The sequence below is a fragment of the Saccharopolyspora sp. NPDC003752 genome (assembly GCF_053605825.1).
Window position 1 is genome coordinate 1 of record NZ_JBSGJZ010000061.1, and the last position, 44,252, is coordinate 44,252.

General features: G+C 71.6%; 40 protein-coding genes, 1 rRNA gene and 1 pseudogene. 32 read left to right on the plus strand and 10 right to left on the minus strand.

Annotated elements, in window-relative coordinates; translation table 11 throughout:
• Window positions 1-86: ribosomal RNA gene (gene rrf, locus ACWEV3_RS40575) — 5S ribosomal RNA — on the plus strand; the annotation flags it as partial.
• Window positions 87-287: 201 nt separating this feature from the next.
• Here rrf and ACWEV3_RS40580 read toward each other — a convergent pair.
• Window positions 288-1,778, minus strand: a complete 1,491-nt coding sequence (locus ACWEV3_RS40580) for a hypothetical protein (protein WP_452619002.1) — start codon at window positions 1,776-1,778, stop codon at window positions 288-290.
• 39 nt (window positions 1,779-1,817) lie between these two features.
• Here ACWEV3_RS40580 and ACWEV3_RS40585 point away from each other — a divergent pair, with 39 nt between their 5' ends.
• The 16 genes from ACWEV3_RS40585 (at window position 1,818) to ACWEV3_RS40660 (ending at window position 17,157) form a co-directional block, all read left to right on the plus strand.
• On the plus strand, window positions 1,818-2,555 hold the full coding sequence (locus ACWEV3_RS40585; protein WP_452619003.1) for a hypothetical protein: 738 nt from the start codon (window positions 1,818-1,820) through the stop codon (window positions 2,553-2,555).
• Complete coding sequence (locus ACWEV3_RS40590; RefSeq protein ID WP_452619004.1) at window positions 2,552-3,562, plus strand: HAD-IIA family hydrolase; 1,011 nt, start codon at window positions 2,552-2,554, stop codon at window positions 3,560-3,562. The genes ACWEV3_RS40585 and ACWEV3_RS40590 overlap by 4 nt, the downstream gene beginning before the upstream one ends.
• A gap of 96 nt (window positions 3,563-3,658) precedes the next feature.
• Complete coding sequence (locus ACWEV3_RS40595; RefSeq protein ID WP_452619005.1) at window positions 3,659-3,889, plus strand: hypothetical protein; 231 nt, start codon at window positions 3,659-3,661, stop codon at window positions 3,887-3,889.
• A 5-nt stretch (window positions 3,890-3,894) separates the two neighbouring features.
• Complete coding sequence (locus tag ACWEV3_RS40600) at window positions 3,895-4,734, plus strand: TlyA family RNA methyltransferase (protein WP_452619006.1); 840 nt, start codon at window positions 3,895-3,897, stop codon at window positions 4,732-4,734.
• 207 nt (window positions 4,735-4,941) lie between these two features.
• On the plus strand, window positions 4,942-5,838 hold the full coding sequence (locus ACWEV3_RS40605; RefSeq protein WP_132493376.1) for an NAD kinase: 897 nt from the start codon (window positions 4,942-4,944) through the stop codon (window positions 5,836-5,838).
• Between the two features lie 108 nt (window positions 5,839-5,946).
• Entirely contained in the window at window positions 5,947-7,758 is a 1,812-nt protein-coding gene (recN, locus tag ACWEV3_RS40610; RefSeq protein WP_452619034.1) for a DNA repair protein RecN, read from the plus strand.
• Window positions 7,759-7,825: 67 nt separating this feature from the next.
• On the plus strand, window positions 7,826-9,010 hold the full coding sequence (steA, locus tag ACWEV3_RS40615; protein WP_452619007.1) for a putative cytokinetic ring protein SteA: 1,185 nt from the start codon (window positions 7,826-7,828) through the stop codon (window positions 9,008-9,010).
• Window positions 9,007-9,945 carry a copper transporter gene (locus tag ACWEV3_RS40620; RefSeq protein ID WP_452619008.1) on the plus strand — a complete coding sequence of 313 codons (939 nt, stop codon included), beginning with the start codon at window positions 9,007-9,009 and terminating at the stop codon, window positions 9,943-9,945. The genes steA and ACWEV3_RS40620 overlap by 4 nt, the downstream gene beginning before the upstream one ends.
• 232 nt (window positions 9,946-10,177) lie before the next feature.
• The gene (locus tag ACWEV3_RS40625) at window positions 10,178-11,881 is read left to right on the plus strand and encodes a CTP synthase (protein ID WP_452619009.1); all 1,704 of its coding nucleotides are present in this window, start codon (window positions 10,178-10,180) and stop codon (window positions 11,879-11,881) included.
• Window positions 11,882-11,906: 25 nt separating this feature from the next.
• On the plus strand, window positions 11,907-12,554 hold the full coding sequence (locus ACWEV3_RS40630) for an NUDIX domain-containing protein (RefSeq protein ID WP_452619010.1): 648 nt from the start codon (window positions 11,907-11,909) through the stop codon (window positions 12,552-12,554).
• Window positions 12,518-13,498: a site-specific tyrosine recombinase XerD gene (locus ACWEV3_RS40635; protein ID WP_452619011.1), complete on the plus strand. Its 981-nt coding sequence runs from the start codon at window positions 12,518-12,520 to the stop codon at window positions 13,496-13,498. Before ACWEV3_RS40630 ends, ACWEV3_RS40635 begins: the two co-directional genes overlap by 37 nt.
• Window positions 13,499-13,661: 163 nt before the next feature.
• Window positions 13,662-14,603, plus strand: coding sequence for a ParA family protein (locus ACWEV3_RS40640; protein WP_452619012.1), 942 nt, complete (start codon window positions 13,662-13,664; stop codon window positions 14,601-14,603).
• The gene (locus tag ACWEV3_RS40645; RefSeq protein WP_358581690.1) at window positions 14,600-14,938 is read left to right on the plus strand and encodes a hypothetical protein; all 339 of its coding nucleotides are present in this window, start codon (window positions 14,600-14,602) and stop codon (window positions 14,936-14,938) included. The genes ACWEV3_RS40640 and ACWEV3_RS40645 overlap by 4 nt, the downstream gene beginning before the upstream one ends.
• Entirely contained in the window at window positions 14,935-15,786 is an 852-nt protein-coding gene (locus tag ACWEV3_RS40650) for a segregation and condensation protein A (RefSeq protein ID WP_358581692.1), read from the plus strand. Before ACWEV3_RS40645 ends, ACWEV3_RS40650 begins: the two co-directional genes overlap by 4 nt.
• Complete coding sequence (gene scpB, locus ACWEV3_RS40655) at window positions 15,705-16,403, plus strand: SMC-Scp complex subunit ScpB (protein ID WP_452619035.1); 699 nt, start codon at window positions 15,705-15,707, stop codon at window positions 16,401-16,403. Before ACWEV3_RS40650 ends, scpB begins: the two co-directional genes overlap by 82 nt.
• The gene (locus ACWEV3_RS40660) at window positions 16,393-17,157 is read left to right on the plus strand and encodes a pseudouridine synthase (protein WP_452619013.1); all 765 of its coding nucleotides are present in this window, start codon (window positions 16,393-16,395) and stop codon (window positions 17,155-17,157) included. Before scpB ends, ACWEV3_RS40660 begins: the two co-directional genes overlap by 11 nt.
• 51 nt (window positions 17,158-17,208) lie before the next feature.
• Here the strand turns inward: ACWEV3_RS40660 and ACWEV3_RS40665 are convergent, their stop codons facing one another.
• Together ACWEV3_RS40665 and ACWEV3_RS40670 are read right to left on the minus strand one after the other, a co-directional pair.
• On the minus strand, window positions 17,209-18,384 hold the full coding sequence (locus ACWEV3_RS40665) for a cation:proton antiporter (RefSeq protein WP_452619014.1): 1,176 nt from the start codon (window positions 18,382-18,384) through the stop codon (window positions 17,209-17,211).
• A gap of 120 nt (window positions 18,385-18,504) precedes the next feature.
• Window positions 18,505-18,987: a cation:proton antiporter regulatory subunit gene (locus ACWEV3_RS40670; RefSeq protein ID WP_132493366.1), complete on the minus strand. Its 483-nt coding sequence runs from the start codon at window positions 18,985-18,987 to the stop codon at window positions 18,505-18,507.
• Between the two features lie 146 nt (window positions 18,988-19,133).
• Between ACWEV3_RS40670 and cmk the strand changes: the two genes are divergently transcribed.
• The 6 genes from cmk to ACWEV3_RS40700 all read left to right on the plus strand — a co-directional run bounded on the left by cmk (window position 19,134) and on the right by ACWEV3_RS40700 (window position 24,698).
• Window positions 19,134-19,865, plus strand: a complete 732-nt coding sequence (gene cmk / locus ACWEV3_RS40675; RefSeq protein ID WP_452619015.1) for a (d)CMP kinase — start codon at window positions 19,134-19,136, stop codon at window positions 19,863-19,865.
• Window positions 19,862-20,536, plus strand: coding sequence for a lysophospholipid acyltransferase family protein (locus ACWEV3_RS40680; RefSeq protein WP_452619016.1), 675 nt, complete (start codon window positions 19,862-19,864; stop codon window positions 20,534-20,536). The genes cmk and ACWEV3_RS40680 overlap by 4 nt, the downstream gene beginning before the upstream one ends.
• Complete coding sequence (der, locus tag ACWEV3_RS40685) at window positions 20,533-21,963, plus strand: ribosome biogenesis GTPase Der (RefSeq protein ID WP_452619017.1); 1,431 nt, start codon at window positions 20,533-20,535, stop codon at window positions 21,961-21,963. Before ACWEV3_RS40680 ends, der begins: the two co-directional genes overlap by 4 nt.
• Window positions 21,964-22,052: 89 nt before the next feature.
• On the plus strand, window positions 22,053-22,724 hold the full coding sequence (locus ACWEV3_RS40690) for a response regulator (RefSeq protein WP_452619036.1): 672 nt from the start codon (window positions 22,053-22,055) through the stop codon (window positions 22,722-22,724).
• On the plus strand, window positions 22,721-23,809 hold the full coding sequence (locus tag ACWEV3_RS40695) for a sensor histidine kinase (RefSeq protein ID WP_452619018.1): 1,089 nt from the start codon (window positions 22,721-22,723) through the stop codon (window positions 23,807-23,809). The genes ACWEV3_RS40690 and ACWEV3_RS40695 overlap by 4 nt, the downstream gene beginning before the upstream one ends.
• A gap of 55 nt (window positions 23,810-23,864) precedes the next feature.
• Window positions 23,865-24,698, plus strand: coding sequence for an aldo/keto reductase (locus ACWEV3_RS40700; RefSeq protein WP_452619019.1), 834 nt, complete (start codon window positions 23,865-23,867; stop codon window positions 24,696-24,698).
• On the opposite strand, the gene ACWEV3_RS40705 is transcribed toward ACWEV3_RS40700, so the two are convergent.
• Window positions 24,695-26,758 carry a prolyl oligopeptidase family serine peptidase gene (locus ACWEV3_RS40705; RefSeq protein WP_452619020.1) on the minus strand — a complete coding sequence of 688 codons (2,064 nt, stop codon included), beginning with the start codon at window positions 26,756-26,758 and terminating at the stop codon, window positions 24,695-24,697. The genes ACWEV3_RS40700 and ACWEV3_RS40705 overlap by 4 nt on opposite strands.
• A gap of 199 nt (window positions 26,759-26,957) precedes the next feature.
• Between ACWEV3_RS40705 and ACWEV3_RS40710 the strand changes: the two genes are divergently transcribed.
• From ACWEV3_RS40710 to ACWEV3_RS40720, 3 genes and pseudogenes are all read left to right on the plus strand, one after another.
• Window positions 26,958-27,941 carry a glycosyltransferase family 2 protein gene (locus ACWEV3_RS40710; protein WP_452619021.1) on the plus strand — a complete coding sequence of 328 codons (984 nt, stop codon included), beginning with the start codon at window positions 26,958-26,960 and terminating at the stop codon, window positions 27,939-27,941.
• Window positions 27,941-30,424 carry a GtrA family protein gene (locus tag ACWEV3_RS40715; protein ID WP_452619022.1) on the plus strand — a complete coding sequence of 828 codons (2,484 nt, stop codon included), beginning with the start codon at window positions 27,941-27,943 and terminating at the stop codon, window positions 30,422-30,424. Before ACWEV3_RS40710 ends, ACWEV3_RS40715 begins: the two co-directional genes overlap by 1 nt.
• A pseudogene (locus ACWEV3_RS40720) lies at window positions 30,421-31,080 on the plus strand (PIG-L family deacetylase); the annotation flags it as partial. The gene ACWEV3_RS40715 and the pseudogene ACWEV3_RS40720, both read left to right, overlap by 4 nt.
• 291 nt (window positions 31,081-31,371) lie before the next feature.
• Here the strand turns inward: ACWEV3_RS40720 and ACWEV3_RS40725 are convergent.
• The 3 genes from ACWEV3_RS40725 to ACWEV3_RS40735 all read right to left on the minus strand — a co-directional run bounded on the left by ACWEV3_RS40725 (window position 31,372) and on the right by ACWEV3_RS40735 (window position 34,460).
• Window positions 31,372-32,103, minus strand: coding sequence for a hypothetical protein (locus ACWEV3_RS40725; protein ID WP_452619023.1), 732 nt, complete (start codon window positions 32,101-32,103; stop codon window positions 31,372-31,374).
• Window positions 32,104-32,151: 48 nt separating this feature from the next.
• Window positions 32,152-33,516, minus strand: a complete 1,365-nt coding sequence (locus tag ACWEV3_RS40730) for an MFS transporter (RefSeq protein ID WP_452619024.1) — start codon at window positions 33,514-33,516, stop codon at window positions 32,152-32,154.
• 155 nt (window positions 33,517-33,671) lie between these two features.
• Complete coding sequence (locus tag ACWEV3_RS40735) at window positions 33,672-34,460, minus strand: DeoR/GlpR family DNA-binding transcription regulator (RefSeq protein WP_093277007.1); 789 nt, start codon at window positions 34,458-34,460, stop codon at window positions 33,672-33,674.
• A gap of 132 nt (window positions 34,461-34,592) precedes the next feature.
• Here ACWEV3_RS40735 and ACWEV3_RS40740 point away from each other — a divergent pair, with 132 nt between their 5' ends.
• The 6 genes from ACWEV3_RS40740 to ACWEV3_RS40765 are packed head-to-tail and all read left to right on the plus strand — an operon-like array spanning window position 34,593 to window position 40,794.
• Window positions 34,593-35,291 carry an HAD family hydrolase gene (locus ACWEV3_RS40740; RefSeq protein ID WP_452619025.1) on the plus strand — a complete coding sequence of 233 codons (699 nt, stop codon included), beginning with the start codon at window positions 34,593-34,595 and terminating at the stop codon, window positions 35,289-35,291.
• A 48-nt stretch (window positions 35,292-35,339) separates the two neighbouring features.
• Window positions 35,340-36,398 carry a 2-hydroxyacid dehydrogenase gene (locus ACWEV3_RS40745; RefSeq protein WP_452619026.1) on the plus strand — a complete coding sequence of 353 codons (1,059 nt, stop codon included), beginning with the start codon at window positions 35,340-35,342 and terminating at the stop codon, window positions 36,396-36,398.
• Window positions 36,395-37,858, plus strand: a complete 1,464-nt coding sequence (locus ACWEV3_RS40750) for an FGGY family carbohydrate kinase (protein WP_452619027.1) — start codon at window positions 36,395-36,397, stop codon at window positions 37,856-37,858. The genes ACWEV3_RS40745 and ACWEV3_RS40750 overlap by 4 nt, the downstream gene beginning before the upstream one ends.
• 30 nt (window positions 37,859-37,888) lie before the next feature.
• Window positions 37,889-39,652 (plus strand): dihydroxyacetone kinase family protein, encoded by a 1,764-nt coding sequence (locus ACWEV3_RS40755; RefSeq protein WP_452619028.1) that lies wholly within the window; start codon window positions 37,889-37,891, stop codon window positions 39,650-39,652.
• A complete protein-coding gene (locus ACWEV3_RS40760; protein ID WP_452619029.1) occupies window positions 39,649-40,140 on the plus strand; it encodes a ribose-5-phosphate isomerase in 492 nt (163 codons plus the stop codon). Before ACWEV3_RS40755 ends, ACWEV3_RS40760 begins: the two co-directional genes overlap by 4 nt.
• 12 nt (window positions 40,141-40,152) lie before the next feature.
• Window positions 40,153-40,794 (plus strand): class II aldolase/adducin family protein, encoded by a 642-nt coding sequence (locus tag ACWEV3_RS40765; RefSeq protein ID WP_452619030.1) that lies wholly within the window; start codon window positions 40,153-40,155, stop codon window positions 40,792-40,794.
• Window positions 40,795-40,843: 49 nt separating this feature from the next.
• On the opposite strand, the gene ACWEV3_RS40770 is transcribed toward ACWEV3_RS40765, so the two are convergent.
• The 3 genes from ACWEV3_RS40770 to ACWEV3_RS40780 all read right to left on the minus strand — a co-directional run bounded on the left by ACWEV3_RS40770 (window position 40,844) and on the right by ACWEV3_RS40780 (window position 43,834).
• Window positions 40,844-41,767 carry an RNA polymerase sigma-70 factor gene (locus ACWEV3_RS40770; protein WP_452619031.1) on the minus strand — a complete coding sequence of 308 codons (924 nt, stop codon included), beginning with the start codon at window positions 41,765-41,767 and terminating at the stop codon, window positions 40,844-40,846.
• Window positions 41,768-41,796: 29 nt separating this feature from the next.
• A complete protein-coding gene (locus tag ACWEV3_RS40775; protein WP_452619032.1) occupies window positions 41,797-42,270 on the minus strand; it encodes a carboxymuconolactone decarboxylase family protein in 474 nt (157 codons plus the stop codon).
• A gap of 214 nt (window positions 42,271-42,484) precedes the next feature.
• Window positions 42,485-43,834, minus strand: a complete 1,350-nt coding sequence (locus ACWEV3_RS40780; RefSeq protein WP_452619033.1) for a DUF222 domain-containing protein — start codon at window positions 43,832-43,834, stop codon at window positions 42,485-42,487.
• Window positions 43,835-44,252: the final 418 nt, after the last annotated feature.

Sequence of the window (44,252 nt, forward strand, 5' to 3'; positions counted from 1 at the left end):
GTCCCATTCCGAACCCGGTAGCTAAGCTCCCCAGCGCTGATGGTACTGCACTCGACAGGGTGTGGGAGAGTAAGACACCGCCGACACTTTATGTGAAAGGGGCCGACCGGACCCGTCCTTGGGGACGGATCTCCGGTCGGCCCCTTCTTTTTGTCCGGGAGCCGTTGCTGCGCTGTTCGGGCGCCGCACGGTTCACACGAGTTGCCCCCGCTCACATCAGGGGTGCCACCCGCCGAGACCCGCCATCAGGTGGGACTACCCTGGTGGGAACTTCAGTATTTTCTGCTTCAGGAGGTTCGGTGTCCGGTTCCGACGACAGGAGCGGCGGTCCTCGCCGCGGGGCCGGTGCCGGCCGAGGCGGCCAGGGCGGCCGCGGAAACTTCGATCGGCGCGGTTCCCAGGGCGGTCCCCGCCGGGACCGCGACGGTGGCGGTCCGCGCCGCTTCGGCGACCGCGACAACCGCGGTTACCGCAATGATCGCGACGACCGGAACCGGGACGACCGGGGCGGCCGCGACAACTTCGGCGGTGGCCGCGATCGTGACCGGCCCCGCGGTCAGGGCGGGCGCCCCGGCGGCCACCGCGACGATCGCGGCGGGTTCCGCCGTGACTCCGACAACCGCGACAACCGCTTCCGCCGCGACGACCGTCGCGATGACCGGGGTGGATTCCGGCGCGATGACCGTGGCGAAGACCGGCCGCGCCGCTTCAACGACCAGAACGGCCGAGACCGCGGCTTCGACCGCCGTGATGACCGGCCGCGTCGTGACGACCGCGGTGGTTTCCGTCGTGACGACCGTCGCGATGACCGGGGCGGTTTCCGGCGCGACGATCGCGGCCGTGATGACCGTGGTGGTTTCCGTCGTGACGACCGCGGCGGTTTCCGGCGGGATGACCGCCCTCGCCGCGATGACTTCCGCCGTGATGACCGCGGCCGCGACGACCGGCGGGACTTCCGCCGCGACGACCGTCGTGATGACCGTGGACAGGATGACCGCGGCCGCCGTGACTTCCGGCGCGACGACCGCCCGCGCCGGGACGATTTCCGGCGCGACGATCGCGGCCGTGATGACCGCGGCGGTTTCCGTCGTGACGACCGCCGTGACGACCGGCCGCGTCGTGACGACCGTGGTGGTTTCCGGCGTGACGACCGCCGTGACGATCGCGGCGGTTTCCGGCGGGACGACCGGCCCGGCAAGCCCCGCTTTGACGACCGGCCGCGCCGCGATGACCGCTCGCGCGATGACCGGCCCCGCGATGACCGCCCGCGCCGTGACGATCGCTCGCGTGATGACCGGCCCCGTGACGACCGCCCGCGCCGTGACGATCGCCCGCGTGACGACCGGCCCCGTCGTGACGACCGGGGCGGTTTCCGGCGGGACGACCGTCCTCGCCGGGATGACTTCCGCCGCGACGACCGGCCGCGCCGCGACGACCGTCCGCGCGATGACCGTCCGCGCGATGACCGCGGCGGACGGCCTGACCGGGACCACCGGGGCGGCGACCGCCGGGGCGGACCGCGCGACGGTGGACGTCGGGACCGGGGTGGTTACCGGCACGACTCGCCGCGGGCCGAGTCCCGCGACGAGGCTGCCGTCGAGTCGGCGCCGAGGCCGCAGGAGCCCCAGCTGCCCGAGGGCCTGGCGCCCGGTGATCTTGACGTCGAGATCCGCCGCGAGCTGCTGACGCTGCCCAAGGGCCTGGCGGACAACGTCGCGCTGCACCTGATCGCGGCCGGCCAGCTGATCGACTCGGAGCCGGAGCGCGCCCTGGAGCACGCGCGGTATGCGCGTCAGCGGGCACCGCGCATTCCTTCAGTGCGCGAGGGCAACGGCCTCGCCGCCTACCTGACGGGCGAGTGGAACGAGGCGCTTTCGGAGCTGCGCGCCGCCCGGCGGATGGCCGGCGGTCCCGGGCACCTGGCGATCATGGCCGACTGCGAGCGCGCGATGGGGCGCCCGGAGCGCGCTGTGGAGCTCAGCCGCAGCGAGGAGGCCACCCAGCTCGACCAGGAGGACTCGGTCGAGCTGCGCATCGTCGCCGCGGGTGCGCGCCGGGACCTCGGTGAGATCGAAGCGTCGGTGGTGAGCCTGCAGATCGCGGAGCTGGACCCGAAGCGCCAGGAGCCGTGGAGCGCGCGCCTGTTCTACGCCTACGCCGACAACCTGGCGGCGGCCGGACGGGAGCGGGAAGCCTTCACCTGGTTCGTGCACGCGGCCAACGCCGACGACGAGGAAGAGACCGACGCCCCCGACCGCCTCGAGGAGCTCGCCGAGAAGCTGGGCGGCCCGGATGTGGTCGAGGAGCTCGTCACCGAGGCAGAGGCAGCCGAGATCGGCGACGACGATGACCTCGACGACGACGCTGCCGAGGTCGACGACGACTTCGACGAACTCGACGAGAAGCTCGAAGAAGACGAAGAGGCCGATTCCGAAGCGGCCGTCGAGGACAAGGCCGCCGACGACGAAGCGGCGGATGACAAGACGGCGGGTGACAAGGCGACCGAGCAGGACGCCGATGCCGACAACGCAGGAGGGGGCGCGCGAGCGCAGTGAGCGGCACGCTTCTCGACGGCCATGATGTCGTGCTGTTCGACCTCGACGGCACGGTGTTCCGCGGCGGTGAACTCGTCCCGGGTGCGCTGGAGGCGATCCAGGAAGTGCACCGCCGCGGCGTCCCGGTCCGCTACGTGACCAACAACGCGTCCAAGCCGGACCAGGCCGTGGCCGACCACCTCGTCGGCCTCGGCCTGGACGCGGACCGGACCGAGGTGAGCACCAGCGCCCAGGCCGGTGCCGCGATGCTGGCCGAGAAGCTGCCGCCGGGGTCGAAGGTGCTGGTCGTCGGTTCGCCCGCGCTGGTGTCCGAAGTGGACAAGGCTGGGCTGGTGCCGGTCCGCGAGTTCGCCGACGAGCCGGTCGCGGTCGTGCAGGGGCTGTACACCGAGATCGGGTACCGCGACCTCACCGAGGCGTGCCTGGCGATCCGCGCCGGCGCGCTGTGGGTCTCCTGCAACGGCGACCGCACGCTGCCGACCGAGCGCGGCCTGGCGCCCGGGAACGGTGCGCTCGTCGCGCTCGTGCAGGCGGCCACGGATCAGGAGCCGCTGGTGGCGGGCAAGCCCGAGCGGCCGCTGCTGGACCGCGCCGTCGCTTCCGCCGGGGCCGAGGTGCCGTTGATGGTCGGCGACCGGCTCGACACCGACATCGCGGGCGCGGTCAACGCCGCGATGCCGGTGCTGATGGTGCTGACCGGCGTCAGCACGGCGCGGGACCTGCTGGAAGCCACCGCCGACATGCGGCCCGGCTACGTCGGCGCGGATCTGCGCGCCCTGAACCAGCCGGCCGACGAGGTCGCGATCGGCGCGCAGCCCGGGTGGCAGGTCAGCGTCGGCAGCGACTCGCTGGAATTGGCCGCGCAGGCCGGGGAACAGCCGGGCGATGCGATTTCGGCGCTCCGCGCGCTCTGCGCCGCGTGGTGGGCGGCGTCGTCGGGTCCGGTCGCCGTGCGCGGAGCCGACGAGCGCGCGCAGCATGCGTTGAGGGAACTGGGTTTGGCCTGACCGGCGCATGTCGCGGCGGCGTCGTCGGGGCGTTCCGCTAGCGTGGACGCGTCGCCGCTACAGCCATCGCGGCGTGATCGATGGGAGCAGGAGCGGATGACCTCTCCGTGGCAGCAGCCGCCGAACCCCGCGATGCTGGCGCGCCCGGCCGACGACGGTCAGCCGGCGGTCGACGCCATCGCGGCGGCGGTGGCCCGTCTCGACGAGGTGCGGGAACTGCCGGTCGCCGAGCACGTCGAACGGTTCGAGGCGGTGCACGCCGCGCTCACCGATGCGCTGTCGAAGGCGGACAACCTCCTCTCCGGAACGAGTGCACACAGGAGCTGACGGTAGTGCCACGCAAGGCGCGGTTGGATGCCGAACTGGTTCGTCGCGGGCTTGCCCGGTCCCGTGAACACGCCGCGGAACTGGTCACCGCCGGGCGGGTGAGCGTGCGCGGCATGGTGGCCCACAAGGCCGCGACCGCGGTCGAGATCGATGCCCCGGTGGTGGTCGCCGAGGACGTCGACGACCCGGGCTGGGCGTCACGCGGTGCGTACAAGCTGGTGGGGGCGCTGGAGGCGTTCGAGCCGGCCGGGCTGACCGTCGCGGGCCGCCGCTGCCTGGACGCCGGCGCGTCCACCGGCGGGTTCACCGATGTGCTGCTGCGCCGCGAAGCGCGCGAAGTGGTGGCCGTCGACGTCGGTTACGGGCAGCTGGTCTGGAAGCTGCAGACCGATGAGCGGGTGCGGATCCACGACCGGACGAACGTGCGGTCGCTGACCCCGGAGGACATCGGCGGCCAGGTGGACCTGGTGGTGGCCGACCTGTCGTTCATCTCGCTGAAGCTGGTGCTGCCCGCGCTGGCCGCCTGCGCCACGCCGGAAGCCGATCTGGTGCCGATGATCAAACCGCAGTTCGAGGTGGGCAAGCAACGGCTAGGCTCGGGTGGCGTGGTACGCGATCCCGAGCTGCGGGCGGAAGCGGTCCTCGAGGTCGTGCGGTTCGCCGCCGATCTGGGCCTCGGCCTGCGCGGTGTCGTGGCAAGCCCGTTGCCCGGTCCGTCGGGCAACGTCGAGTACTTCGCCTGGCTGCGGCCCGGCGCGAGCACCGATGCGGATGCGGCGGAGGCGCTCGTGTTGGACGCGGTCCGGCAGGGACCCCAGACTTCAGGCAAGAGCTCGCACCGTTGACTGATTGTTTCTAGAGTGGTTTGCGTGGCGGTGCGGGTGGCGGAACCTCAGGAGCCTTCTCGCTGTGGGATCCCCGACATCATGAATGACCAATTCACCACGTCGGGGCTGTCCTCGCGAGAAGACCCCTGAGAACCCGCGGCGGTGCAAGCTGAGTCCCACACCGCAAGCGGCTCCCGCCGCTTAGAAAAGCTTTAAGGAGTGGAGTTGACCCGAGAGGTGCTGCTGGTGGTGCACACCGGCAGGCAGCACAACATGCGCACCGCGGAGAAGGTCGCCGGTCAGCTCATCGACGCGGGCCTGTGCGTGCGGGTGCTCGCGGAGGAAGCCCCGGAGCTCAGCTCCGACTGCTACCTCCGGGTGGTCGAGCCCGGCCCGGAGGCGGCCGCGGGCACGGAACTCGTCCTGGTGCTGGGCGGTGACGGGACGCTCCTGCGTGCCGCGGAGATCGCGCGGCTGGCCGACGTGCCGGTCTTCGGGGTGAACCTCGGCCGGGTCGGGTTCCTGGCCGGGGCCGATTCCGACGCGCTCGACGAGGCGGTGGCCGCCGTCGTCGAGTCCCGCTACTACGTCGAGGAGCGGATGACCATCGAGGTCACCGCGAAGCTCGACGGCGAGGTCCTGGCCCGCACCTGGGCGCTGAACGAGGCGAGCGTCGAGAAGAGCAGCCGGGAGCGGATCCTGGACCTGGTCGTGGAGGTCGACGGCCACCCGGTGTCGGCGTTCGGCTGCGACGGCGTGCTGTGCTCCACCCCGACCGGTTCCACGGCGTACGCGTTCTCCGCGGGCGGCCCGGTGGTGTGGCCGGAGGTGCAGGCGCTGTTGGTCGTGCCGAGCAACGCGCACGCGCTCTTCGCCCGCCCGCTGGTGGTGTCGCAGAAGTCGTTGGTGGCGCTGGAGATCGACCAGCACGGCCACCACGCGGTGCTGTTCTGCGACGGGCAGCGGCAGTTCGACCTGCCGCCGGGCGCGCGGGTCGAGGTGGTCGCCGGGAGCACGCCGCTGCGCCTTGTGCGGCTGCACGACACGGCCTTCACCGATCGCCTGGTGCGCAAGTTCGAGCTCCCGGTCCAGGGCTGGCGCGGTCCGGCCACCGCCCGCTGATCCGCGGCGGCACCGCCTGCGCAGCGGCGCACAGCCACAGTTTCAATTCATGCGCTGATCACCCCAGCGGGGCACCACTGCTCGGGGGATGCCGATAGGGTGCTTGATGTGTTGGCGGAGATGCGCATCCAGGGACTGGGCGTCATCGACGACGCCACGCTCGCACTGCATGCCGGCCTGACCGTGGTCACCGGTGAGACCGGCGCCGGTAAGACGATGGTGGTCACCGGGCTGCACCTGCTCGGTGGTGGTCGGGCCGATGCCTCGCGGGTCCGGTCCGGTGCGCAGCGTGCCGTCGTGGAGGGCCGGTTCCAGACGACGATCGACTCGCCGGCGGCCAAGGTCGCCGCCGATGCCGGGGCCGAACCCGACGACGACGGCAGCCTGATCGCGGTGCGGACCGTGACGGCCGACGGCCGGTCGCGAGCGCACCTCGGCGGTCGTTCGGTGCCCAACGCCGTGCTTTCCGAGCTGGCGGAGCAGGTGCTGGCCGTGCACGGCCAGAACGACCAGCTGCGGCTGCTGCGGTCCGGCGAGCAGCGCGCGGTGCTGGACCGGTTCGCCGGCGAGCCCGTGCTGCACGTGCTCGCCGACTACCAGCGGGTCCGCGCGGAGTGGGCCGAGGCGGTGCGGGAGCTGACCGAGCGCACCGAACGTTCGCGGGAGCTGGCCAGGGAAGCGGAGCTGCTGCGGCACGGGCTGGCCGAGATCGAGGCCGTCGCGCCGGAATCCGGCGAGGACGTCGCGCTGGTCGACGAGGCGCGGCGGCTCGCGGACGTCGACCAGCTCCGGGAGATCGCGACGGCGGCGCATCTGGCGCTCACCGGCGCGGTCGACGGCGACCCGGATGCGCCGGGCGCGATCGGCCTGGTCGGCGAGGCGCGGCGGCGTCTCGGCGGCGCCGAGGACCCGGCGCTGCGGGAGCTGGAGCCGCGGGTGGCCGAGGCCGTCGCGGTGCTGGCCGACGTGGGCGGCGAGCTCGGCGGCTACCTGGACCGGCTGGACGCCGACCCGGCCCGGCTGGAGCAGGTGCTGGCCCGGCAGGCCGAGCTGAAGCAGCTGATCAAGAAGTACGCCGCGGACGTCGACGGCGTGCTGGCGTGGGCCGACGAAGCGCGCAGCCGGCTGTCCGGGATGGACACCTCCGAGGAGGCGCTGGCGGCGCTGGCCGCGCGGCGCGACGAGCTCGCGGTGGAGCTCGCCGAGCACGCGGTCGCGGTGTCGGAGGCGCGGAAGGAAGCCGCGGTGGGGCTCTCCGCGGCGGTTTCCGAGGAACTCGACGGGCTGGCGATGCCGCAGGCGCGGCTGGAGGTCGTCGTCGAGCCGAAGGAAGCCGATCCCGGCGACCCGAACGCGCTGCCCGTGCAGGGCCGAACCCTGCACGCCGGCCCGGACGGGGTCGACGAGGTCGAGCTGCAGCTGATCGCGCACTCCGGTGCGCCCGCGCTGCCGATCCACAAGGGCGCCTCGGGCGGTGAGCTGTCCCGGGTGATGCTGGCGCTGGAGGTCGTGCTCGCCGACGCGGACACGGTGCCGACGCTGGTCTTCGACGAGGTCGACGCCGGTGTCGGCGGACGGGCCGCGGTGGAGATCGGGCGGCGGCTGGCCCGCCTGGCCCGGACGCACCAGGTCGTGGTCGTCACCCACCTGCCGCAGGTCGCCGCCTACGCCGACCGCCACCTGGTGGTGGACAAGGGAGCCGCGGACGGCGGGCTGACCCGCAGCGACGTGCGGGTCGTCGCCGACGAGCGGCGGGTCGTCGAGCTGGCGCGGATGCTGGCCGGGATGGATTCCACGGAGACCGGCCGCGCCCACGCGGAGGAGCTCCTGGACACCGCGACGGCCTACAAGCTGGCGCAGGCCCGCTTCCGGCGGCGCGGCAAGGCGGCTCCCAAGAAGCGGGAGCGCAGCGGCAGGTAGGCCATTCGGCCCAACGGCATCGGCGTGGCGTACCAACAACAGGTGATCGATTTGTCACCATCGGTGCATGAAACTCAGCGGTCTGCTTGCCCGTCAGCAGGAAAGCCTGCCCGGTGTGGTCGGGATCGCCAGGGTGGAGCGGCGCCCGGGTGATGTGCTGCGCCGGGTCCGGTCCGGCGACATCGCGGTGATCGACCACGCGGACCTGGACCGGCGCACGGCCGAAGCGCTGGTCTCGGTCGGGGTGATCGGGGTGGTCAACGCCGCCCCGTCGATCTCCGGGCGCTACCCGAACCTCGGGCCGGAGGTGCTGCTGTCGGCAGGCATCGCGCTGGTCGACGGGGTCGGCCCCGAGGTCGCGCACGGGATCAAGGACGGCGCGAAGATCCGGCTGCACGAGGGCGGCGTGTTCGTCGGGGAGCGGGAGGTCGGGCGCGGGACATCGCAGGACGCCAACTCCGTCGCCGACCTGCTCATCGAGGCGAAGGCCGGGATGTCGACGCAGCTGGAGGCGTTCTCGGCGAACACCATCGAGTTCCTGCGCAAGGAGCGGACGCTGATCCTCGACGGCATCGGCGTGCCCGAGCTCGGCATCTCGATGGAGGGGCGCCAGGTGCTCGTGGTGGCGCCGGGCTACGGCCACGCCGACGACCTGCAGCGGCTGAAGAAGTACGTCCGCGAGTACCGGCCGGTGCTGATCGGGGTGGAGGGCGGCGCCGAGACGCTGCGCAAGGCCGGGTACAAGCCGGACGTCATCGTCGGCGACCCGGACGCCATCGCCACCGCCACCCTCAAGTGCGGCGCGGAGCTCGTGATCCCGGCGCACCTCGACGGGCACGCGCCCGGCCTGGAGCGCATACAGGACCTCGGGATCGGCGCGGTGACGTTCCCGGCGTCCGGGAACCCGGAGGACCTGGCGCTGCTGCTCGCCGACGCGCACAAGGCGAGCCTGGTGATCACGGTCGGGTTCCACGCGACGCTGGGCGAATTCCTCGACCGCGGGCGTTCCGGCTCGAACCCGTCGACGTTCCTCACCCGGCTCCGGTTGGGCAGCAAGGTCATCGACGGGGCCGCGGTGGCGACGCTGCAGCGCAGCCGGACGCCGGTCGGCGCGATCGTGCTGCTGGTCCTCGCGGTGCTGCTGGTGGCCGCCGTGGCGCTGGTGGTCTCCGGGCTGGGCACCGCGTTCGTGGGGCTGGTCGCCGACACCGCCGAGTCCGTCTTCGCTTATCTCAAGGGGCTTTTCTCGTGATCTCGTTGCGATACCACATCGTGTCGATCGCCGCGGTGTTCCTGGCGCTGGCCGTGGGCGTCCTCGTCGGCTCCACGTCCCTCAGCGGGCGGCTGCTGGCGGGCGTCGGCGCCGAGCAGCGGTCCCTGCAGGCGCAGGTCGACGACCTCAACGCCGAGCGGACGACGCTCAAGGCGCAGGTCGCGGCCGCGGACACGTTCGGCTCCGCGGTCGGGCCGATGGCCGTGCAGGGCCAGCTGGCGCAGCGCAGCGTCGTGCTGATCACCTCCGACGACGTCGACGACCAGCAGCGCGACGCGGTCGGGCAGCTGCTGCGCGCGGCGGGTGCGGACGTCACCGGCGAGGTGCGGCTGGGCGAGTCGTTCGCCGACCCGGGGCGGGCGGACCAGTTGCGGCGCGTGGTCACCGAGCTGCTGCCCGCCGGGGTGCAGCTGCCCACGGCGGCGGACCCCGGCACCATGGCCGGCGGCCTGATCGGGCCGCTTGCGCTGCTGAACCCGCAGAGCGGGCAGCCGCAGACCGGCGACCAGGAGCGGGCGGCGGCGTTCGCGGGCCTGGCCGACGGCGGCTTCGCGACCGCCTCGCCGGGCCTGCGGCCCGCGCAGCTCGCCGTGGTGCTCACCGGCGGCCGGATCGAGAGCGACCGAGCGGGCGACAAGGCCGCGACGCTGGCCCGCTTCGCGGCGCAGCTCGACCGCGCGGGTCAAGGCGCGGTGCTCGCCGGTGGCGCGGGCTCGGCGGACGGCACGGGGCCGGTCGGCGTCGTGCGCGCGGATCCGGCGCTGGCGTCGTCGTTGTCCACGGTGGACAACCTGGACAGCGCCTCGGGGCGGGTGGCGATCGTGCTGGCGTTGCGGGAGCAGGCCGAGCGGCAGGCCGGGCACTACGGCGTCGCGAGCAGCGCGCAGGGTCCGGTGCCGGAGACCCGCGGCTAGTGTTGATGCTCACCGCGGCGGCCCACCGCGGCGGATGCGGGCGGTGACCGGCGGGTAGGCCGCCGGATGGCGGTTGACCTGGCCGGTCGCCCCGACGCCGTGCGGCGGGTCTCGGTGCACGGCCCCGGTGGCCGTGCGTTAGGCTGGAATTCCGTGGGAGCGACGGATCCAGCCGTCCTGCCAGCGCAGAAATCCAGCCAGGCGACGGCTTGACCACGGGGAGCTTTTGTTGGTGCCGCAAGCACGCACGATCAAGCACGTTTTCGTCACGGGGGGCGTGGCCTCCTCGTTGGGTAAGGGGCTCACGGCATCCAGCCTGGGCGAACTGCTGACCTCCCGCGGCCTGCGGGTGACCATGCAGAAGCTCGACCCGTACCTGAACGTCGATCCGGGAACGATGAACCCGTTCCAGCACGGTGAGGTGTTCGTGACCGAGGACGGCGCCGAGACCGACCTCGACATCGGGCACTACGAGCGGTTCCTGGACCGCGACCTGACCCGCAACGCCAACGTGACGACCGGCCAGGTGTACTCGGCGGTCATCGCCAAGGAGCGCCGCGGCGAGTACCTGGGCGACACGGTGCAGGTGATCCCGCACATCACCGACCAGATCAAGGCCCGGATCCGGGCGATGGCCGAGCCGGACGAGGACGGCCGCACGCCGGACGTGGTGATCACCGAGGTCGGCGGCACGGTCGGCGACATCGAGTCGCTGCCGTTCCTGGAGGCCTGCCGGCAGGTCCGGCACGACGTCGGCCGGGACAACTGCTTCTTCCTGCACGTGTCGCTGGTGCCGTTCCTGGCGCCCTCGGGCGAGCTGAAGACCAAGCCGACGCAGCACTCGGTGGCGGCGCTGCGCAACATCGGCATCCAGCCCGACGCGCTGGTGTGCCGGGCGGACCGGGACCTGCCGGAGGACCTCAAGCGCAAGATCGCGCTGATGTGCGACGTGGACTCGGACGGCGTGGTGGCCTGCCCGGACGCGCCGTCGATCTACGACATCCCGCGGGTGCTGCACGGCGAGGGCCTGGACGCCTACCTGGTGCGGCGGCTCGGGCTGCCGTTCCGCGACGTCGACTGGTCGGTGTGGGGCGACCTGCTGGACCGGGTGCACAACCCGTCGGAGCGGGTGCGGATCGCGCTGGTCGGCAAGTACGTCGACCTGCCCGACGCCTACCTGTCGGTCACCGAGGCGCTGCGCGCCGGTGGGTTCGCGCACCGGGCGAAGGTGGAGATCTCCTGGGTCGGCTCGGACACCTGCGAGACCGACGCGGGTGCGGCGCAGGCGCTGTCCGGGATGGACGGCGTGCTGATCCCGGGCGGCTTCGGCGTGCGCGGCATCGAGGGCAAGCTCGGCGCGATCCGCTACGCGCGGACCAACGGCATCCCGCTGCTGGGCCTGTGCCTGGGCCTGCAGTGCATGGTGATCGAGGCGGCGCGTTCGCTGGCCGGTCTGGAGCGGGCCAACTCCACGGAGTTCGAGGAGCCCGCCAAGCACCCGGTCATCAGCACGATGGCCGACCAGCACGACGTGATCTCCGGTGACCGGGACATGGGCGGCACCATGCGGCTCGGTTCGTACCCGGCGAAGCTGCAGGAGGGCTCGATCGTCGCCGAGGCGTACGGCTCCACCGAGGTCGCCGAGCGCCACCGGCACCGCTACGAGGTGAACAACTCCTACCGGGACCGGCTCGGCAAGGCGGGCGTGGTGTTCTCGGGCACCTCCCCGGACGACCGGCTGGTGGAGTTCGTCGAGCTGCCGCGCGAGGTGCACCCCTTCTTCGTGGGCACCCAGGCGCACCCGGAGCTCAAGAGCCGTCCCACCCGCCCGCACCCGCTGTTCGCGGCGTTCGTGAAGGCGGCCCTGGACTACCGCGCCGCGGAGCGGCTGCCCGTGGAGCTGGAGCCCGTCCAGGAGCCGGCGCCCAGTGCGTGATCTTCGTTCGCTCTAAAGTGGCGGCGTGGACACGACGGAGCAAGGTGTCGCGCGCACCGGAGGCGAGCACGAATTCACCACCCTGGCCAGCGAGGACGTGTACGTGGGGAAGATCCTCGCGTTGCGGGCCGACGAGGTCGGGATGCCCGGCGGCGGGCACGCGCGCCGCGAGGTCGTCGAGCACCTCGGGGCGGTCGCGGTGGTGGCGGTGGACGAGCACGACCAGGTCGTGCTGATCCACCAGTACCGGTATCCGCTCGGCCGGCGGCTCTGGGAGCTGCCGGCCGGGCTGCTGGACGTGGCGGGCGAGGAGCCGGTGCGCACGGCGCAGCGGGAGCTCGCCGAGGAGGCGGGGCTCGCGGCGCAGGACTGGTCGGTGCTGGTCGACGTCGCCACCTCGCCGGGCTTCACCGACGAGTGCATCCGGGTGTTCCTGGCCACCGGGCTGTCCGATGTGGATCGTCCGGCGGCGGTCGGGGACGAGGAAGCGGACCTGGTGATCCGGCGCTTCCCGCTGGCCGAGGCGGTGCGGATGGCGCTGGCCGGGGAGATCGTCAACGGTCCCGGCGTGGCCGGGCTGCTCGCCGCCCAGGCGGTCCGCGACGGCCGGGGGCAGCCGCGCCCGGTGGACGCCGAATGGCCGGACCGGCCCCAGCGCTTCGCCGCCCGGTGAGGGGTTTCGCGGAGCTGCCGCCGGACCTGCGCGGGGCGATCACCGGATACCTCGACCACCTCGCCGTCGAGCGCGGCACCGCCCGCAGCACCCTCGACTCCTACGCCAGGGATCTGCGCCGGTACGCCGAATTCCTGGTCGGGGAGGGGATTTCCGGGCTCGCCGAGGTGCGCTCGGAGCACCTGTCCGGATTCCTGGCCGAGCTGCGGGAAGGCACCGAGCAGCGGCCCGCGCTCGCGCCTTCGTCATCGGCGCGGGCCCTGGTCGCCGCCCGCGGGCTGCACCGGTTCGCACATGCCGAAGGGCAGCTGGCGGTCGACGTCGCGCGCGAGGTCGCGCCGCCGAGCCTGCCCAAGCGGCTGCCGAAGGCGCTGCCCATCGACGACGTCGGGAAGCTGCTCGACCACGCCGGCGGCGACGACGCCCGGGGCATGCGGGACCGGGCGCTGCTGGAGCTGCTGTACTCGACGGGGGCGCGGATCTCCGAAGCGGTCGGGCTGGACCTCGACGACATCGACGGCACCAACCGCACGGTCCTGCTGGACGGCAAGGGCGGCCGCCAGCGGCTGGTGCCCATCGGCCGGCCGGCGCTGGCGGCGCTGGACGCGTACCTGGTGCGCGCCCGGCCCGGCCTGGCGGCGCGCGGACGCGGAACCGCCGCGGTGTTCCTCAATTCGCGCGGAACCCGGCTGTCCCGGCAAAGCGCGTGGAACGCGTTGAAGATCGCCGCGCAGCGCGCCGGCATCGGCGGTTCGGTTTCGCCGCACGTGCTGCGGCACTCCTTCGCCACGCACCTCGTCGAGGGCGGCGCCGACGTCCGCGTGGTGCAGGAACTGCTGGGCCACGCCTCGGTCACGACGACGCAGGTCTACACCCTGGTCACGGTCAACACGCTGCGGGAGGTCTACGCGACGGCCCATCCGCGCGCACACGCTTCGGAGTGACTTGGTGACGCTGCGAATGCGGGCCGGCGGTGCAGGGGGTAGACGTTGATCACACGGAGATCACAGGGAACTTCCGATACGTCGGCGAGGCGCGTTGCCGCTGGTAACGAATGCCACTTAGGCTGCGTTTGATCGCCACCGGCACCAAAGGAGTCAGATCGCCATGTCGCTACCGCAGCCCGCCGCCGAAGGGCGGCCCCGGGGCGCGGTCGACCTGAGCATCGCCCCGGAGACGACGGGTCGCGCGGAAGACGTCGGCCTGGCGCCGAATCCGCGCGGTCTCGGTCCGACTGGCCGGCCACGTCGGCACATCCCGGAGCCGCCGCTGCTGGACCGGCACGGTCCGGCGTCGGTGCTCGCGATGTGCAACCAGAAGGGCGGCGTCGGGAAGACCACGTCGACGATCAACCTCGGCGCAGCGCTGGCGGAGTACGGGCGCCGGGTGCTGCTGGTGGATTTCGATCCGCAGGGCGCGCTCTCGGTCGGCCTCGGCGTCCAGCCGCACCAGCTCGACCAGACCATCTACAACGTGATCATGGAGCGCCCGGTCTCCGTCCAGGACGTGGTGCGGCAGACCAGCGTCGATGGCATGGACCTGCTGCCCAGCAACATCGACCTCTCGGCGGCCGAGGTGCAGCTGGTCGCCGAGGTGGGCCGGGAGCAGACCCTGCACCGGGTGCTGCAGCCGGCGCTGGGGGAGTACGACTACGTGCTGGTGGACTGCCAGCCGTCGCTGGGCCTGCTGACGGTGAACGCGTTGGCCGCGGCGGACGGCGTGATAATCCCGTTGGAGTGCGAGTTCTTCAGCCTGCGCGGCGTGGCGCTGCTGATCGACACCATCGAGAAGGTCCGGGAGCGGCTGAACCCGAAGCTGGAGATCAGCGGCATCCTGGCGACCATGTTCGACCCGCGCACGCTGCACTCCCGCGAGGTGATGGCGCGCGTCGTGGAGGCGTTCGGCGACATCGTCTTCGACGCCGTGATCAACCGGACGGTGCGGTTCCCGGAGACCACCGTGGCGGGCGAGCCGATCACCCGCTGGGCGCCCCGCTCGGCCGGTGCGCAGGCGTACCGGGAGCTGGCGCGCGAGGTGATCGCGCGATGACGCGGCGGGTCGCCCTGCCCGGCGCGGCCGAACTCTTCCGTACTACTGTTCCTCGGACGGATCAGGCGGAGCCGCCGGAGCCGGCGCCGGCGCAGCCCGCGGCTGGGCGGTCCGGTACGGGTCGGCGCAAGCACGATTCGAAGATCACCGTGTACGTGTCCGACGAGGAGTTGCTGGGCTTGGAGCAGGCGCGGCTGGCATTGCGGGCCGACCACGGCATCGCCGTGGACCGGGGCCGGGTGGTGCGGGAGGCGGTTGCGGTGGTGCTCGCCGACCTCGACCGCAACGGCGCGGACTCGGTGCTGGTCCGGCGCCTCCAGGAGCCCGGCGAGTGACAGACCCCGCGGTACCGGAGGAGCGGTCCAGCGAGGACTCCGGCGCGAGCGGCCGGTTCACGGTGCGGCTGGAGAACTTCGAAGGCCCCTTCGACCTGCTGCTGCAGCTGATCTCGCAGCACCAGCTGGACGTCACCGAGGTGGCGCTGCACAAGGTCACCGACGAGTTCATCGCCTACACCAAGGCGCTCGGCGAGCAGTGGGACCTGGACGAGACCACCGAATTCCTGGTGATCGCCGCGACCCTGCTGGACCTGAAGGCGGCGCGGCTGCTGCCCTCCGCGGAGGTGGAGGACGAGGCCGACCTGGCGCTGCTGGAGGCCCGCGACCTGCTCTTCGCCCGGCTGCTGCAGTACCGCGCCTACAAGCAGGTCGCCGCGTTGTTCGGCGAGCTGGAGGCCGGGGCGCTGCGGCGCTACCCGCGCTCGGTGTCGGTGGAGGAGCGGTTCGCGAACCTGCTGCCGGAGGTGCAGATCGGGGTCTCGCCGCAGCGGTTCGCCGAGGTCGCGGCCGCGGTGTTCCGGCCGAAGCCGCCGCCGACCGTTTCGCTGGACCACATCCACCAGCACGGCGTTTCGGTGCGCGAGCACGCGGCGCTGCTGAGGGTGCGGCTGGCGGAGAAGGGCAGCGCGACGTTCGGGGAGCTCGTGTCGGACTGCGGGCACACCGTCGAGGTGGTGGCCCGGTTCCTGGCCCTGCTGGAGCTCTACCGGGAGAAGGTCTTGCAGTTCGAGCAGGAGAGCCCGCTGGGCGAGCTGCTCGTGCGCTGGGTGGGCGGCAGCGTGGCGGAGGCGCAGGTCGAAGCCGATGCGCAGCGCGCCAGCCAGGAGGAAGAGGAGTACGGGTGACGGCAGCGAACGACGAGAGCCCCGAGACGCCCGCGGCGGAGGCAGAGGCGGTGGAGACGGCGGGCGTGCCGGACCTGTCCTCCGACATCGCGCTCGATGCCGCGTTGGAGGCGCTGCTGCTCGTGGTGGACGTGCCGGCGGGCGAGGAGCTGCTGGCCGACACGCTGGAGCAGCCGGTGGCCCGGATCCGGGTTGCGCTGCGGCGGCTTTCCGACGGTTACGCCGACGCCGAGCGGGGCATCGACCTGCGGCGCGTCGGGGACGGCTGGCGGTTCTACACGCGGGATGCGTACGCGCCGTACGTGGAGCGGTACCTGCTGGACGGGCAGCGCTCGAAGCTGACGCGTGCCGCGCTGGAGACGCTCGCGGTGATCTCCTACCGGCAGCCCGTGACGCGTTCGCGGGTCGCGGCAGTACGGGGTGTGAACGTCGATGGCGTTATCCGTACCCTGGTAGGGCGCGGCCTTATCGAGGAGGCCGGAACCGACCCGGAGACGGGCGGCATCCTGTACTGCACGACCGAGCTGTTCCTGGAGCGGCTGGGGCTGTCGTCGCTGAAGGATTTGCCACCGCTCGCCCCCTTGTTGCCCGAAGTGGATTCGATTGATGACGTCTGAGCACCGTTCCCCGTCCAGCAAAGCCGATTCCGAAGGCGTGCGGCTGCAGAAAGTGTTGTCCCAGGCCGGGGTGGCGTCGCGGCGCGCGGCCGAGGAGATGATCGTCGAGGGTCGGATCGAGGTCGACGGCGAGCTCGTCACCGAGCTGGGGCGGCGCGTCGATCCGGCGACCGCGGTGATCCACGTGGACGGCAACCGGGTCATGGTCAACGACGACCTGACGCACCTGCTGCTGAACAAGCCGACCGGCATCCTGTGCGCCATGTCGGACGACAAGGGGCGCCCGTGCATCGGTGACTACCTGCGGGAACGTCAGGGCAAGCTGTTCCACGTGGGCCGGCTGGACCAGGACACCGAGGGCCTGCTGCTGATCACCAACGACGGGGAGCTGGCGAACCGGCTGATGCACCCGAAGTACAAGGTGCGCAAGACCTACCTGGCCGAGGTGCTCGGGTCGGTCCCGAAGGACCTGGGGCAGCGGCTGCGCGACGGCGTGGAGCTGGAGGACGGCCCGGTGAAGGTGGACCGGTTCAAGCTGGTCGACACGAACCAGAACCGGTCCCTGGTGGAGGTCGTGCTGCACGAGGGCCGGAACCGGATCGTGCGGCGGCTGCTCAAGCACGTCGGCCTCCCGGTGCAGCGCCTGGTGCGGACGCGGATCGGCGACGTGCGGCTGACCAGCGAGCGCCCGGGCGCGATCCGGCCGCTGAACCGGCAGGAGATCGGCTCGCTGTACCGGGCCGTCGGCCTCTGACCGGAAGGGAGCCTTCGGCCGACCGCTCGGGACCGGCCGAAGGCTCTTCGCTCAGGCCTTCTTGGCCTGGCGGGGGAGGAAGAGCCGGGCCACCGGCTCGACGACCCGGGCCGCCACCGGGCCGAGGATCGCCATCAGCAGCACGTAGGCCGTGGCCAGCGCCGCGAGCTCGCCCGGCACCGCGCCGGAGGCGACCGCCAGGCCGGCGATGACGATGGAGAACTCGCCGCGGGCGACCAGCGCGGCGCCGGCCCGCAGGCGGCCCATCTTGCCCACGCCCTGCATCCGGGCGGCGAACCAGCCGGTGACCACCTTCGTCACCACGGTCGCCACCGCCAGCAGCAGTGCGATCGGCAGCACCGGCGGGATCTGGCTGGGGTCGGTGTTCAGGCCGAACACGACGAAGAACAGCGCGGCGAACAGGTCGCGGAGCGGCTCCAGCATCCGGGTCGCGTTCGCCGCCGTGGACCCGGAGATCGCGATGCCCAGCAGGAACGAGCCGACCGCCGCCGAGACCTGCAGCTCCGAAGCGATGCCCGCGACCAGCAGCGCCGAACCCAGCAGGCGCAGCAGGAAGACCTCCGGATCGGGGCTGTCGATCAGGGCCGAGACGTACTTGCCGAACTTCAGCGCGACGACCAGCACCAGGGTGATCACGACCAGCGAGACCCCGACCGCGGTGAGGCCGCCGAGGAAGCTGACGCCGGCCAGCACGGCGGTCAGGATCGGCAGGTAGACGGCCATCGCCAGGTCTTCGAAGACCAGGATCGACAGGATCACCGGCGTTTCCCGGTTGCCGAGCCGGCCCAGGTCGCCGAGCACCTTCGCGACGATGCCGGAGGAGGAGATGTAGGTGACACCGGCCATGGTGAGCACGCCGAGCGGGCCCCAGCCCAGCAGCAGCGCCACCAGCGCGCCGGGCACCGCGTTCAGCACGATGTCGACGATGCCGGCCAGCCAGGAACGGCGTAAGCCGGTGACGAGTTCACCCGCGGAGTACTCCAGGCCCAGCAGCAACAGCAGCAGCACCACGCCTATCTCGGATGCCAGGTGGGTGAACGGCTCGATGCCGTGCAGCGGGACGAGGCCGCCTGTGCCGAAGGCCAGCCCACCCAGCAGGTAGAGCGGGATCGGTGACACCCCGATTTTCCATGCGAGTCTCCCGAGGATGCCCAGACCGAAGAAAACCGCACCCAGCTCTATTAGGGAGATCGCCGTGTCGTGCACCGTGTTTCCTCTCGCGTGTTCCCTGCGTATGGAGTTGTTAGGAGATCGGCACGCGTGGGACCGCCGTTGGTGACGCGTGTCCCGGTCCGGTGGCCGGGAAAGTGTGCGGAGCGGGCTGGATCAGCCCTTTTCCAGGATTTCGCTGGCTGCGCGCAGCCCCTTCGAGGTGCCCACGACGACCACCAGGTCGCCGGCGGCGAACACGAAGTCCGGTCGCGGCGAGGGATGCACGGTGCCGTCCCGGACGACGGCGACGATCGACACCGAGGTGCGGGTGCGCATCTCGGTGTCGCCGAGGGTCCGGCCGTCGTACGGGGAGCCCTGGGCGACGGACAGCTGCCAGGTGGTGATCCCGGCGACCTCGCTCTGCTGCTCGTTGAGCTGCGCGACCAGCTGCGGGGCGCCCAGCAGGTTGGCCAGCGTGCTGGTCTCGGTGGTGGTCAGCGCGACCGAGGCGGCCACCTTGTCCGGGTCCTCGTGGTCGGAGACGATCAGCTCGAACCGGCCGTCGCGGTAGGTGATCACGCCGATGCGGTGGCCGGAGCGGGTGGTGAAGTCCTGCTGCGTGCCGAGCCCTGGCAAGGGGGTCACTGTTACGTCCACGTCCAAGACTGTATTAGGAGATCTTTCGCATTTGTCCCGCGGTCCGGATGGATCTGGACGCGATTGGGATGCGCGTGGGCGGACCAGGCAGAATGGACGGTTGGTCCGGCCGGTGCCGGGCCGATCGGTTCCGGCTCGGGAAGGACATGCACGTGGCACACGCCAGGCTCCGCGGTGTGGTGGCGCTCGACGGCCCTTCGGGCACCGGCAAGTCGACGGTGTCCCGGAAGTTGGCGTCCGCGTTGGGGGCGACCTACCTCGACACCGGCGCGATGTACCGGGCCGCGACGCTGGCCGTGCTGCGCGCGGAGGTCGAGCCGTCGGATTCTGTCGAGGTGGCGCGGGTGGTGCGGGCCGCGGCGCTGATCGTGGGCACCGACCCGGAGCGGCCGTCGGTGTCCCTGGACGGCGCGGACGTGGGGCAGGAGATCCGCGGCCCGGAGGTGACCGGTGCGGTGTCGGCGGTGTCGGCGGTCGCCGAGGTTCGCGAGCAGCTGGTCGCCCAGCAGCGGCGGCTGATCGGCGAGGCGTTGGAGTCGCCGGGCGGCATGGTCGTGGAGGGCCGGGACATCGGCACCGTGGTGGTGCCGGACGCGGGCCTGAAGGTCTACCTGACGGCTTCCGCGCACGCCCGCGCGCAGCGCCGCACGGCGCAGGACGTGTCCGAGGGGCGCGCCGGCGACCTGGACCGCACGCACGCCGACGTGCAGCGCCGGGACGCGCTGGATTCCGGGCGGAAGGTGGCGCCGCTGCGGAAGGCCGATGACGCGGTGGAGCTGGACACCACGGATCTGGGCGTGGTGGAGGTGCTCGAGCAGCTGCACAAGCACGTGGAGAGCCGCGGCCTGCTGGCCGGGGCGGATCGGACGACGCCATGAGCGACGAGACCCTGCCCGAGGGCGCGACCGGCGGCTTGCACCGGTTCGGCCAGTGGATTTCGCGGCGGATCGTGCGGTTGCCGTACCGGGTGCGGATCCACGGTGCGGAGCGGATTCCGCGCACCGGGCCGGTGGTGCTGGTGGCCAACCACAGTTCGATGGCGGACGGGCCGCTGCTGTTCGGAATGATCCCGCGCAACGCGGTGTTCCTGATCAAGCAGGAGATGTTCCGCGGGCCGCTGGGCTGGTTCCTGCGCCGCATCGGGCAGATCGGGGTGCGCCGCGGCGAACCCGACCGCACGCCGCTGCTGGCGGCGGTGCGGGTGCTGCGGGCCGGCGGGTTGGTCGGGGTGTTCCCGGAGGGCACCCGCGGCGAGGGCGACGTGGCGAACGCGCAGCACGGGGCGGCGTGGTTGGCGCGGGCGTCGGAGGCGCAGGTCCTGCCGGTGGCCTGCCGGGGCACGCGTCGTCCGGAGGGCGCGGGCCGTAGGCTGCTACCCAGGATCGACGTGTTGTTCGGGGAGCCGATCACGCTGCCGGCGGGCAAGGGCCGCACCGGGCTGGTCGTGGCGACCGAGGCGGTGCGCACCGAACTGGTCGAGCTGATCGCCGAGTTGGATCGGCTGGTCGCGGACCAGGACCAAGACTATTCGAGAGGGAAACGAGCGTGACCGACGAGTCGGTGGAAGGCCTGGACGGCACGTGGTCCGACGAGGCCGAGTGGGCTGAGTTCGACGAGGTCGAAGCGCCCGAGGGCGAGGCGCCGCCGAAGCCGCAGCCGGTGCTGGCCGTGGTCGGCCGCCCGAACGTGGGCAAGTCGACGCTGGTGAACCGGCTGCTGGGCCGCCGGGAAGCCGTCGTGCAGGACGTCCCGGGCGTGACCCGGGACCGGGTGGCCTACGACGCGCTGTGGAACGGGCGCCGCTTCACGCTGGTCGACACCGGTGGGTGGGAGCCGGACGCCAAGGGCCTGCAGGCGTCGGTGGCGGCGCAGGCGGAGCTGGCCATGCACACCGCGGACGCGGTGCTGCTGGTGGTGGATGCCCGGGTCGGTGCGACCGAGACGGAAGAGGCCGTGGCGCGGGTGTTGCGCCGGTCCAAGCGGCCGGTGCTGCTTGCCGCGAACAAGGTCGACGACCAGCGCGGCGTCTCCGACGTGCATTCGCTGTGGTCGCTGGGGCTGGGTGAGCCGAGGCCGGTCAGCGCGCTGCACGGGAGCGGTTCCGGTGACCTGCTGGACGCCGTGCTGGACGCGTTCCCGGAGACGCCGCGCGAGATCTTCGGCGCGACGGGCGGGCCGCGGCGGGTCGCGTTGGTCGGCAAGCCGAACGTGGGCAAGTCGAGCCTGCTCAACAAGCTGACCGGGGAAGAGCGGTCGGTGGTGCACGACGTCGCGGGTACCACCGTGGACCCGGTGGACTCGCTGGTGGAGCTCGACGGCGAGGTGTGGCGGTTCGTCGACACCGCGGGGTTGCGCAAGCGCGTGAAGACCGCCAGCGGCACCGAGTACTACGCGTCGCTGCGCACCAAGGCGGCCATCGAGGCGGCCGAGGTGGCGATCATGCTCATCGATGCTTCGGAGCCGTTGAGCGAGCAGGACCTGCGGGTGCTAACCATGGTCGTGGAGGCCGGGCGGGCGCTGGTGATCGCCTACAACAAGTGGGACCTGGTCGACGAGGACCGCCGCCACCAGCTGGAGAAGGAGATCGACCGCGAGCTGGTGCGGGTGCGGTGGGCCGAGCGGGTCAACGTGTCGGCCAAGACCGGCCGGGCGGTGGCGAAGCTGGCGCCGACGCTGCGCACCGCGCTGGAGTCGTGGGACACCCGGATCTCGACCGGCCGGTTGAACGGCTGGCTTTCGGATCTGGTCGCGGCCAACCCGCCGCCGGTGCGCGGCGGCCGGCAGCCCAAGATCCTGTTCGCCACGCAGGCGCAGTCGCGGCCGCCGACGATCGTGCTGTTCACCACCGGGTTCCTGGAGGCCGGGTACCGGCGGTTCCTGGAGCGCAAGTTCCGCGAGACGTTCGGGTTCGTGGGTAGTCCGGTGCGGATCTCGGTGCGGGTGCGGGAGCGCAAGGCCAAGGGTGGTCGCCGCTGATCACCGTGCGCTCGGGTGGCGTGCGCGCTGCGTTCACGCTGTCCCGATAATCTGCTGGCGGCGCTCGGAACAGGGGAGGTGACCGAGTGGTGCGGGCTGAGGACGGCGGGGGGCCGATCCGCGTTGTGCTGGCCGATGACGAGGCCATGCTGCGGCGTGGCCTGCGGGTGTTGTTGGAGGCCGACGGCACGATCCAGGTGGTCGCCGAGGCGGGCAACGGCGATGAGTTGCTGGCGGCGGTGCGCGCGCACCGGGTGGACGTCGCGCTGATCGACGTGCAGATGCCCGGCAAGGACGGGTTGACGGCGTTGCGGACGTTGACGGCGCTGGCGGACCCGCCGGCGGCGGCGGTGTTGACGACGTTCGACCTGGACGACTACGTGGCCGATGCCCTGCGGTTCGGGGCGCGCGGGTTCCTGCTCAAGGACGCCGAGCCGGCGATGCTGGTCCGGGCGGTGCACGACCTGGCGGCGGGCGGGGCGGTGCTGGATCCGCGGATCACGGCGCGGCTGTTGCCGAGGTTCCGCAGCGCGACCGACAACGCGCACGAGATGCAGCTGGTGCGGGGGTTGTCCGGGCGGGAGCGGCAGGTGCTCCAGCTGTTGGCCGATGGCCGGTCGAACGCCGACATCGGGGTTCGGCTCGGGCTGACCGAGGCGACGGTGAAGAGCTACGTGTCGACGGTGTTGAGCAAGCTCGGTGCGCAGAACCGGGTGCAGGCCGCGTTGATCGCGCAGCGCGTGGCGGGCGACTTCCGGTGAGTTCGGGGCGCTGGCCGCGGTTCGGTGCCGAGGCGTTGGCCGTCGGGATTCCGGCGGCTGCGGTGCTGGCCGCGCCGGATCCGTTCGGGTACGCGGTGGTGTCCGGATTGGTGGCCGCCGCGTTGTTGCCGTTGCGGCTGTGGTTGCCGTGGGTCTCGGTGTTGTTGTGCATGCCCGCGTTGGCCGGTGGCCTGGGGTGGCCGGCGACGGTCGTGGCTCTGTACGCGTTGGGGCGTGCTCGGCCGCGGGTGTCGACGCTGGTCGCGGGGGTTCTGCTGGCCACGGTGGTCTCGGTGACCCCGGTTCTGATCACGCAATCGCTCGGGGCGGGTTCGATCGTCCTGACCTTTGCTTTCGTGCTGGCGGCCGCTGGTGCGCCGACCGCGTTGGGGATGTTGGTGTCGCTGCGGCAGCAGCTGGCCGACAGCCTGCGGCGGCTGGAGGAGGCCACCGCGGCGGAGTTGCGGGCGAAGGATGAGACGGCGCGCGCGGAGGAGCGGGCCCGGATCGCGCGGGAGATCCACGACGCGGTCGGGCATCACGTCACCCTGATCGCGGTGGAGTCGGCCGCGTTGGCGGCGACCACCGGTGATCCCGCCGCGCAGGAGACCGCGGGCCGGTTGCGCGGGTTGGCGAAGCAGGCGCTGGACGAGATGCGCGCGACGCTGGGGCTGGGCACGGCGGGGCAGCAGGTCGGGTTGGACAAGATCCCGGACCTGGTGGTGCGGGCGCGCGCCGCCGGTGTGGACGTGGAGCTGTCTTCCCAGCTCAGCGAGCCGCACGGGGTGCCGGCGGCGGTGGAGCGGGCCGCGTACCGGGTGGTTCAGGAGGCGCTGACGAATGCCTCCAAGCACGCGCCGGGCGCCGGGATCAAGGTGAGCCTGTTGTGCCGCGGGGGTTCGTTGCACGTCGCCGTCAGCAACGGTGCTCCTGATCGTGCGCTACCGGCCGTCGAGGCAGGCAGCAGCGGGTCCGGGCTGGCGGGTTTGTCGGAGCGGGTGCAGATGGCGGGTGGGCGGCTGGACGCCGGGCCGTCCGCGGACGGGGGCTTCGAGCTGGTGGCCGTGCTGCCGCAGCAGCGCTGATCCGTATTCTTGGCCGCACGCCCGGCTTTGATCCACCACCTGGAACGGAGTGTGCATGCGAGGCCTACGACTGCCCGGCGGGCAGGAGCTGCCGGTGCTGGGGCAGGGCACCTGGGGCATGGGCGAGCGGCGCGGGCAGCGCGCGGCGGAGGTGGCTGCGCTGCGGCGCGGCCTGGACCTCGGCCTGGGGCTGATCGACACCGCCGAGATGTACGGCAGCGGCGGCGCCGAGGAGGTCGTCGGTGCCGCGATCGCGGGTCGCCGCGACGAGGTTTTCCTGGTCAGCAAGGTGTATCCGCACAACGCGGGGCGTCGCGACGCCGTCGCCGCGTGCGAGCGCAGCCTGCGGCGGCTGGGCGCCGATCACCTGGATCTGTACCTGCTGCACTGGCGCGGCAGCACGCCGTTGGCGGAGACGCTGGACGCGTTCGAGCAGCTGCGTGCCGACGGCAAGGTCCGGCATTTCGGGGTGAGCAATTTCGGTCCCGGGGACATGTCGGAGCTGTTCGAGAGCGAACTCGGCCGGCGGTCCGCCACGAACCAGGTGCTCTACAACCTCACCCGGCGCGGCATCGAGCTCGACCTGCTGCCGTGGTGCCGGGAGCAGGGGTTGCCGGTGATGGCGTACTCGCCGATCGAGCAGGGCCGGCTGCTGGGCGAGCCGGCGTTGCAGCGGGTCGCCGAGCGGCATTCGGTGACTCCGGCGCAGATCGCGATCGCCTGGGTGCTGGCGCAGGACGGCGTGTGCGCGATCCCGAAGGCGGCCACCGTGGCGCACGTGGAGCAGAACCGGGCGGCGCTGGACATCGAGTTGTCGGCGGCCGATCTCGCCGAGCTCGACGCGGGCTTCCCAGCGCCGCCGCATCCGGTTCCGCTGGAAATCCTCTAGCGCGCCAGCGATTCGCGCAGGAAGTCCACCTGGAGCAGCAGCAGGTTCTCGCTGGTGGTCTCCTCGGTGGGCATGTGGCTGACGCCCGCCAGCGGTAGCACGTTGTGCGGGCGGGCCGACGCGGTCAACGCGGCCGAGAGCCGGAGTGCGTGGGCCAGGATGACGTTGTCGTCCACGGTGCCGTGCACGATCAGCATCGGGCGTTCGAGGTTGCCCGCGTCGGCCAGCAGCGAGTTTTCCACGTACGCCTCGGGAACCTCGTTGGGGTCGCCCAGGTAGCGCTCGGTGTAGTGGGTGTCGTACAGCCGCCAGTCGACGACTCCGGCACCCACCACGGCGGCGTGGAAGACGTCCGGGCGGCGCAGCACGGCCAGCGCGGCGAGGTAGCCGCCGAAGGACCAGCCGCGGATGGCGACCCGGTCGAGGTCGAGCTCGGGGTGCTGGGCGGCGGCCGCGTGCAGGGCGTCGACCTGGTCCTGCAGGGTCGGGCCGGCGAGGTCGCCGGCGATCGCGCGGTCCCAGTCGGGGCCGCGGCCTGCCATGCCCCGGCCGTCGGTGACCAGCACCGCGAAGCCCTGGTCGGCGAACCACTGCGAGGTCAGGTAGCCCTGGCGGCGGGAGAGCACGCGCTGCGCGTGCGGGCCGCCGTAGGGGTCGAGCAGCACCGGCAGGGGGCCGTCGGCCGGGTCGTATCCGGTGGGCAGCAGCAGGGCGCTGCACAGCTCGCGGTCGCCGAGCCGGAGGAGCGTGACGTTGAGGTCGAGGGCGGGGTCTTCGGCCAGGTTCTCGATCTCGGCGATCTCCCGCCCGTCGAGGTGCACCCGCACCCGGGTACGCGGTTCGTCCATTGTGGACGTAGTGACGACGAGCACGTCGCCGCAACGAGTTCCGGTGTGGACGCCGGGCTGCTCGGTGATCCGCACGGCGCCGTCGGCGGTGACGCGGTAGAGGTGCACCTGGGTCGGATCCTGCTCCGACGCGGAGATCAGGACGTCGTCAGCGCCGACGTCGAGGATGCCCCGCACCTGCAGGGGCGCGGCGGTCCACGGCTGGTCGCCGACCACCAGCCGGTACGCGCCGGCGCCCGCGCTGATGCGCACCAGCCGGCCGTCCGGGGTCCAGGCGGGCCAGCCGGGCTTGATGTCCACCCAGTGCGGGTCGGTGTCGCGGTGCACCTCGGTGGTGCGCCCGGTGGCCGGGTCGACGGCCAGCACGAGCTGGGTGCGCTGGTCGCGGGTCTGCACCGCGATCAGCGGGGCGCCGTGCCCGGACCAGTGCGCGGTGACGAGGTACGGGAAGGCCTGGCGGTCCCATTCGACGTCCACCCGGTTGCCGTCGAGGTCGAGGACGGCCAGCGACACGTCGGCGTTGGCGGTGCCGGCCGCCGGGTAGCGCATGGCGGTCGGCTCGCTCAGCGGGGCGGACGGGTCGCCGAGGTACAGGTGCTGGACCGGGGATTCGTCGACGCGGGCCGCCAGCAGCCGCGAACCGTCGGGCGACCACCAGTAGCCGCGGTGGCGGTCCATCTCCTCGGCGGCGATGAACTCCGCGGCGCCCCAGGTGATGTCGGCGCCGTCGGGTTCGGCGAGCGCGTGATCAGCGGAACCGTCCACATCGATCACCCGCAGCTGGCCGCCGGAGAGGTAGGCGACCCGGCGCCCGTCGCGGTCGGGCCGGGGATCGGCGACCGGCTGGCGGGCGGGCAGCTCGCGGGCGTCGCCGGTCGCGACGTCGACGACGAACAGCCGGCCGGAGATGGTGAAGGCGGCCAGGTTCCCGTCGCCGTCGGTGGCGTAGCCGGTGATGCCCAGGGCGCGTTCGCGCGCTCGTTCGCGGCGGGCCTGCTCTTCGGGTGAGACCTCGTCGCCGACCCGCAGCGCGGCCGGGTCGGCGAGCATCCGCTCCCGGCCGGTTCGGGTGTCCAGCGCCCAGAGGGCGTTGCTGCGTTCGGTGCCGCCTGCGGATCGCAGGAAGAGCACGGTGGCACCGGCGGTGAAGTTCCGCGGCGCGCCGAGGGTGAAGCCCTGGGTGCGGGCGCTGCGGCGGGGAAACGAGGCCATGCGGCCAGCCTGCCATTTCCGGCGCCTGATTGCGCGATCGGGTGGCCATGTGGCGAAAAGCCGCCCCGGGCGGATTATTCGCCGGTGTGTCGGGAGGGGGTGCGACGCGCACCGGACCCTACGGTCGGCGCCGATTCGTTTGGCCCGCAGCGGCTTCCCGGTTCCTGCGGGAGTCGATCGACCTGGGATGAGACCTGCCATGTACCTCTCGATGGTGGTGCCGTGCTTCAACGAGGAGCACGGCCTGCAACGGTTGCACGACGCGCTGGTCGCGGCGCTGTCCGGGCGCGTCCGGGATTACGAGGTGATCCTGGTCGACGACGGCAGCACCGACCGGACGCTGCGCGAAGCGCGCCGGCTGGCGGCGCTGAACCCGCGCTTCCGCTACGTGTCGCTGAGCCGCAACTTCGGGAAGGAAGCGGCGATGCTGTGCGGCTTGCGGCATGCGCGGGGCGGCCGGGTTGCGCTGCTGGACGCCGATCTGCAGCATCCGCCGCGGCTGCTGCGGCGGATGCTGGCGCTGCTGGACTCCGGCTACGACCAGGTCGTCGCCCGCCGCGGCCGCGACGGTGAGAACCGCGTCCGGTCGGCACTGTCCAAGATGTACTACTGGGCGTGCCGGCGGCTCGTGGACGTGCGATTGCAGGACGGTGTCGGGGATTTCCGGGTGCTGTCGCGGCGGGCCGTGGACGCGGTGCTGTCGCTGCCGGAGTACCACCGGTTCTCCAAGGGGTTGTTCGCCTGGATCGGTTTCGACACGGCGTACGTGTCGTTCCGGAACGTGCCGCGGGGCGGCGGCGGTTCGAGATGGACCTTCGGCGCGCTGGTGAACTACGGCATCGACGGGCTGACCTCGTTCAACAGCAGGCCGCTTCGGCTGTCGATCTACCTGGGCGTGCTGGTGGCGCTGCTGGCCGGCGGCTACGTGCTCTTCGTCGTGGCGAACACCATTGTGGACGGTGTGCACGTGCCCGGTTACGCGACGTTGCTCGCCGGTGTGCTCGGGCTGGGCGGGTTGCAGCTGCTGTTCCTCGGGGTGCTCGGGGAGTACCTGGGCAAGAGCTACTTCGAGGCCAAGCGGCGGCCGCACTACCTCGTCAAGGAGTCGAGCCCGGAGTTCCACCCGCAGGCGCGTGCGCACCGGTTGCGCCCGGCCGCCGATCTGGCGTTGCAGGGGGAGTGATGTGGCGCGAGGCGAGCAGATCGGAGTTCGCGCGGTTCGCGGTCGTCGGTGGCGTGAACACGGCCGTGCACTGCACGGCCTACCTGGCGTTGTTGCTGCTGGTTCCGTACCTGGTGGCGCACCTGGTCGCGACGGCGGTGGCGACGCTGTGCTCGTACCTGCTCAACTGCCGGTTCACCTTCGGGGTGGTGCCGAACCGGCGGAGCCTGCTGCTGTTCCCGCTGTCCAACCTGGTCGTGATCGGGTTGAGCACCGCCGTCGTCGTGGTTTCGGTGGGGGTGTTCGGCGTCGATTCGAGGTTCGCCCCGGTCGCGGCGGGTTTGGTCGTGGTGCCCGTGGCGTTCCTGCTGAGCAGGGCAGCGCTCACCAGCGGACCGCGTCGCCGCGAACGGCGCGTCGACTGGCGGGGCGCGGTCGGTGTCGGGGCGGCCGTCGCGGTGCTGGGCCAGGTCCCGGTGCTGGTGAACCCGTCTTTCTACTTCTGGGACGACAGCGCGGCGCAGTTCCTCCCGATGTGGCACCGGCTGGGCGAGCGGTTGCTGGCCGGGGACTGGCCGCTGGGGCTGGACGTCGACTCGTGGATGGGCGGGAACCTGGCCGCTGAGGCGCTGTTCGGGATCTGGAATCCCGTGCACCTGCTGGATTTCCTGCTGGTGGTGTGGATCGGCGACCTCGCGGTCGGCGCGGCGGTGGTGAAGACGCAGTTCCTCGTCACGCTCGGCGTCGGGACGTTCCTGCTCTGCCGCGGTTACGGGGCGACGCGCGGGATCGCGTCGGTGCTCGCGGTGGCGCTGCCGGTGTCCGGGTTCGTGCTGTACTTCCAGGCCGCGACCTGGGCGGGCGGGCTCATGGGCTTCGCGTGGCTGCCGTGGGCGTGGTGGGCGTTGCGGCGGCGGAGGCCTGCTTTCGGGGCGTGGCTGCTGTGCTACCTGTGCGTGTCCGCCGGTGATCCCTACGGTGTGCTGGCGCTGGGCGTGATCTTCGCCGGGCTGTTGGCCGAAACCGGCCGGGACCGGCCGCGCGTCCGGCGGTTGGTGCTGGTGGGAGTGGCCGTCGCGGCGAGCCTGCCGCTGGTGTTCTTCCCGGTCCTGGCGGCATCGGCGGTGGGGTGGCGGTCCGGGCACGAGCTGTTCAACATCGGCCGGCTGGTGCCGGGCATCGGCGATCTGCTGGCCGCGAGCATGCCCTCGTTCGTGCCGCAGATCCTGTCCTTCGGCACCTTCCGGATGTCGGTGCCCGCCACCTACTTCGCGTGGTTCGCCGTCCCGCTGCTGGCCTGGTTGGACTGGCGGTCCGCCGGAGCGCTGTGGCGCCGCTGCCGGTGCGCGGTGGTGGTGGCGGGCTGCTACTTCCTGCTGTGCTTGGGGCCGTCCAACGTGTGGCTGTTCCGGTGGCCGCTGCGGCACGTTGCGGTGCTGCACCTGGCGTTGGCGGTGCTGCTCGCCGTGGCGCTGTCGCGGGGTTTGCGCACCGACCACTTCAAGGCGCGGCTGGCGTGTTCCGCGGGATCTGTTCTGCTGAGCGGCTATCTCGCGTTCGCGGCGTGGCCCTCGCTGGCGCCGAAGCACCTCGTGTCGCTGGGCGTGATCTTCGTGTTGCTCGCCGTCTTGGTGCACCGCAAGCAGTTGGTCGCCGCGGTGCTGCACCTCGGCACGGTCTGCGCGCTTGCGCTGCAAATGGCCTGGTTCCCGGCGAACCGGGATGTGGCCGTCTACAACTTCCCGCCCTCCGTCGCCGAACTCCGGTCCCGCTACGCGGAATTCCGCGGCGGCACGCTGGTGCAGATCGCCGACCGCGAGCTGATCCCACCCGACGACGTCGCCTCCCGGAGCGCGTGGCGGCACCTGCTGTTCGGCAACATGCACGCCGCCGCCGGGGCCGCGAGCCTGGTGTCCTACACCGGAATCGGCTATGACGCCCTGCATCGCCGCCTCTGCCTGAGCTACTACGGGGCCACCTGCCCGCAGGCCTACGACCGGTTGTGGGACGGGCTGGCCGACCGGCTCAAGGCGACCCGCGTCGTGGTGCAGCGCCGCCTCCGCGAGGTGACCGAAGCGCCGGCGGGCTGGCGGGTCGCCCGGCGGAACAGTGATGTCGTTGTGCTGGAACGGGAATCGGCACTGCCTTGGCCGTACGGGCGGTTGAGCGCCAGCCCCGGTGTGGAGGTCCTCGACGACCTGCAGCACGGGCAGCGCAGCGAGACCGTGCGGTTCGGCCGCACCGGTGACCGGGCGGAGCTGGTCTTCGCGCGCCTGGCCTGGCCCGGCTATCGGGCCACAGTGGACGGACGTCGTGTGCCGGTCGGGGGAACCGAAGCGGGTTTGCTCGTCGTGCACCTGCCGCCCGGTCTGCCCGGCGGCACGCTCGCGCTGTCCTGGAGCCCGCCCGGATTCGTCCTGCACCTCCTGCTGGCGTGCGCGGGAGCGCTGCTCGCGATGGTGCTGACCGTCGTCCCGCTGAGCGCGAGGAGGCAACCGCGATGAGAGGACTTGCCGCCGCGATCGCGGTGCTGCTGATCGCGCTGCTCGTCGATCCCGCTGCTGCCACGCAGGCGCGTTCCCACCTGCAGGTCGTGGCGCATCCCGACGACGACATCCTGTTCATGAACCCGGACCTGGCCATCTCGATCCGCTCCGGCGCGACCGTGACGACGGTGTTCCTGACGGCGGGGGAGAGCGACGTGCGGCCCGCCGCGCGGTATGCCGCGCAGCGGCAGGCCGGGGCGCGGGCGGCGTTCGCGGCGATGGCCGGAGTTCCCGACGCCTGGGACCATGCCGGGCTGGCGCTGCCCGGCGGCCGTCAGGCCGAGGTGCAGACCTTGCGCGATCGGCCTCGGGTGCGGCTGGTGTTCCTGAACCTGCCCGACGACAACGACCCGCACGCCACGGGAGGCAAGCGCGCGCTGACCCGGCTCTGGCACGACCCGACGGCCAGGGTCGAGACGCTGCGACCGGACGGTTCGGTGCTGGCGGGAACCAGCGTCCACGACCGCGCCTCGGTGCTCGATGCGCTGGCCCGGCTCCACCGGCGGTTCGCTCCCGGCATCGTGCGGACCCACGATCCCGAGCCGGACGACCGGTACCAGCCGCAGTGGGGAAGCCACCACGATCACCCGGACCACGTGATGACCGCGCGATTCGCCGAGCTCGCGATGCGATCAGCCGGATCGGCGCACCTGGTCCACTACCGCGACTACAACATCGCGGATGCGCCACCGAACCTGCCTGCGGAGATCGTCGACGACAAGCGCGCGATCTTCGCCCGCTACGCGGAGCACGACGCCGAGGTGAGCATGGCGGAGCCCTATGCGACGTGGCTGCGAAGCATGCGGCACCGCTGGCCGTGGAGCGCGAACTGGGCCACGACCGGCCGGGACGGCGGGCTCTCGTACGCCTACGTACGAGGTGGAATTCTCTTCGAAGGCAACGAATCAGGGGAGTCCGCTGTGGACACTTCGGGGTTCGTGCCGCGCGAGGGGTCGGTGGGCTTCGCGGATCCGGGCGCGCTCGTGATCCAGGACCGCGCCGGCAAGATCCTGCTTCGCAACGGGACGGACCGCTGGCAGGACCTCGGCGACCCGTCGGGCGGGCCGCCGGCGGCCGTCACGACACCGGACGGCAGGACGCTGGTCGCGGTCCGCAACGCGCGCGGCGGCGTGAGCACGCGGTTCGCCGATCAGGCGGCCTGGACGGACCTCGGCGGCGCCGGGGTCGTCGACACCGTTTCGGTGCTGCTGACCGGAACCGGGGAGGTACACGTCTTCGCCACCGCGCGAGCCGGGCTGCTGCACTGGCGGCTCGACGGCTCCGGCGGCCGGCTCGTCGCGCCGCCGGAAGCGCACCGCCCGGCAGGATCCGTTGCCGTCGCGCGCGGCCACCAGTCGTTCGCGGCGTTCCGGGAGGCCGCGACCGGGCGGCTGGTCGTGCTCGGCGAACATGTGGGATGGGCGCCGGTAGCCTCGATCGACGCCGCCGCCACGTCCGATCCCGCGCTTGCCGTGCTGGACGGCGACATCCCGATCGTCGCGGCCCGCGACGCCGAAGGCCGGATCGCGGTGTCCGGCACCACCACGACCGTCCTCCCCGGCCGGATCGCCGGGCCGCTCGCGTTCACCCCGGGCGGTCGCCACCTGGTCGCGCTCGGCGACGACGGCCGAATGCACGTGAGCCCGCGTCCTCGGGACGCGGGCTCACGACGGCGGCGGCGGACCTTACGCGGAGGACCGGGCCGTCGTGACGTGCTGCGCAGCTCGCTGCGCCAGCTTCTGCTCGCCGGGGTCGCAGCCGTCCTTGACCTTCAAGCTCAGGAACGCCACCAGGATGTAGAGCACGCTGAACGCGATGGCCACCCCGCCGCCGCCGACCAGCGGGAACAGGATCGTGACCACGACCGGGCCGACGAACGCCGCGCCACCGGCACCGAAGTTCAGGATCGCCAGGGCCGAACCCTTGTCCTTGGGCGAGACCATCGACGGCATCAGCGCCGACAGCGGGACGAACCCGGCCAGCAGGATGCCGTAGACGACGCCGAAGGTAGCGGTCACCGCGAAGCTCTGGGTGGACACGGCGGTGAAGTACCACAGCGGGGTCGCGATGGCGCAGCCCACGCAGCCGAACCAGGTGATCGTGCGGCGCCAGCCGAAGCGGTCGCCGAACACGCCGAAGAACAGGTTCGCGGCGATGTTCGCGCCGTAGCTGATCGACGCGAGCGTGGCCAGCTGCGGAGCGGTGAGGAAGCCACCGCCCGGCGTGGCCGGGCCGAGCACGAACGGGAACATCGCGAAGAAACCGTACTGCGGCGCGGTGTTCACGATGCGGATCAGGCCACCGGCCAGGGTGCGGCGGTCGCGCCAGAGGATGTCCACGCCCTCGCCCAGCCGCTTGAGGCTGCGCGGGTTGGCGACCGTCTCGTCGGCGATCGGCTTGAGGCCGTGCTCCTCGCGGACCGCGAAGCTACCGATGAGCACACCGATGGTGACCACCACCAGCGACAGCACCAGCGTGCCGTGCTGGCTCAGGCCGAACACGCCGATGGAGACCGCGGCCACCGCCGCGCCCAGGGTCGGCAGACCACCGGTGAAGGCGAACCAGAACCACCCGGCGACCGAACCGCGCATCTTCGTGGGGCTGGCGATCTGCGCCCACACCAGGAACGCGAACGCGAACAGCGGGTAGGCGAAGCCGCGGATGCCGTAGGTGGCGACGATGAGCGTCGGGTTCTGCGAGGGCAGCGCCACGAACAGGAACAGGGCCTCGAACACGACCCACCAGGCGCCACCGAGCCACATGACCCGGCGCGGGCCCCAGATGGAGGAGAGCGTCCCGGAGAACCACGCGGCGATCATGGCCGCGACGCCGTAGAGCGTGACCGTGGCGAACGCCGCGGTAGCGCCGGGCAGTCCGCCGCCCTCGGGTTGCTGCAGGTAGTCCGACAGGAAGGTGGTCTCCACGCCGTCGCCGATCATGAAGATCAGCACGGCGATGAAGCCCCAGAAGAGCTGCCTGGGGATACCGATGCGGTCGAGTCTGCTGGCCGGCCGCAACGACTCGGCATCCGCAGAGGTCTGTTGGGACATCACTGTCTCCAAGGAATCGGAACTTCCCGGTGGTGCGCGGCTAGGACGCGCCCCCGGTCGACGGGTGCTGGCTATCATGCACCTTGTTCAGTTTAACGCGCAAGACGTTAATTCATTTGCAATCTTTGTGAAGATCAACAGCGTCGCTGGCCCGATCACTCCACCGGCGACAGCCGGACGTCGGTCTCCTCGCGCATCTCCTCGACCAGTGCCGCGTCCAGTTCGCCCGCCAGCAGCACGTGGTCGAAGGCGCGCACCGGCGCGAACTGGTGCAGCGCCGAGCGGGCCACCTTGCTGGCGTCCATCATCAGCACCTTGGTCGTCGCACTGGCCAGCATCGCCCGCTTGACCAGCACGATCTCCTGCTCCTGGTGGTAGGTCAGCCGCGCGTTCATCGCCGAGGTGGACAGGAACACGATGTCCACCGAGAAGGTGCTGATCATCTCCTGGCAGGGCAGGCCCAGATAGGAGTCGTGGGTGCGGGAGTACTCGCCGCCCAGGCCGATCAGCCGGATGTCGGGCACGTCGCGCAGCGCCTCCTGGACCTGGCGGTAGTTGCTGACCACGGTCAGCGGGCCGACCTCGGGCAGCAGCCTGGCCAGCGCGAGTGCGGTGGTCGAGTCGTCCAGCATCACCGACATGCCGGGCGTGATGAACTGCAGCGCGTCCTTGGCCAGCGCTTCCTTCTCGACGGTGTGGGTGTGCAGCCGGAAGTCCGAGCTGCTCTCGAACACCGTGGACGGCTGGGCGGAGACGCCGCCGTGGTACTTGCGCAGCAGGCCCCGGGTGACCAGGTCGTCGAGGTCGCGGTGCACCGTCATCAGGCTGACGCCGGTCAGCTCGGACAGTTCCGCGGCGCTGGCGAACCCCTGCCCGACCACGTGGTCGATGATCTTCTGCTGCCGCAGGAGCCGGGCGGACTGCTTCTTCGGTGCGGACGACATGCGGCCATCTTGCCCCGTGGTGCGGAGCACGTGCCGCCGGATGCCACGGACTCACGGAAGTATCACTATGAGGGTGACACTTAACGTCAATCGTGTTAATTTGACCGTGTCAGTGTTTGGCGGGAGGTAAAGATGACCCAGCCCGAAGGGCCGAACGGCACCCACCGCGCGGTCGTGTTCGACATGGACGGCGTCCTGGTCGAGAGCGAGCACCTGTGGGAGCGGATGTGGGCGAAGTTCGCCGCCGCTCGCGGCAAGACCTGGACGGTGGAGCAGACCCGGCAGGTGCAGGGCATGAGCGCCCCCGAGTGGTCGGCGTTCCTGGCCGACTTCAGCGCGGCCCCCGAGTCCGCGGCGGAGACCGAGCGCATCGTCGTCGACGACATGATCGCCGCGCTCGACGGCGGTGAGATCGAGCTGCTGCCCGGCGCCGAGAAGATGGTCACCGAGGTCGCCGCGCGCGCCCCGATCGCGCTCGCCTCGTCCGCGCCGCGCCGGCTCATCGACGCGGTCCTGGACCGCCACGGCCTGATCAAGCACTTCACGGCGACGGTCTCCAGCGCCGAGGTGCCCAAGGGCAAGCCCAGCCCCGACGTGTACCTCTCCGCCGCGGAGAAGCTCGGCCAGGACTCGCGGCACTGCCTGGCGGTCGAGGACTCCAGCAACGGGTTGCGCGCCGCCGCCGCAGCGGGGATGACTGTGGTGGCCATTCCCAACTCCGACTACCCGCCGGCCGAAGACGCCCTGGCCGGCGCCAGCTACGTCGCCACCGACCTGGACGACGTCCGGGCGCGCCTGGTGAGCGGACTGCCCGAACCGGTCGGCAGCTGACGACCGCGGCAGCCGAGCTCACCGAAAGCAAGAGACAAAGGAGTCCTCATGACCAGCGTTCTGGCCGCAGGTGACCACTTCGTCGCTCCCGAGGTGTTCGTCGACGCCCTGCGCAACAGCGCCGGTGCGCACGACCTGCAGTTCAGCACCCTGAAGCTGCCGTGGCCCATCGAGCCGTTCGGCCCGGTCGGCAACGTCCACGAGGCCAGCGGCACCGAGCAGCAGCTGCTCGACGCGCTCGGCGGCGTGGAGATCGTCGCCACCCAGATGGCGCCGTTCACCGCGGACGTGCTGGCCAACAGCCCGCAGCTGAAGTTCGTCGGCGTCTGCCGCGGCGGCCCGGTGAACGTGGACCTGCAGGCCGCCACCGACAACGGCGTGATCGTCAGCTACGCGCCCGGCCGCAACGCCGCCGCGGCCGCCGAGTTCGCGGTCGGCCTGACCCTCGCCGCGCTGCGCCGCATCCCCGGCTCCGACGCCGAGCTCAAGGCGGGCAACTGGCGCGGTGACTACTACGCCTACGAGAACGCCGGCATCGAGCTGGAAGGCTCCACCGTCGGCCTGGTCGGCTACGGCGCGATCGGCAAGATCGTGGCCCGGGTGCTGAAGGCCTTCGGCGCGCACGTGCTGGTGTCCGACCCGTTCGTCAAGGCCGAGGACGCCACCAACGACGGCGTCGAGCTCGTCGAATTGGAGGCGCTGCTGCGGCGCAGCTCCGTGGTCAGCCTGCACGCGCGGCTCACCCCGGAGACCAAGAACCTGCTCAACGCCGACAACCTCAAGCTGCTGCCGGAAGGCGCGGTGCTGATCAACTCCGCGCGCGGCGGGCTGCTCGACTACGAGCCGCTGCCGGAGCTGCTGAAGTCCGGCCGCCTCGGCGCCCTGGCGGTGGACGTCTACGACATCGAACCGCCGCCGCGCGACTGGCCGCTGTTCGACGCGCCGAACGTCATCACCACGCCGCACCTGGCCGGGGCGACCCGCCAGACCGCGCACCGCGCCGCCGAGATCGTCGCCGGCGAGGTCGCCCGCTTCCTGGGCGGGGAGCGGCCGCGCTTCGTCGCCAACCCGGACGTGCTGGCCAAGTTCGAAGGCCTGCGGCCATGATCGTCGGGGTCGACGTCGGCACGTCGGTGACCAAGGCGTCGCTGATCAACCGCGACGGCACGGCGCTGGTCACGCACAGCAAGCGCAGCACGCTGCACCGGCAGTCCGGCGGCCGGGTCGAGCAGGACCTCGAAGAGGTCATCGGCTCGGTCGTCCAGGTGGTGCGCGAGGTCGCCGCCGCGGCCGAGCAGGTCGGCGAGCCGATCGAGGCGCTGGCCATCACCGGCCAGGGCGACGGGCTGTGGCTGCGCGACCACCAGGGGCAGCAGGTCGGCCCGGCCATCTCGTGGCTGGACGCCCGCGCCGCGAACGTGCTGGACCGCTGGGAATCCTCCGGCGTGCAGCGGAAGGTGTACGGGCTGACCGGGTCGGGGATGTTCCCCGGCTCGGCCGGTCCGCTGCTGGCACACCTGGCCGAACACGCCCCGGAGCGGCTGGAGCGCGCCGCGGTCGCCGGCTACTGCGTGGACGCGATCGTGCAGCGCTTCACCGGTGAGATCACCGTGGACGCCTCCGACGCGTCGTTGCCGTTCCTGGACGTGCCGAACCGCAGCTACTCGCAGGAAGCGCTGCAGGCCTGCGGCATCGAGGAGCACCGGCGGCTGCTGGCCGAACCGGCCCCGCCGAACAAGCTGTTCGCGCTGGACGGCAAGAGCGCCAAGGACCTGGGGCTGCCCGCCGGGCTGCCGGTGTCGGCGGGCCCGTTCGACCTGCCCGCCTGCGCGTTCGGCTCCGGCGTCAGCAACGTCGGCGACGGCAGCCTGGTGATCGGCACGACCCTGGGCTGCCAGGTGCTGCGCGACGAAGTCGTCATCGATCCGGAGGGCGAGGTCGCGGGCATGTGGCTGGCGACGCCGCTGCCGGGCCGGTACCTGCGGGTGATGCCCGCGATGGTCGGCACCGCCAATCTGGACTGGGTGCTGAGCATGGTCGGCGCCGGCGTGGACCAGCTGGAAACGTTGCTGGGCAACAGCAAACCCGGCGCCGGTGGCGTGTCGGCGCTGTCGTTCCTGTCCAGCTCGGGCGAACGCGCCCCGTTCGTCGAGCCGTACGCCCGCGGCCAGTTCACCGGGCTGTCGCTGGAAACCACGCAGTCCGACCTGGTGCGCGCGATGTGCGAGGCGGTGGCCTACGCGGCGCGGCACAACCTGGAGACCGCGGGCCTGACCGGCGAGGTCTCGGCGTGCGGTGGCGGCGCGCGATCGGCGGCGTGGAGCCAGATCTTCGCCGACGTGCTGGGCCGGCCGCTGCACGTGCCCTACGAGGAAGGTGTCGGCGCGCGCGGCGCGGCGATGACCGCGTGGGACTCGCTGGGTGAGCCGGTGGACCGGGCCAAGTGGGCCGCGGCGCGGCGCACCGTGGTGCCGCACCCGAACGCCGTGGAGTTCTACGAGCGCGGCTACCGCGAGTACCTGGAATCGATCGACCGCGCCCGCCCGCTGTGGGGCGCAACCTCCTGACCTGCAAGACATGGCGCTGAGGAGCAGCAGATGACGCGCTTGTACGACGATCCCGCGTCGTTCACCGAGGACATGGTGACCGGTTTCGTGGCGGCGCACCCCGATTACGTCCGGCAGGTGCCGGGCGGCGTGGTGCGGGCGAAACGCGCGCGGCAGGGCAAGGTCGCCGTGGTCACCGGCGGGGGCTCCGGGCACTACCCGGCGTTCTGCGGGGTGGTCGGCCCGGGCTTCGCCGACGGCTCGGTCATCGGCAACATCTTCACCTCGCCGTCGGCCGACGACGCCTACTCGGTGGGCCGTGCGGTCGACCGCGGTGCCGGGGTGGTGTTCTCGTTCGGCAACTACGCCGGCGACAACATGAACTTCGGGCTGGCGGTGGAACGCCTGGAACGCGACGGGATCCGCGCGCACAACGTGGTGGTGACCGACGACGTGGCCAGCGCCCCGGCGTCGGAGCAGACCAAGCGCCGCGGCGTGGTCGGCGACTTCGTGGTGTTCAAGGTCGCCTCGGCGGCGGCCGAGGAGGGCTACTCCTTCGACGAGGTGGTGCGGGTCGCCGAGCACGCGAACGCGCGCACCCGCAGCCTCGGCGTGGCCTTCGACGGCTGCACGCTGCCGGGCCAGGACCAGCCGCTGTTCGAGGTGCCCGAGGGCCGGATGGGGCTCGGCCTCGGCATCCACGGCGAGCCCGGCGTTTCCGAGCGCGACCTGCCTTCGGCGTCGGAGCTGGCGAAGATCCTCGTCGACGGCCTGCTCGCGGAGGCCCCGGAGACCGGTGCGGCGAAGCCGCGGGTGACGGCGATCCTCAACGGGCTCGGCGCCACCAAGTACGAGGAACTGTTCGTGGTCTGGGGCACCGTGTCCCGGCTGCTGGCCGAGGCGGGCGTGGAGGTCGTCGCGCCCGAGGTGGGTGAGCTGGTGACCAGCCTGGACATGGCCGGTTGCTCGCTGACCCTGACCTGGCTGGACCCGGAGCTGGAGCGGCTGTGGCAGGCGCCGGCCGACACCCCCGCCTACCGCAAGGGGAATGTCGTCCTCGCCGAAGCGGAAGAGTCTGATGTGGACGAAGAGCTGCCGGCGGCACCGGAGAAGGTGACGGTGGTGGCTCCGCCGGAGGGCCAGGCGACGGCGGCGGTCGTGGGGAAGGCCCTGCACGAGGTGGCGGACCTGCTGCACGACAAGGAAGAAGAGCTCGGCCGCCTCGACGCGATCGCAGGCGACGGCGACCACGGCCGCGGCATGACGCGCGGCAGCGCGGCAGCGGTGGCGGCCGCGGACGAGGCCGTGGCGCAGGGCGTCGGCCCGGCCGCGGTGCTGGTCGCAGCGGGCGACGCGTGGGCGGCGAAGGCCGGCGGCACGTCGGGCGTGCTGTGGGGCGCGGCGCTGCGGTCGTTCGGCGACCTACTGCCGGATCACCGCGCGGCCATGGCCAACGACCTGACCGCGGGTGCCTCTGCGGCTCTCGCGGCGGTGCAGCGCCTGGGCCGGGCGGAGCTCGGCGACAAGACGCTGGTCGACGCGCTGGTGCCGTTCGTGGAGGAGCTGCGCGCTGCCGTCGAGGCGGGTGCGACCGGCACCGAGGCGTGGCAGCAGGCCGCGAAGGCGGCGACGAAGGCCGCCGAGAGCACCGCGGAGCTTCGGCCCCGCACCGGGCGCGCGAGGCCGCTGGCCGAGCGCAGCGTCGGAACCCCGGACCCGGGCGCGACGTCGCTGGCGCTCGCGCTCACCCGGATCGGGACGGTACTAGCCGGCGGTGCTGGGCTCGCCGGGAACGGGAAGGATGGCGAGAAGTGACTGAGCAGGCGCCGCTGCGCATCGTGGTCGGCTCCGACGACGCGGGGCTGCAGTACAAGGAAGCGCTGAAGAAGGACCTGGAGAACGATCCCCGGGTGGCCGGCGTGGTGGACGTGGGCGTCGGCTCGGACGAGCACACCGCGTACCCGCACGTGGCGGTCAACGCGGCCCGGCTGGTCGCCGAGGGCGAAGCGGACCGGGCGCTGCTGGTGTGCGGCACCGGGCTCGGCGTGGCGATCAGCGCGAACAAGGTGCCGGGCATCCGGGCCGTCACCGCGCACGACAGCTACTCGGTGGAGCGGTCGGTGCTCAGCAACAATGCCCAGGTGCTGTGCTTCGGCCAGCGCGTGGTCGGCTTGGAGCTGGCCCGGAAGCTGGCGTCGGAGTGGCTGGAGCACCGGTTCGACGAGTCTTCGCCATCGGCGGAGAAGGTCGCCGCGATCAAGGGCTACGAGTCGGCGCCGGAATCTTCCGGCGCCACCTGCTGAACGAGGGATGAAGTGAGCAGTTCGCGTTTGGCCGAGCAACGGCGCGAGGTCATCGAGATCGCCCGGCGGATGACGTCGGACCGGCTGGTGGTCGGCACGTCCGGGAACGTGTCGGTCCGCAGCGGCGATCTGGTGGCGGTGACACCGTCCGGCGTCGACTACGACAAGCTGGCGGTGGCCGACATCCCGCTGGTGGACCTCACCGGCGAGGTGGTGGAGGGAGACCTCAAGCCGACGTCGGAACTGCCGATGCACCTCGCCGCCTACCAGCGGCACGACGCCGGGGCAGTGGTGCACACGCATTCGCTGAACGCGACGGCGTTGTCGTTGCTGCGCAACGACGTTCCGGCGGTGCACTACCAGCTCGCGGACTTCGGCGGCACCGTGCAGGTGGCGGAGTACGCCACGTTCGGCAGCGACCAGCTGGCCGAGACGATGTCCAAGGCGCTGGAAGGACGCACCGGGTGCATCCTCCGGAACCACGGAACGATCACCATCGGGGCGAGCCTGTCGCAGGCCTACAACAGGGCGCGGCAGCTGGAGTGGCTCTGCGAACTCTGGCTGACCGCGAGCCGAACGGGCGAACCGAGCCTGCTCAGCGACGCGGAACTCGCGCGCTGCGCGGAACTGTTCGCGGGCTACGGCCAGAAGTAGCACGGAGCTCGATGTCGCGGGCCGCGCACCGGCGCGTCCCGCGACATCGTCATTTCCGGCCCCGACGGACCTGCTTCACCTCGCGGTCGACGGCCCAGGCGTCGCCGACCGGCCCGATGTGGCCGAGTTTGTCGGGGTTGATCACGCTGCGGATGGCCTGGATCTGCCCGTCGAGCACATCGAGGACCATGGCGTGCAGGATCTTGCCGTCCCGGTCGCGGAAGATGGCGCCGGGCTGGCCGTTGACCTCGCGCGGCTCGAACATCACGTCGATCTGGATCAGCCAGGGGAAGACGGTGCCCAGCACCCGGGCCACGTTCTCGGCACCGACGACGGCCCGGGCCAGCTGCGGAGCCTTCCCGCCGCCGTCCCCGACCAAATGCACGTCGGCGGCCAGCAGGCTCTGCAGCGAGCCCACATCGCCGTCCTTCAACGCATCGAAGAACCGCGTCGCCAGCTCCTGCCGCTCCTGCCGATCGGCCGCGAACCTCGGCCGCCCGGCCTCCATATGACGTCGCGCCCGCACCAGCAGCTGCCGACAGGCCGACTCCGAGCGCCCCACCGCCGCAGCGATGTCGTCGAACCCGAAGGCGAACACGTCCCGAAGCACGAACACCGCCCGCTCCAGCGGGCTGAGCCGCTCCAACAGCAGCAGCGCCGCCATCGACACCGAGTCGGCCAGCTCCGCCGCCCGGCCCGGATCCTGGTAGGGATCGTTGAGCAACGGCTCGGGAAACCACGGACCGACGTACTCCTCGCGCCGCACCCGCGCGGAACGCAGCACGTCGATCGCGATCCGCGTCACCGTGGCGGACAGGAAGGCCTTGGTCGACGTGGGCAGGGTCGAAGAGCGGTCGAAGCGCAGCCACGTCTCCTGCACCGCGTCCTCGGCCTCACCGACACTGCTCAGGATCCGATAGGCGATCGAGAACAGCAGCGGCCGCAGCTCTTCGAACTCCTCGACCTTGCTCACGCCGACTCTCCTCCCGTTGAAGCTGTAGTTCAGTGGAACTGCCCGGGCACGTAGTCGCCGGCCGGTTGCTGGGTGATGATGTTCAGCCGGTTCACCATGTTCATGAAGGAAACCATGAGCACCAGGGCGGTGAGCTGCTCCTCGTCGTAGTGCTTGGCGGCGCGCGCCCACACGTCGTCGCTGACACCGGTGGCCGCATCCGCGACCCGGGTTCCCTCCTCCGCCAGTTCCAGAGCGGCACGCTCGGCCTCGGTGAAGACCGTGGCCTCCCGCCACGCCACGACCAGGTTCAGCCGCACCGAGGTCTCACCGGCAACGGCGGCATCCTTCGTGTGCATGTCGATGCAGGCGGCGCAGCCGTTGATCTGGCTCACGCGCAGCGCAACCAACTCCTGCGTCGTGGCGGGCAGCGGGCCTTCCTTGAGTGCCTTGCCCGCCGACATGAGGTACTTGCTGGCCTTGGCGGCGATCGGGCTGGCGAGGTAGTTCAGTCGCGCGTCCATGATGTGCTCCTCCGTGGTCGTCAGTGGCTACACCTCCCGAGACGAGGTGACTCGACTCCCTGTGACATCGCAGAATGTGACCTGCGTCTCCTAGCTGCGGGCATGTGTGCTTCCCAGGTCCCGGCCCGTCCGGTCGACACCTGGTTCGGCGTTGGCGCGTGGAGCGGCTGCAGGCCGAACAACTCCGACAAACGGGCAGCTCCACATCCGGGCGTCATAATTCGCCCGCCGGGCCCCGTGGTGCGGGGATGAGGTCCCGGAGGTACTCGCGGTGTTGGGTGGGTAGTGCTGTGCCGCCTGGTCTGGGTGTTCGTCTGGGGTCCATTGTGGGCGGTGGGATGAACTGGGGTCTCCCGTCGTGCATGGTGATGTCCCAGCGTTGGTTGTGGAGTGTGCGGTGGTGGTGTGCGCAGAGCATCACCATGTTGTCCAGATCGGTTGCGCCACCGTCGGCCCAGTGCCGGACGTGGTGCGCTTCCGGTGTCCCCGGCGGCCGGTCACACCCCGGGAAGGCGCACACGCCATCGCGCCGAAGCAACGCGGCTCGAATGTGAGTGGGTGCGGTTCGTTTCGCCCGGCCGACATCCAGCGGCAGACTGTCACCGCCAAGCACCATCGGTAGGATTTCGGCGTCGCACGCGATGCGGCGGGCGTTGTGGGCGGTGATGGCGCGTTCGGTGTTGAGTGTGCCGGGCATGCCGTCCTCGCCGATGACCTCCAAGCCCCGCTTGAGGTCGTCGAAGTCGATGGCGATGGTCATCTGCGGCCGCTGCCCGCCGGTGCGGGGCGTCCCGTCGTGGTCCAGTGCCAGGTCCAGCAATGCGGCGAATCCGTCGGCGTTGCGCTGCCCGGTCGTGCTGGGGTCTTTCTCGCCGTCGATCTCGGGCCGGGGTGCGGCCAGCGGTTGCATGAGCGCAGCGAATTTCGCCCCCGTCTCGCGGTCCAGTTTCGCTTTGATGACGGTCATCCCGTCCCGGGTGGTGCCGTAGTACAACTCCCGTGCTTCGTGCTGGGTTTCCTCGTCGCGGTACGCGCCGTCCTGGTCGAGGAGGTAGCGGATGCGTTCGGCGAGTTTCTCCAGTTCCCTCGGCGACATCGTCCGCGCATACCCGGCAAGCGTTGATTCGACCTCGGCGACCTGGTGGCAGCGGGCGTACTCGGGTAGGCGGCGGATTCCGTTGACGATGACGCGCGCGTGCTCCAGCCCGATCTCACCCTCCGACAAGGCGGCGGCGGTGTCGGGCAGGTCGGGTGGCATGAGCTCGCCGTGGAAGGTTTGCCGGTCTTCGACGTTGCGGGCGACTGTGACGCGGGTTTTCGCGTCACGCGGGTCGATGTTGAGCAGTCCCTGCAACCAGACCTGCAGCGACCGGGCGGTGGTCTCGGTACGAATGCTTCGGTGGTCGGCCTCGGCGATGTATTGCAGTTGCTCCCACATCAGTACCCGCATCTCCTTTTCCAGTTCTTGGATGCGGGTGGCGAGTTCGGTGTCGGTGCAGGACACCGCCGACCACGGACCAGTGAGGTCCCTGGTCGCATCAGGGGTGTTCAGTAGCGGTGTCATGCCACAATTGTCCCGCACTCGAACGCGCGTTCGCACGTTTTTTGTGGTCGCTTGATCAGGTGAAACACCCCGCCACAGGTCGCGAAAACGGTTCCATGTCAAGGGAAACGGTCACGACACGCCGAAGGCGACCCCATCCACCGCCAAGCCCGCGCCGCCATCGGTCATGCGTGCCGCGCCCGGCGACCAGGGCTGGCTTCCCGCGAAGTCGCGCCATCCCAGCAATGGCCGGACCGCTGTAACGGAACCCCCGAAACCAAAACTCCACCGGCCTCAACAAACCCGAAAACGCCCACCCCGCAACGCAAGCCGCGAACGGGCCGGCCCACTCCGGGCCATCCCCGCGATACAAAGCCGCTCTGGGGCTGCGGGTCGGATGTCAAGCCTGAAACCCCGAAGGGGCGGCCGCGAGGCCGGG

Excerpts from the sequence above, each read along its gene's own strand:
- ACWEV3_RS40775 (WP_452619032.1), bottom strand. The coding sequence starts at position 42,270 with ATGGACGCGCGACTGAACTACCTCGCCAGCCCGATCGCCGCCAAGGCC.
- ACWEV3_RS40710 (WP_452619021.1), top strand. The coding sequence starts at position 26,958 with ATGTACCTCTCGATGGTGGTGCCGTGCTTCAACGAGGAGCACGGCCTG.
- ACWEV3_RS40780 (WP_452619033.1), bottom strand. The coding sequence starts at position 43,834 with ATGACACCGCTACTGAACACCCCTGATGCGACCAGGGACCTCACTGGT.
- ACWEV3_RS40750 (WP_452619027.1), top strand. The coding sequence starts at position 36,395 with ATGATCGTCGGGGTCGACGTCGGCACGTCGGTGACCAAGGCGTCGCTG.
- ACWEV3_RS40635 (WP_452619011.1), top strand. The coding sequence starts at position 12,518 with ATGGCCGGACCGGCCCCAGCGCTTCGCCGCCCGGTGAGGGGTTTCGCG.
- ACWEV3_RS40730 (WP_452619024.1), bottom strand. The coding sequence starts at position 33,516 with ATGTCCCAACAGACCTCTGCGGATGCCGAGTCGTTGCGGCCGGCCAGC.
- ACWEV3_RS40595 (WP_452619005.1), top strand. The coding sequence starts at position 3,659 with ATGACCTCTCCGTGGCAGCAGCCGCCGAACCCCGCGATGCTGGCGCGC.
- ACWEV3_RS40705 (WP_452619020.1), bottom strand. The coding sequence starts at position 26,758 with ATGGCCTCGTTTCCCCGCCGCAGCGCCCGCACCCAGGGCTTCACCCTC.
- steA (WP_452619007.1), top strand. The coding sequence starts at position 7,826 with ATGAAACTCAGCGGTCTGCTTGCCCGTCAGCAGGAAAGCCTGCCCGGT.
- ACWEV3_RS40745 (WP_452619026.1), top strand. The coding sequence starts at position 35,340 with ATGACCAGCGTTCTGGCCGCAGGTGACCACTTCGTCGCTCCCGAGGTG.
- ACWEV3_RS40715 (WP_452619022.1), top strand. The coding sequence starts at position 27,941 with ATGTGGCGCGAGGCGAGCAGATCGGAGTTCGCGCGGTTCGCGGTCGTC.
- ACWEV3_RS40680 (WP_452619016.1), top strand. The coding sequence starts at position 19,862 with ATGAGCGACGAGACCCTGCCCGAGGGCGCGACCGGCGGCTTGCACCGG.
- ACWEV3_RS40755 (WP_452619028.1), top strand. The coding sequence starts at position 37,889 with ATGACGCGCTTGTACGACGATCCCGCGTCGTTCACCGAGGACATGGTG.
- ACWEV3_RS40645 (WP_358581690.1), top strand. The coding sequence starts at position 14,600 with ATGACGCGGCGGGTCGCCCTGCCCGGCGCGGCCGAACTCTTCCGTACT.
- ACWEV3_RS40660 (WP_452619013.1), top strand. The coding sequence starts at position 16,393 with ATGACGTCTGAGCACCGTTCCCCGTCCAGCAAAGCCGATTCCGAAGGC.
- cmk (WP_452619015.1), top strand. The coding sequence starts at position 19,134 with ATGCACGTGGCACACGCCAGGCTCCGCGGTGTGGTGGCGCTCGACGGC.
- ACWEV3_RS40700 (WP_452619019.1), top strand. The coding sequence starts at position 23,865 with ATGCGAGGCCTACGACTGCCCGGCGGGCAGGAGCTGCCGGTGCTGGGG.
- ACWEV3_RS40735 (WP_093277007.1), bottom strand. The coding sequence starts at position 34,460 with ATGTCGTCCGCACCGAAGAAGCAGTCCGCCCGGCTCCTGCGGCAGCAG.
- ACWEV3_RS40640 (WP_452619012.1), top strand. The coding sequence starts at position 13,662 with ATGTCGCTACCGCAGCCCGCCGCCGAAGGGCGGCCCCGGGGCGCGGTC.
- ACWEV3_RS40740 (WP_452619025.1), top strand. The coding sequence starts at position 34,593 with ATGACCCAGCCCGAAGGGCCGAACGGCACCCACCGCGCGGTCGTGTTC.